At 62.3% G+C, this 57,340-nt stretch carries 49 protein-coding genes, 1 tRNA gene and 3 pseudogenes (1 of these 53 cut by a window edge); 26 read left to right on the top strand and 27 right to left on the bottom strand.

Features of this window, described 5'->3' with window-relative positions; all coding sequences use genetic code 11:
- The 3 genes from QRN41_RS04120 to QRN41_RS04110 all read left to right on the top strand — a co-directional run.
- A protein-coding gene (locus tag QRN41_RS04120; protein WP_167417925.1) for a sulfite exporter TauE/SafE family protein crosses the window boundary here: on the top strand, positions 1-233 show its 3' portion. Its footprint begins 574 nt before the window's first position; the window shows 233 of its 807 coding nt (coding positions 575-807); its start codon lies beyond the left edge, outside the window; its stop codon occupies positions 231-233.
- A gap of 565 nt (positions 234-798) precedes the next feature.
- Entirely contained in the window at positions 799-1,956 is a 1,158-nt protein-coding gene (gene nosP / locus QRN41_RS04115) for a nitric oxide-sensing protein NosP (protein ID WP_034098939.1), read from the top strand.
- Positions 1,886-3,904: a PAS domain-containing hybrid sensor histidine kinase/response regulator gene (locus QRN41_RS04110; RefSeq protein WP_178125586.1), complete on the top strand. Its 2,019-nt coding sequence runs from the start codon at positions 1,886-1,888 to the stop codon at positions 3,902-3,904. Before nosP ends, QRN41_RS04110 begins: the two co-directional genes overlap by 71 nt.
- Positions 3,905-4,070: 166 nt before the next feature.
- Here the strand turns inward: QRN41_RS04110 and QRN41_RS04105 are convergent, their stop codons facing one another.
- The 6 genes from QRN41_RS04105 to QRN41_RS04080 form a co-directional block, all read right to left on the bottom strand.
- Positions 4,071-4,736 (bottom strand): response regulator transcription factor, encoded by a 666-nt coding sequence (locus QRN41_RS04105; protein ID WP_034098938.1) that lies wholly within the window; start codon positions 4,734-4,736, stop codon positions 4,071-4,073.
- Between the two features lie 23 nt (positions 4,737-4,759).
- Positions 4,760-5,299 (bottom strand): PQQ-dependent catabolism-associated CXXCW motif protein, encoded by a 540-nt coding sequence (locus QRN41_RS04100; protein ID WP_167417924.1) that lies wholly within the window; start codon positions 5,297-5,299, stop codon positions 4,760-4,762.
- Positions 5,300-5,406: 107 nt separating this feature from the next.
- Positions 5,407-6,198, bottom strand: coding sequence for a lanthanide ABC transporter permease protein PedC (locus QRN41_RS04095; protein WP_034138669.1), 792 nt, complete (start codon positions 6,196-6,198; stop codon positions 5,407-5,409).
- Complete coding sequence (locus QRN41_RS04090) at positions 6,195-6,935, bottom strand: lanthanide ABC transporter ATP-binding protein PedB/LutE (RefSeq protein ID WP_047882601.1); 741 nt, start codon at positions 6,933-6,935, stop codon at positions 6,195-6,197. Before QRN41_RS04090 ends, QRN41_RS04095 begins: the two co-directional genes overlap by 4 nt.
- Positions 6,932-7,891 carry a YVTN family beta-propeller repeat protein gene (locus QRN41_RS04085; RefSeq protein WP_034098929.1) on the bottom strand — a complete coding sequence of 320 codons (960 nt, stop codon included), beginning with the start codon at positions 7,889-7,891 and terminating at the stop codon, positions 6,932-6,934. The genes QRN41_RS04090 and QRN41_RS04085 overlap by 4 nt, the downstream gene beginning before the upstream one ends.
- A gap of 26 nt (positions 7,892-7,917) precedes the next feature.
- On the bottom strand, positions 7,918-9,090 hold the full coding sequence (locus QRN41_RS04080; protein ID WP_285421190.1) for a lanthanide ABC transporter ABC transporter substrate-binding protein PedA1: 1,173 nt from the start codon (positions 9,088-9,090) through the stop codon (positions 7,918-7,920).
- Positions 9,091-9,275: 185 nt separating this feature from the next.
- Between QRN41_RS04080 and QRN41_RS04075 the strand changes: the two genes are divergently transcribed.
- Both QRN41_RS04075 and QRN41_RS04070 read left to right on the top strand, forming a co-directional pair.
- Positions 9,276-10,538, top strand: a complete 1,263-nt coding sequence (locus QRN41_RS04075) for a sensor histidine kinase (protein ID WP_169868528.1) — start codon at positions 9,276-9,278, stop codon at positions 10,536-10,538.
- The gene (locus QRN41_RS04070; protein WP_285421189.1) at positions 10,535-11,161 is read left to right on the top strand and encodes a response regulator transcription factor; all 627 of its coding nucleotides are present in this window, start codon (positions 10,535-10,537) and stop codon (positions 11,159-11,161) included. Before QRN41_RS04075 ends, QRN41_RS04070 begins: the two co-directional genes overlap by 4 nt.
- Positions 11,162-11,242: 81 nt before the next feature.
- On the opposite strand, the gene QRN41_RS04065 is transcribed toward QRN41_RS04070, so the two are convergent.
- Both QRN41_RS04065 and exaA read right to left on the bottom strand, forming a co-directional pair.
- Positions 11,243-11,890, bottom strand: a complete 648-nt coding sequence (locus QRN41_RS04065; RefSeq protein ID WP_213632126.1) for a pentapeptide repeat-containing protein — start codon at positions 11,888-11,890, stop codon at positions 11,243-11,245.
- A 222-nt stretch (positions 11,891-12,112) separates the two neighbouring features.
- On the bottom strand, positions 12,113-14,002 hold the full coding sequence (exaA, locus tag QRN41_RS04060) for a quinoprotein ethanol dehydrogenase (protein ID WP_034098925.1): 1,890 nt from the start codon (positions 14,000-14,002) through the stop codon (positions 12,113-12,115).
- A 254-nt stretch (positions 14,003-14,256) separates the two neighbouring features.
- Here exaA and pedF point away from each other — a divergent pair, with 254 nt between their 5' ends.
- The 15 genes and pseudogenes from pedF (at position 14,257) to QRN41_RS04000 (ending at position 29,066) form a co-directional block, all read left to right on the top strand.
- Positions 14,257-14,718 carry a cytochrome c-550 PedF gene (gene pedF / locus QRN41_RS04055; RefSeq protein ID WP_034098924.1) on the top strand — a complete coding sequence of 154 codons (462 nt, stop codon included), beginning with the start codon at positions 14,257-14,259 and terminating at the stop codon, positions 14,716-14,718.
- 4 nt (positions 14,719-14,722) lie between these two features.
- The gene (locus QRN41_RS04050; protein WP_285421188.1) at positions 14,723-15,598 is read left to right on the top strand and encodes a substrate-binding periplasmic protein; all 876 of its coding nucleotides are present in this window, start codon (positions 14,723-14,725) and stop codon (positions 15,596-15,598) included.
- 9 nt (positions 15,599-15,607) lie between these two features.
- Complete coding sequence (locus QRN41_RS04045; protein ID WP_034098920.1) at positions 15,608-16,357, top strand: quinoprotein dehydrogenase-associated SoxYZ-like carrier; 750 nt, start codon at positions 15,608-15,610, stop codon at positions 16,355-16,357.
- A gap of 16 nt (positions 16,358-16,373) precedes the next feature.
- Positions 16,374-17,306 (top strand): quinoprotein relay system zinc metallohydrolase 1, encoded by a 933-nt coding sequence (locus tag QRN41_RS04040; RefSeq protein WP_167417920.1) that lies wholly within the window; start codon positions 16,374-16,376, stop codon positions 17,304-17,306.
- A gap of 115 nt (positions 17,307-17,421) precedes the next feature.
- The gene (locus QRN41_RS04035) at positions 17,422-19,197 is read left to right on the top strand and encodes a PQQ-dependent methanol/ethanol family dehydrogenase (protein WP_167417919.1); all 1,776 of its coding nucleotides are present in this window, start codon (positions 17,422-17,424) and stop codon (positions 19,195-19,197) included.
- Positions 19,198-19,318: 121 nt separating this feature from the next.
- Positions 19,319-20,839, top strand: a complete 1,521-nt coding sequence (gene exaC / locus QRN41_RS04030; protein WP_034110971.1) for an acetaldehyde dehydrogenase ExaC — start codon at positions 19,319-19,321, stop codon at positions 20,837-20,839.
- Positions 20,840-20,991: 152 nt separating this feature from the next.
- Positions 20,992-21,090 (top strand): annotated as a pseudogene (locus QRN41_RS26245) (hypothetical protein); the annotation flags it as partial.
- Positions 21,091-21,239: 149 nt separating this feature from the next.
- A pseudogene (locus tag QRN41_RS26240) lies at positions 21,240-21,341 on the top strand (hypothetical protein); the annotation flags it as partial.
- Positions 21,342-21,490: 149 nt separating this feature from the next.
- Positions 21,491-21,592, top strand: a pseudogene (locus tag QRN41_RS26235) (hypothetical protein); the annotation flags it as partial.
- A 241-nt stretch (positions 21,593-21,833) separates the two neighbouring features.
- Positions 21,834-21,905: a pyrroloquinoline quinone precursor peptide PqqA gene (gene pqqA / locus QRN41_RS04025; protein WP_010209364.1), complete on the top strand. Its 72-nt coding sequence runs from the start codon at positions 21,834-21,836 to the stop codon at positions 21,903-21,905.
- A gap of 127 nt (positions 21,906-22,032) precedes the next feature.
- The gene (gene ercA, locus QRN41_RS04020) at positions 22,033-23,196 is read left to right on the top strand and encodes an alcohol dehydrogenase-like regulatory protein ErcA (protein ID WP_034098911.1); all 1,164 of its coding nucleotides are present in this window, start codon (positions 22,033-22,035) and stop codon (positions 23,194-23,196) included.
- The gene (locus QRN41_RS04015) at positions 23,180-24,550 is read left to right on the top strand and encodes an ATP-binding response regulator (protein WP_040268794.1); all 1,371 of its coding nucleotides are present in this window, start codon (positions 23,180-23,182) and stop codon (positions 24,548-24,550) included. The genes ercA and QRN41_RS04015 overlap by 17 nt, the downstream gene beginning before the upstream one ends.
- Positions 24,551-24,627: 77 nt before the next feature.
- Positions 24,628-26,091, top strand: a complete 1,464-nt coding sequence (locus QRN41_RS04010) for a DASS family sodium-coupled anion symporter (RefSeq protein WP_167417918.1) — start codon at positions 24,628-24,630, stop codon at positions 26,089-26,091.
- Positions 26,092-26,277: 186 nt separating this feature from the next.
- On the top strand, positions 26,278-27,924 hold the full coding sequence (locus tag QRN41_RS04005) for an MFS transporter (RefSeq protein ID WP_040268793.1): 1,647 nt from the start codon (positions 26,278-26,280) through the stop codon (positions 27,922-27,924).
- Positions 27,921-29,066, top strand: a complete 1,146-nt coding sequence (locus tag QRN41_RS04000; protein ID WP_167417917.1) for an HlyD family secretion protein — start codon at positions 27,921-27,923, stop codon at positions 29,064-29,066. Before QRN41_RS04005 ends, QRN41_RS04000 begins: the two co-directional genes overlap by 4 nt.
- 81 nt (positions 29,067-29,147) lie before the next feature.
- On the opposite strand, the gene QRN41_RS03995 is transcribed toward QRN41_RS04000, so the two are convergent.
- The 9 genes from QRN41_RS03995 to copC all read right to left on the bottom strand — a co-directional run bounded on the left by QRN41_RS03995 (position 29,148) and on the right by copC (position 37,669).
- Positions 29,148-30,041, bottom strand: coding sequence for an aldose 1-epimerase (locus QRN41_RS03995; RefSeq protein ID WP_167417916.1), 894 nt, complete (start codon positions 30,039-30,041; stop codon positions 29,148-29,150).
- Positions 30,041-31,321 (bottom strand): TRAP transporter large permease, encoded by a 1,281-nt coding sequence (locus QRN41_RS03990; RefSeq protein ID WP_034098900.1) that lies wholly within the window; start codon positions 31,319-31,321, stop codon positions 30,041-30,043. Before QRN41_RS03990 ends, QRN41_RS03995 begins: the two co-directional genes overlap by 1 nt.
- A 1-nt stretch (position 31,322) precedes the next feature.
- Entirely contained in the window at positions 31,323-31,850 is a 528-nt protein-coding gene (locus QRN41_RS03985; RefSeq protein WP_034138656.1) for a TRAP transporter small permease, read from the bottom strand.
- Positions 31,851-31,914: 64 nt separating this feature from the next.
- Positions 31,915-32,886, bottom strand: a complete 972-nt coding sequence (locus QRN41_RS03980; protein WP_167417915.1) for a TRAP transporter substrate-binding protein — start codon at positions 32,884-32,886, stop codon at positions 31,915-31,917.
- 50 nt (positions 32,887-32,936) lie between these two features.
- Positions 32,937-33,812, bottom strand: a complete 876-nt coding sequence (locus QRN41_RS03975; protein WP_285421187.1) for an SMP-30/gluconolactonase/LRE family protein — start codon at positions 33,810-33,812, stop codon at positions 32,937-32,939.
- 30 nt (positions 33,813-33,842) lie between these two features.
- The gene (locus QRN41_RS03970; RefSeq protein ID WP_040268787.1) at positions 33,843-34,661 is read right to left on the bottom strand and encodes an NAD-dependent epimerase/dehydratase family protein; all 819 of its coding nucleotides are present in this window, start codon (positions 34,659-34,661) and stop codon (positions 33,843-33,845) included.
- 194 nt (positions 34,662-34,855) lie between these two features.
- Positions 34,856-36,118 (bottom strand): OprD family porin, encoded by a 1,263-nt coding sequence (locus tag QRN41_RS03965; RefSeq protein ID WP_167417913.1) that lies wholly within the window; start codon positions 36,116-36,118, stop codon positions 34,856-34,858.
- Positions 36,119-36,442: 324 nt separating this feature from the next.
- Complete coding sequence (copD, locus tag QRN41_RS03960; RefSeq protein ID WP_167417912.1) at positions 36,443-37,300, bottom strand: copper homeostasis membrane protein CopD; 858 nt, start codon at positions 37,298-37,300, stop codon at positions 36,443-36,445.
- 3 nt (positions 37,301-37,303) lie between these two features.
- A complete protein-coding gene (gene copC / locus QRN41_RS03955) occupies positions 37,304-37,669 on the bottom strand; it encodes a copper homeostasis periplasmic binding protein CopC (RefSeq protein ID WP_034098885.1) in 366 nt (121 codons plus the stop codon).
- Between the two features lie 116 nt (positions 37,670-37,785).
- Here copC and QRN41_RS03950 point away from each other — a divergent pair, with 116 nt between their 5' ends.
- On the top strand, positions 37,786-38,406 hold the full coding sequence (locus QRN41_RS03950; RefSeq protein WP_034138650.1) for a TetR/AcrR family transcriptional regulator: 621 nt from the start codon (positions 37,786-37,788) through the stop codon (positions 38,404-38,406).
- Between the two features lie 120 nt (positions 38,407-38,526).
- On the opposite strand, the gene preA is transcribed toward QRN41_RS03950, so the two are convergent.
- The 3 genes from preA to hydA form a co-directional block, all read right to left on the bottom strand.
- Positions 38,527-39,801, bottom strand: coding sequence for an NAD-dependent dihydropyrimidine dehydrogenase subunit PreA (gene preA, locus QRN41_RS03945; protein WP_285421186.1), 1,275 nt, complete (start codon positions 39,799-39,801; stop codon positions 38,527-38,529).
- Positions 39,801-41,168, bottom strand: a complete 1,368-nt coding sequence (locus QRN41_RS03940) for an NAD(P)-dependent oxidoreductase (RefSeq protein WP_034138649.1) — start codon at positions 41,166-41,168, stop codon at positions 39,801-39,803. The genes preA and QRN41_RS03940 overlap by 1 nt, the downstream gene beginning before the upstream one ends.
- A 147-nt stretch (positions 41,169-41,315) precedes the next feature.
- Complete coding sequence (gene hydA, locus QRN41_RS03935; RefSeq protein ID WP_167417910.1) at positions 41,316-42,755, bottom strand: dihydropyrimidinase; 1,440 nt, start codon at positions 42,753-42,755, stop codon at positions 41,316-41,318.
- A gap of 591 nt (positions 42,756-43,346) precedes the next feature.
- Between hydA and QRN41_RS03930 the strand changes: the two genes are divergently transcribed.
- Both QRN41_RS03930 and QRN41_RS03925 read left to right on the top strand, forming a co-directional pair.
- Positions 43,347-44,834 (top strand): NCS1 family nucleobase:cation symporter-1, encoded by a 1,488-nt coding sequence (locus QRN41_RS03930; RefSeq protein WP_167417909.1) that lies wholly within the window; start codon positions 43,347-43,349, stop codon positions 44,832-44,834.
- 24 nt (positions 44,835-44,858) lie between these two features.
- Entirely contained in the window at positions 44,859-46,142 is a 1,284-nt protein-coding gene (locus QRN41_RS03925) for a Zn-dependent hydrolase (RefSeq protein ID WP_167417908.1), read from the top strand.
- Between the two features lie 61 nt (positions 46,143-46,203).
- On the opposite strand, the gene QRN41_RS03920 is transcribed toward QRN41_RS03925, so the two are convergent.
- From QRN41_RS03920 to QRN41_RS03905, 4 genes are all read right to left on the bottom strand, one after another.
- Positions 46,204-46,662, bottom strand: coding sequence for an REP-associated tyrosine transposase (locus tag QRN41_RS03920; RefSeq protein ID WP_034098871.1), 459 nt, complete (start codon positions 46,660-46,662; stop codon positions 46,204-46,206).
- Positions 46,663-47,489: 827 nt separating this feature from the next.
- Positions 47,490-48,908, bottom strand: a complete 1,419-nt coding sequence (locus tag QRN41_RS03915) for an efflux transporter outer membrane subunit (protein WP_094066499.1) — start codon at positions 48,906-48,908, stop codon at positions 47,490-47,492.
- Entirely contained in the window at positions 48,892-50,058 is a 1,167-nt protein-coding gene (locus tag QRN41_RS03910; protein WP_285421185.1) for an efflux RND transporter periplasmic adaptor subunit, read from the bottom strand. The genes QRN41_RS03915 and QRN41_RS03910 overlap by 17 nt, the downstream gene beginning before the upstream one ends.
- Positions 50,048-53,269: an efflux RND transporter permease subunit gene (locus QRN41_RS03905; RefSeq protein WP_285421184.1), complete on the bottom strand. Its 3,222-nt coding sequence runs from the start codon at positions 53,267-53,269 to the stop codon at positions 50,048-50,050. The genes QRN41_RS03910 and QRN41_RS03905 overlap by 11 nt, the downstream gene beginning before the upstream one ends.
- A 193-nt stretch (positions 53,270-53,462) precedes the next feature.
- Between QRN41_RS03905 and QRN41_RS03900 the strand changes: the two genes are divergently transcribed.
- Positions 53,463-53,873 (top strand): PA0061/PA0062 family lipoprotein, encoded by a 411-nt coding sequence (locus QRN41_RS03900; RefSeq protein ID WP_285421183.1) that lies wholly within the window; start codon positions 53,463-53,465, stop codon positions 53,871-53,873.
- On the opposite strand, the gene QRN41_RS03895 is transcribed toward QRN41_RS03900, so the two are convergent.
- Entirely contained in the window at positions 53,870-54,022 is a 153-nt protein-coding gene (locus QRN41_RS03895; protein ID WP_167389900.1) for a hypothetical protein, read from the bottom strand. The two genes, QRN41_RS03900 and QRN41_RS03895, sit on opposite strands and share 4 nt — an antisense overlap.
- 187 nt (positions 54,023-54,209) lie before the next feature.
- Between QRN41_RS03895 and QRN41_RS03890 the strand changes: the two genes are divergently transcribed.
- Entirely contained in the window at positions 54,210-54,872 is a 663-nt protein-coding gene (locus QRN41_RS03890) for a peptidase C39 family protein (RefSeq protein WP_052198982.1), read from the top strand.
- A gap of 48 nt (positions 54,873-54,920) precedes the next feature.
- On the opposite strand, the gene pbpG is transcribed toward QRN41_RS03890, so the two are convergent.
- Positions 54,921-55,844 carry a D-alanyl-D-alanine endopeptidase gene (pbpG, locus tag QRN41_RS03885; RefSeq protein WP_034114272.1) on the bottom strand — a complete coding sequence of 308 codons (924 nt, stop codon included), beginning with the start codon at positions 55,842-55,844 and terminating at the stop codon, positions 54,921-54,923.
- Positions 55,845-56,051: 207 nt separating this feature from the next.
- Positions 56,052-56,906: a bifunctional methylenetetrahydrofolate dehydrogenase/methenyltetrahydrofolate cyclohydrolase FolD gene (gene folD / locus QRN41_RS03880; RefSeq protein WP_034098858.1), complete on the bottom strand. Its 855-nt coding sequence runs from the start codon at positions 56,904-56,906 to the stop codon at positions 56,052-56,054.
- A 275-nt stretch (positions 56,907-57,181) separates the two neighbouring features.
- Here folD and QRN41_RS03875 point away from each other — a divergent pair.
- Positions 57,182-57,258, top strand: a tRNA-Arg gene (locus QRN41_RS03875).
- Positions 57,259-57,340 lie beyond the last annotated feature (82 nt).

Below are 57,340 nucleotides of genomic sequence, written 5' to 3'. Positions count from 1 at the left end.
TCGCCACGTCATTGATGGTGATCAGCCTGATCTCGCTGATCGGCGTGGTCGGCGCGTTCCATGCCGGCGTCCGTATCGACGCCGTGGGCTGGGTGTTTATCGCCGCGAGCATCGTCGGCATGCTGATCGGCCGGCGCCTATGCTCGGTGATTGCCGCACGCACCTTGCAGGTGGGGTTCGCCAGCCTATGTGTCGTGGTTGCAGCGGGAATGCTTTTGAACGCTTTACGCTGAACTTGAAATGCAATTGCAATGTGGGAGGAGGGCTCTTGATTGGCATAGCTCTCTATACAAATGGGTAGCAACCCCCAGTCACCACGATGTGAAGCGAGCCGCTCTTGCTTTTGATCTCATGCGCCCCGTTAACCACGCTGGCCGGAATTCGGCATTGATTTGGAGGGTGAACCGGCAGGGATGCCGGTTTAGCCGCCCCGCGCCATGGATGGCGCGTGGCGGCGGCCCCCCAAATCAATGTCGGATTACGGGCACACCGAGCCTAGGCGAGGTGCCGAGTGGTGGGGCAAAGCGTTTTTGGTTACTTTTGGCGCTCTTCCAAAAGTGACCCGCCGTAAGGGCGGAACCCATAGCCGCCGTGACCGCGGCAATGGATATGTACTCGGTTTGATCCAACCTCCTGGTCGACTGTCAGGCCGCGATCGAGGGCAAGCCCCCTGCCACATTTGAATCCTCTGTGCGTTTGCGCACTTTCATCCCATCGCATCCCCCACCCAGTACCCAAGTAGCATAGGGCCGCCGCCTCTGCCTTCGTACACTCAAGCCTCTGAGGGGAGAGTCGACGATGCACAACCACGAAGGCGTAGTGAGCGCCATGTCCCAGGCAACCGACGCCGGGCAGGCCGCCGAAGAGTTGGCGCGACAGCTGCTGCATCCGTACCTGGGTTTCGTGCTGTTTTTCTGCTCGGCCTCCTACGATTTGCAGGCCCTGGGCAATGCCTTGCAGCACTGCTTCGGCAGCGTGCGCGTGGTCGGCTGCACCAGCGCCGGCGAGATCACGCCCCAGGGCTACGGGCGCAATTGCGTGACCGCGATGGGCTTTAACCATGCGCACTTTTCCATTGCCACTGAACTGATCGACCAGGTCGAGCACTTCAGCCTGATCGATGCCCAGCACATGGTCGAACGCCTGGTGGGCGGTTGCCGCAGCAACACCCTGGCGCCGATCAAAGGCAACACCTTTGCCCTGACCTTGCTCGATGGCCTGTCCAGCCGCGAAGAAATGGTGCTCGCTGCCCTCAGCGCGGCCCTGGGGGATATCCCGCACTTCGGCGGCTCGGCCGGTGACGACAACTTCCTGACCCACACCCATGTGTATTTCAACGGTGCGTTTCACAGCGGCGCGGCGGTGGTGGTGTTGGTCAACACCTGGCTGGATTTTGAAGTGTTCACCACTCACCACATCCTGCCGCGTGCGGAAAAACTGGTGGTGACCGCGGCCGACAGCCCGTCCCGCCGGGTATTCGAACTCAATGCCGAACCTGCCGCTGAAGAATACGCGCGGCATATCGGCGTGGCGGTGGCCGACCTCGATCACCGCATCTTCGCTGCCCACCCGCTGGCAGTGCGCATCCACGACCAGTATTACGTGCGCGCGATCCAGCAAGTGCATGACGATCTCAGCCTGAGTTTCTACTGCGCGGTGGAAAACGGCATCGTGCTCACCGTGATGGAACCCGGGCCGATCCTGCCAAACCTGCAAAACCTGTTCGACGGCCTGCACACGCGCCTCGGCGACCTATTGCTGACCATCGGCTGCGACTGTTTCCTGCGGCGCCTGGAGCTGGAAGACGCCGACACCCTGGAACAGATCGGCGGTTTCCTGCAGGACCAACGCGTGCTGGGCTTCAACACCTACGGAGAACAGTTCAATGGCATGCACATCAACCAGACCTTTACCGGGGTCGCCATTGCCCGAGGACGCGCGCCTGGGCCGCACTGAACTGCTGGCCGAACTGGCGCGCCTGCGGGTGGACAACCACAAGCTGGCGCGGATCAACGCGGCGCTGATCGAACGCATCGAGTCCGGTGTGTCCCAGGGCAATGACCCGTACACCACGTTCCAGCACTCGGTGGTGTTGGCCGAGCAAGTACGTGAGCGCACCGACGCCTTGAACCAGGCAATGGCCGAACTGCGCGCCAGCAACCACTTGTTGATCAATGCCCGCCTGCGCGCCGAAACCCTGCGCCGTGAGCAGGCCGCCGCGCAAAAGGCCCAGGAAAGCGAACGCTGGATTCGCCTGATCACCGACCACGTCCCCGCGCTGATCGGCTACCTGAATGCCGACCTGGTGTATGAGTTCACCAATAAAGTCTACGAACAATGGTACTGCTGGCCTCCGGGCATGATGCTCGGCCAGAGCTTGCGCGAGGTCCACAGCGAGCAGCACTGCCAGCGTCTCGATGCGTATGTCGCGCGCGCTCTGGCGGGGGAGAGCGTGACCTTTGAATTCGCCGAAACCAATATCAACAACCAGGAGCGCTACATGCTGCGCTCCTACGTGCCTAACCGCCTGGCCACGGGCGAAGTAGTGGGGATTTTCGTGCTGATCCGCGACATCACCGAGCGTCGACGCACCGCCGAGGCCCTGCATCAGGCCTATCAGAACCTGGAGCAGCGTGTCGCCCAGCGCACCTCGGAACTCACCGCGCTCAACGACCAGTTGCTCAAGGAAATCGATGAGCGCCGCCGCATGGAAACCCGTCTGCGCGAAGCCAAGCGCGAAGCCGAACAGGCCAACCTGTCGAAGACCAAGTTCCTTGCCGCCGTCAGCCACGACCTGCTGCAACCGCTGAACGCCGCGCGTCTGTTCACCGGCGCCTTGCTGGAGCGTCGCGAGCCCCAGGCCAATGAAACCCTGGTGCGCAATGTGAGCAACTCCCTTGAAGACGTAGAAAACCTGCTGGGCACCCTGGTGGATATTTCCAAGCTGGACGCCGGCGTGATCAAGGCCGATATCGCGCCGTTCGCCCTAAGCGAGCTGCTGGACAACCTGGCGGCCGAATACACCGAACTGGCCCGCAGCGAAGGGCTGGAATTGCATTTCATCGGGTGTTCGGCGTTGGTGCACAGCGATATCCAGCTGCTGGCGCGGATTCTGCGCAACCTGTTGAGCAATGCGATTCGCTACACCTATAGCGGCCGTGTGGTATTGGGCTGTCGTCGCCAGCATCAGCGCTTGTCGGTCCAGGTGTGGGACAGTGGCATGGGCATCGCCGAGGAGCGCCTGGAGGAGATTTTCCAGGAGTTCAAACGCGGCGATGTGCAGCGTCGCGATCAGGATCGCGGGCTGGGGTTGGGCCTGGCCATTGTGGAAAAGATCGCCGGCATCCTGGGCCATCGCATCAGCGTCAAATCCGTACCCGGCAAGGGCTCGATGTTTGCCGTGGAGGTGCCCTTGAGCGCCACCGCGCCCAAGACCTTGCCCGCACCGAGCATGAGCGAACCGATGCTGGAGCGTTTACAGGGCGCCCGGGTATGGGTGCTGGATAACGACGCGGCGATCTGCGCCGGCATGCGCACCCTGCTCGAAGGCTGGGGCTGCCAGGTGGTCACCGCCTTATCGGAACAGGACCTGGCCGGCCAGGTCGACAACTACCACGCCGAGGCCGACCTGCTGATCGCCGACTACCACCTGGACAATGACCAGAACGGCGTCGACGCCGTGGCCCGCATCAACGCCCGCCGCGGTCGTCCGATACCGGCGCTGATGATCACCGCCAACTACAGCAACGAACTCAAGCAACAGATCCGCGAACAGGGGCACACCTTGATGCACAAACCGGTACGGCCGATGAAGCTGAAAACTGCCATGAGCCATCTACTGGGCAAGGGGAGGAGGGGGCAAGCCCCTGATGGCGGCCTGTCAGCCAGCTCATGCATTGAATGAACCACCGCTATCGGGGGCAAGCCCCCTCCCACCTTTTGCCCCTCGTTTGTCTGAGGATCAGCGTCGCAGGCATGAGCCAAGATTGAGAATAGCCGGTGCTGATTCACACAGATCAAGATGTGGGAGGGGACCCCTCCCACCTTTTGCCCCGCGTTTGTCTGGAGGCTCAGCGGCGCAGGTAGGAGCCGAAGTCGATGTCGCCGGCGCTGAGGATGGCCTGTACGCGGTTGTGTACATTGAGCTTGCGCAAGATGGCCGATACATGGGCTTTCACCGTGGTCTCGGCGATTTCCAATGTGTAGGCGATCTGTTTGTTCGACTCGCCTTTGGTCATGCGTTCGAGCACCAGCAATTGTTTGCGGGTCAGGGCTTGCAGCAGTTCGGGGGCGAAGCCCGGGTTTTCGTTGAGGCGGCGCTGGGCGCCGGGTTTCTGGGTGCGGATGATGTCCGGCGGCAGGTACACATTGCCGTTGAGAATCTGCTGGATCGCCTCGGTCATTTGCAGGCGCGGCGAGGACTTGGTGATAAACCCCACCGCGCCATAGGTGATGGCTTGCAGCACGATCTGCTTGTCCTGCTCGGCAGAAACGATCACCACCGGGATGGTTGGCGACTCATTGCGCAGGTTGATCAGGCCGTTGAGCCCGTGCATGCCCGGCATGTTCAGATCGAGCAGGATCAGGTCGAGGTCGTCGTGTTCCTGGGTCAGGGCCAGGGCACTGTCCAGGTCGGCGGTTTCCATCACTTCGCTGCCGGGGAAGCCGTCGCTGATGACGTTATGGATCGCCTCGCGAAACAGCGGGTGATCGTCGGCAATCAGGATTTTGTACATGGCCGTTCACCTTCTTGTAGTGGTTATTGAAAAGGCTCGGGTGTCGCAGCCGTCACTGGCAGGTTTGCCGCTTCCCATGCATCCAAGCCGTCGCGGTACCAATACACAGAGGTATAGCCCAGGTTGGCGGCACGTTTTACCGCGTTCCAACTCAGCCAGCAATCGGAGCGGCAATAGAACACCAACGGGCGCGACAGGTCGCCGCCGGTGTACTTGTACAGGTGCCGCACGAAATAACCTTGCCATTCCGGCGTGAGGTCGCCGTCGCCGGTATTGGCCAGCCAACGGCTGCCGGGCAGGTTGGCGTGGGGTTGGTCTTCGATAAAGCGGCCTTGCAGCCATTGGCGACGGTAAACGTCGATCAGCACCGGTGCGGGCGCCTGGCCGAGCAAGGCTTGCAGGGCGGGAGTGTCGACGATGGCCGCTCCCGACACATGCTCGGGCGTAGGGCTGCGGTACAGGCTGATGCGGTAGCCGTCGGCGGAAAACAGTGGCGTGTCGGCCTGGACCTGGGCGGTGAGCAGGCACAGCAGGGCCAGCAGGGGTAATCGGGCGGGCAGCATGGCGGGGCAATCCTTATCGTTATGCGCCCATTACACGTGAGTCCCACGCCCTTGGGAATGCGACGATAGACAGCAAAACCAGTACCAAAGTAGTAGTTTTGCCGGCCTCAGCCCGGTTTGCGCAACGCCGCGTGTTGCGGGTTGAAGGTCAGCACTGCCAGCAGGGTGAACAGCACGGTCAGGCCCAGACAGATCGCCAGGGCCAGGCCGGCCAGACGCTCATACAGGGCGAAGCGCACCAGCTCCACCGCGTGGGTGAACGGGTTGACCGCGCACAGCCAGTACAACCACTGGCTGGCATCGCGCATCTTCCACAGCGGATACAGCGCCGACGACAGGAAAAACAGCGGGAAAATCACGAAATTCATCACCCCGGCGAAGTTCTCCAACTGACGGATCCCATTGGACAGCAACAGCCCTAGCGCACTGAGCATCAGCGCCACCAGCAACAATGCGGGCAAGGCCAGCAACAGCCCCATGGCCGGCGGCTGCACGCCGTAGACCCAGGCAATCGCCAGGAACCCATACACCTGCAACAGGGAAATCAACGCCGTGGCCAGCAACTTGCTGCACAGCAAAAACGTGCGTGGCAGCGGGCTGGTCAGCAACACGCGCATGCTGCCCATCTCCCGGTCGTAGACCATCGCCAGCGAGCCTTGCATGCCGTTGAACAGCAGGATCATGCAGGCCAGCCCTGGAATGATGTACACCTCGTAAGGGATGTAGGTGTCGTAGGGTTCGATCACCGAGATGCCCAACGCGGCGCGAAAACCGGCGGCGAACACCACCAGCCACAACAGCGGCCGCACCAGGGCGCTGAGAAACCGCGTGCGCTGCAACACAAACCGCAGCCATTCGCGCAGCACGATGCCGCGCAGGCACTGCCAATACGCATTCATGCTGGCGCTCCCGTTGCGGTGGGGCGGGTCAGGCCGGCGAACAGACGACCCAGATCGCCGTCATGTTCCTGCACCAGCGCGTCGACTTGCCCGCTGGCCACCAACCGGCCCTGATGCAGGATCATCAGCGCGTCGTCGGCGTGCACTTCATCGAGCAGGTGCGTGGTCCACAGCACGCTCAGATCGTGCTCCCGGCACAGCTGGCGCACATGCTGGTTCAACCCCAGGCGGCTGGCCGGGTCGAGGCCGACGCTGGCTTCGTCCAGCAACAGCAGGCGCGGCTCATGCAGCAGGGCGCGGGCGATTTCCACGCGGCGCCGGTGCCCGCCGTTGAGTGCGCGGACCTTTTCACGGCGTCGCTCGCTGAGGCCCTGGCGTGCCAACTCAGCTTCGACGCGCAGGTCGGTATGCCGGCGTGACAAGCCATGCAACGCGGCGTGATAGCGCAGGTTCTGTTCCACGCTCAGGTCCAGGTCCAGGGTGCTTTGCTGGAACACCACCCCCAGCTGTTTAAGGGCCGCCCGCGGTGCGTCGCGCAGGGAGTGGCCGCCGACGTGGATCTCGCCGCGTTGCAGGTGATACAGCCGCGTGAGCAACGCGATCAAGGTAGATTTGCCGGCACCGTTAGGCCCCAGCAGCGCGGCAAAACGCCCTGGCGCCAGGCTGAAACCTACCTCGCACAGGGCCTGACATGGGCCGTAGGCGAAGCTCAGGTCCTGCACGGTCAGGGCGTTCATGGCGTGACCACCACGCCCCACGGATAGCGCCCCACTTTGATCGACTTGATCACCTTCAGGCTGTCCACATCGATCACCGACACATCGCCGCTGACGCCGTTGGTGGCCAGCAGTTGTTTTTGATCCGGGGTGAATGCCAGCTGCCATACGCGGCGGCCCACCAACAGATAATCGAGCACCTCGAAGGTCTTGGCGTCGATCACCGCCACATGGTTGGCCGGGCCGAGGGCGACAAATCCGTACTTGCCGTCGGCGCTGAGTTTGATGCCGACCGGCTGCACCTTGTCCGGGTGCACGCCCTTGATGGCGAACGTCAAGGTCTTGAGCACCTTGCGGCTGGCCACATCGAGAATGGTCACGGTGCCGCCGATTTCCGCCGAGGCCCACAGCTGCGCGCCGTCGTGGCTGAATTCGACAAAGCGCGGGCGTTGATCCACCAGGGTGCTGTCGGCCAGGGTCTGGGTGCTGGTGTCGATCCAGTGCAGCATGTTGGTGGTTTCACTGGTGTTGACCGCCCACTTGCCGTCCGGGCTCACCGCCATGCCTTCGGGTTCCACGCCGACGCTGATCTGGCCGAGCACCTTGGCGGTCTCGGTGTCGATCACCGTGACCAGCGCATCGTCTTCATTGGATACGTACAACCAACGGTTATTGGGGTGCAGGGCGAACTGCTCGGGGTCTTTGCCGGAGGGCAGTTCCTTGATGATCTTGCGCGTGGCCACGTCCATTACCTGCACGCGGTCCGAGTCGCTGGCGCAGATGTACAGCAGCTTATTGTCATGGGACAGCAGCAGGCCACGTGGGCGCTGGCCGACTTTGAGGGTGTCGGTGACCTGCAGGGTGTTCAGGTCGATCAGGCTCAGGCTGTTGTCTTTCTCGTTGGAGACCCAGGCGGTGCTGGCCATGGCATGCCCGGCGGCAAGCAGCAGGGCGCATGAGAGCAGGGTGCGGCGCATGGCGAGTTCCTTATTATTGTGGGCGATCAGGGAAAGCGGCAGGTCACCTCGGGTTGGTCGTAACCCAGGCTGTCCATTTCATTAGTAGGGTGCAGGAAGCCCTCTTGGGGCGAAGTGCTGACCAGGGCGCGCGGCTGCACGATGGGAATCGGTTGGCGCAACTGGCCGTTCCAGGCGCGGTAACTGAGCTTGCGGCCCTTGAAACCATCCAGGGGCAACTGCTCGCTCAGCTCCAGTTGCCGGATTGCCTGGGGGTCGACCTGGTGTAGTTTATTCACCGCGCTGGCAACGCTGCGCACGGCCATCCAGGCAGCGAAATCGCGGTCGTTCATCCAGCGTCCGGCCAGGGCTTCGAAGCGCTTTTGCAATTGGGCGGCGCCGTAGGTTTCCACGGTTTTGTGCCAGCCGGTGGGCGTGAGGCCCTGGGTGCCGGCGACCGGGCGCGGATACCAGGTTTGATAGGGCACGTATTCACCGAAGTCACCGCGCTCGTCGGCCACCAGCACCACGTCGTATTCGGCGGTTTGGGTGAACAGCGGCATATCGGCTTGGGCGCTGCGGCGTTGGTCGTTATCGAAGCGCCAGGCTTTTTCCGCGACCAGCTGCACGCCGAAGCGTTTGGCGGCGCGGCGCAGGGCAGCGGCGTAGGCTTGGTCGTCTTCGGTGGGGCCAACAATCAGCAACGCCTTCTGCCATTTGCGCAGCACCAGAAACTGCGCCAGGGCATCGGCGAGCATGGCGCGGCTGGGCAGGGTATGCAGCACATTGGTCAGGCACTCGGTGCTGCGCAAGCGGTCATCGGCGCTGCCGGCGTTGAACAGCAGGCTGTCGGGCAGGGCGGCACTGAGCTGGCGCAGGCTGGCGGCGGGGGCATTCACCACGAACAGGCGCAGGCCCTGGGCGTGTTGGGCTTGGGCCGCGGCGAGCAGCGCTTCGGGGCTGTCCACGCTGGCGCTGGTCAGGCTGTAGCGCTGGTTGAGAAATGCGCCGGTGCTGTTGCTGTCGATGATCGCCAGCTCGGCACCGCGTTGACCGGCATCGGCGGGCTCGGGGATTACATTGGAGAGCAGTGGCCCCGGGTCGGGCCGATAGCCCAGGTAGCCGATCTGCACCTGCAAGGGCGCTTCGGCGGCCTGGCCGTGGCTAGCCCAGGCAATTGCCAGCAGGCAGATCACGGCGTAAGGGGCGAACTGGCGCATAAGGCACTCCATGACAGGTAGCGCCAGCATAGGAAGCCCCGTGCCCGCTGCAAATATGCAGAAAGTAGCGCTGAGGCAGTACCAAGGTAGTAGCCGCGCCGGCGCGCGGCGGTCTTAGCATGGGTCACCCTAGCCTCATTCACAGGAGTGACACGAGCATGCGCGTCTTCACCGCCCGGCCTGGGCTGTCGGCCCTGTGGCGCATCAACCTGTGGGTGTGCGGCTTCTTCACCTTGGTGACCGGCGCGTGTATGGCACTGCTGCTGCATCAAGCCTTGGCGGACGTGGAGCGCGAATTGCAATCGGCCGCGGCGGTGGTGGCCTACCTGGGCGACACCGCCGAGCGCGACCCCGCCAGCCTGCAACCACAGTTGACTGCCAGCCTGCGCCATGTGCGCGTCTACTGGCTGGCCGCCGGCCAAACCCCACCTGCGCCCGAGCAAACGGGGCTGGATGCCTGGCTCGCGCGCTGGGTCTTGACTCCCGCACAGCACACCGCGCGGGTGCTGGACTTAGCCGATGGCCGGCGCGTGTCCATTGCCGTCGACCCACGGGATGAGATCGATGAAGTCTGGGACTCCGTGCAGCAGTTGCTGAGCCTGTGCGGGCTGGCGCTGCTGGTGAGCCTGTTGACGATCCGCTGGGCCGTGCGCCGCGGCATGGGTGTGCTGGACGCCTTGCTGCGCGCCCTGCAACAGGTGTGCGCCGGCCAGCTCAACGTGCGCCTGCGCACCCAGGGTTCGCCGGAGGCGCGGCAACTGGCGCTGCACTTCAACCGCATGACCGACGCCCTGGAGCAGGCCCGACGCGACAACACCCAACTCACCCACACCTTGCTGGCGGTACAGGAACAGGAGCGCACCCAGCTGGCCCAGACCCTGCACGACGACCTCGGCCAATACCTGGCCGGTATTCGTGCCCAGGCCTGCCTGCTACGGCTGGTCAGCGACCAACCGGCCTTGGTGGCGCGCACCGTGGCGCAGTTGGAGGATCACTGTGAACACTTACAGCAAGGCTTTCGCGCGCTGGTCCACGACCTGTATCCGGTGGCCCTGCAACACCTGCCGCTGGGCGAGGCATTTGCGATGCTGGTAAGCCAGTGGCAAACCCGCCATGGCATCGAATGCCAGCTGCGAGTCAGCCCCGACTTACCGGCGCTGTCGAGCACCAGCAAGACCCATCTGTATCGCCTGCTGCAAGAGGCCCTGACCAATGTGCTGCGGCACGCCGAGGCCAGCCAGGTGCGGGTGCGCCTGCAGTGTCGCGGTGCGCGTTTGCGCCTGTGGGTACGGGATAACGGGCGCGGTGCCCAGCCGCCGCAGCGTCCGGGTGTGGGCTTGTACTCAATGGGCGAACGCGCGCGCTGCCTGGGCGGCGAACTGAGCGTCCTTAGCCATCCCGGCGCCGGTTGGGCGCTGGCGCTGAACATGCCGTTGGAGGTGTCATGAATATTCTCTTGGTGGACGACCATGCCGTGGTGCGCCAGGGCTACGCCAGCCTGTTACGTGCCGTGTTGCCGGCCATTGACGTGCGTGAAGCCGCCAGTGGCGAAGACGCACTGCTACGCGTGCAGGCGGCTGTGCCGAACCTGGTGATCATGGATGTCGGGCTGCCCGGCATCAGCGGCCTGGAAACCCTGCGCCGCCTGCGCCAGCGCCTGCCGCAGCTGCGTGTGTTGTTTTTCAGCATGCACGATGAACTGCCCCTGGTGCGCCAGGCCCTGGACGCGGGCGCTTCGGGCTACCTGACCAAAAGCTCGGCCCCCGAGGTGTTGATCGAAGCGGTGCGGCGCATCCTCGACGGTCACGCTTATATCGAACAGGCCCTGGCCACCGAACTGGCCTACACCCCCGGCGATCAACGTTGGCAGGGTATGACGCCGCGTGAACTGGAGATTTTCCTGATGCTGGCCAAGGGCACGCCGATGCGCCAGATCGCCGAACAACTGAGTATCAGCAGCAAGACCGTGTCCAACCACCTGACCTTGCTCAAGAGCAAATTGCAGGTCAGTTCCCATGCCGAGCTGGTGCACCTGGGGATCGATATGGGAGTAGTGCGAGTGGCTGGATAAGCGGGCGCGTGCAGAGGCAACGACTGATACGCCCTGATGAGCAGGCCAAGCCTGCTCACTTTTCTCAGGTTCAGTAGTGTTCTAGCGATCCCAACTGGTGGGGCAATCCGTACAGCCTTCCATATTGGCGTCCTGGAAGTTCGCGTAGTGCTGGCGACTGCCGGTGAGGGTGGCCTGTTCCAGGTTGCTCTCACCGAACTTGGCTTCCTGCAAATTCGCATCGCTGAGGTCGGCACTTTGCAGGTCGGCCTTGCTCAGCCAGGTCATTTCCAAGTCGGCCGCGCGCAGGTTGACCTTGTGCATCTTCGCCCCTGAAAGCCGCGCAAATTGCAGGTAGGCCGCACTGAGGTTGGCGTTTTCGAACTGCGCGCCCTGGGCGAACAGCCCCCAGCCTTGCACGGCCATCAACGTGGCGCCGGTAAAGTCGGCCAGGCGCAGGTTGCTTTGTTGCAGGCTGGCGCGGGTCAGGTTGGCGCCCTGCAATTGGGCTTTTTCCAGGTTGGCCAGGTCGAGGTTTGCATGGCGCAAATCCGCCCCGCTCAGGTCGGCGCCGGCCAGGTTCATTTTGCTCAGGTTCTGGTTGCGCAGGTTGGCACCCTTGAGGTTGGCGCCGGGGCATTGGCTGTGTTCGGCGATGGTGCAGCCATTGATAACGAGCGGGGTGTCGTCGCCATCGTCGGCGTGCGCCAGGGGCAGGCAGAGCAGGAGTAACAAGGGCAGGTAGTTCATCGTGCGACCTCTGGGGATCCTGTGGTGAGCGAGCTTGTTGTGATGAGCGGGCTTGTCGAATCGTCGCATCGCCCGCGCTGGGTTGCGCAGCGGCCCTGGCATTCCTCCAGCACCTCCCTGCGCTCAGGTCTACGACTGCTGCGCAGCCGAGCGCAGGGCAAGCCTGCTTCCCACTGGGGAGCCGCTTGCCGCAAAAGGTGGCCCGGTATTCTCGCCGGGGGGTTATTTTTGCGCGGTCTTGTTATCCCAACTCGGGATCTTGAACACCCAGAACGACCCACCCTGAGCCACCGGTTTGGTCAACTCGGCCATGTCGCCGCCCCACAACGGCACCGCGCCGCCGTAGCCGACGGTAACGCCGATGTACTGCTCGCCATCCTGTTCCCAGGTAATCGGCGGCGAGACGATGCCGCTGCCGGTCTGGAACTTCCACAGCTCCTCTCCGGTTTTGGCGTCGAAGGCTTTGAAGAAACCGTCGCCGGTGCCGGTGAAGACCAGGTTGCCTTTGGTCGCCAGCACGCCGGCCCACAGCGGCAGAGCTTCCTTGTGCTCCCACACCACTTTGCCGGTGGTGGGGTTCATCGCGCGCAGGGTGCCGACATGGTCGTCATACATACGCTTGATGCGGAACCCCATGCCCAGGTACGCCGAGCCTTTTTTGTAGTTGACCTCTTCGGTCCAGTAATCCTCTTTCCACTGGTTGCCGGGGATGTAGAACAGGCCGGTGTCCTGGCTGTAAGCCATGGGGTTCCAGTTTTTGCCGCCCAGGAACGGTGGCGAGACTTCCACCGCTTTGCCCTTGGTTTCCCCCGGCAGTGGCTTGGCTGGGCGCTGGCCTGGGTTCTCCACCGGGCGCCCGGTCTTCAGGTCGATATGGCTGGCCCAAGTGATGTTGTCGACGAAGGGGAAGGCGTTCTGCAACTTGCCGTTGCTGCGGTCGACCACGTAGAAAAACCCGTTGCGGTCGGCGTGGCCGGTGGCCTTGACGGTTTTGCCGTCCTGGGTTTTGTAGTCGAACAGCACCAACTCGTTGTTGCCGGAAAAATCCCAGGCATCGTTGGGGGTGTGCTGGTAGAACCATTTCACCTCGCCGGTGCTGGGGTCGACGCCGACCTGCCCGGATGTATAGAGGCTGTCGAAGTCGTGGGGGTTGCCGTCCTTGGCAGTGCGCGCCCAGGTATTCCACGGGCCGGGGTTGCCGGCGCCGACGATGATCGTGTTGGTTTCGGCATCGAAGCTCGCGCTCTGCCAAGGTGCGCCGCCGCCGTGGCTCCAGGCCTCGACTTTGCCGGTGGGCGTACTTGGATCATCCGGCCATGACGGCGCCTTCACGTCGCCGGTCGGCGTGCTGTCCTTGCCGTTGAGACGGCCCATATGGCCTTCGACGAAGGGGCGCATCCACACCTCTTCGCCGGTGTCCGGGTCACGCGCATACAACTGGCCGACCACGCCGAATTCATCGCCGGAACTGCCGTGGATCAGCAGCACCTTGCCGCTGACCTTGTCCTTGATCAGCACCGGTGCGCCGGTGAGGGTGTAGCCGGCGGCGTGGTCGCCGAATTTCTTGTTCCACACCACTTTGCCGGTGGTTTTGTCGAGGGCGATCAGCCGTGCGTCGAGGGTGCCGAAGTAGATTTTGTCGCCGAAGATCGCCGCGCCGCGGTTGACCACATCGCAGCACGGGCGAATGTTGTCGGGCAGGCGGTGGTTGTAGGTCCACAGGCGTTTGCCGGTCTTGGCGTCGAGGGCGAACACACGGGAATAGGAGCCGGTGACGTAGACCACGCCGTCGCTGACGATGGCCTGGGATTCCTGGCCGCGTTGTTTTTCGTCGCCGAACGAATAGGACCAGGCCGGGGTGAGTTTGAACACGTTCTTGTCGTTGACCTTGGCCAACGGGCTCCAGCGCTGGGCGTTGGTGCCCATGCCGTATTGCAGCACGTCCTGGGTGCTCAGGTGGTCATTGGCGATGTCTTCCCAGGTGACCGCGCGGGTCTGGCGTGGCGGTTCGGCGGCAAGGGCGGCGGTGCCCAGGCCCAGGCTGCCGGCCAGCAGCAGGGCCTGCACGGCAAGGCTCAAGGGTGAACGGACGGGTAGCGATCTTATTGTCATGGTTGCAGTTCCCAGTGTCGGTTTTGACCTGCACAGGGTGCGGTGCGCGGCGCTGGCCGGATACGGAAAAACGCCCGCCGTGGCCGGGAAGATTTCCCGCGCCGCCGCTGTTTTAGGCGTGCCCCACAAGCCCTACTACCAAGGGAGGAGGGCGCGACCACCAAAGCAGCATACGGCCCGCGCTCCGGGGTTTCTAAGATGGTTGCCAGAGCCTCTGCAATGAGGTGTTGCGTGCAATCCTGAGGGCAAAAACAATGACAACAACACACAATGCCTTGCTCGTCGCCGGTCTGCTGGTCGGTGTGCTTGGTGCCGGGGCCGCCTGGGCCCATGGCAACGTGGTCCCGCAAGCGGTGGAAACCAAAGGCCTGACCTCCATCAAAGATGCCGGCGTGCCGGTCAACGAGGACGGCTGGGCGGCGGTCAACCCCTATCGCAATTCGCCCGAACATGACAAAGCTGTGGAAATCGGCTCGTCCGCCTTCAACCAGAACTGCGCCGCCTGCCACGGCCTGGAAGCCAAATCCGGCGGCATCGCCCCGGACCTGCGCATGCTGGATGTGGGAGAGGCCGGTGATGAATGGTTTGTCGAGCGCGTACGCCATGGCGCGGTGCGCGACGGCCGGGTATACATGCCGAAGATGGCCGACTACCTGAGCCAGGAAGCCTTGTGGGCGGTGCGCACCTACCTGGACAGCGTGCACGTCGAGGAGTGATGCCATGCGCCTGTTTGCCGTGGTGCTGGGCCTGGCCTTGCTGTGCTGCCACACGGCGCAGGCGCAGGTGCGCAGCTATGACCAGATGATCGCCGCCGGCGAAATCAAAGTGGCGGTGTACAAGGACTTTGCTCCCTACAGTTTCGAGGACGGCGCCACCCCCCGAGGCGTCGATGTGGAACTGGCCCAGGCCCTGGCCGAGGCGCTCGGTGTGCGGCTCAAGTTGATCTGGGCGCCGGCCGGCGAAAAGCTCGACGACGACCTGCGCGACTACATCTGGCGCGGCAGCCCCTTGCATCACCATCAGCTGGCCGACCTGATGCTGCGCGCGCCCTACGACCACGACTACGCACAACGGCGCAACGATCAAGGCGAGCTGGAAAACGGCCAGGTGGTGATGTTCGGCCCGTACCAGAATGAACAATGGCAGGTGGCCTACGACCGCCGGCGCTTGGATAAGGTCGCCAGCGTGGCGGTGTTCCAGCAGCACCCCATCGGTGTGGAAGTCGACAGCGTGCCATCGTTTTACCTGACCTCGGTGTTCAACGGCCAACTCGCGGCCAGCACCCAGCATTTTCCCAGTGTGACCCAGGCGTTTGCGGCGATGCGCTCCGGCAAGGTCGATGCGGTCATGGCCATGCGCGGGGAAATCGACTGGCAGGTGCAGCAGGCCCATGACCCGCAACTGGCGTTGGCGGAAAACGCCTACCCGAACATGGGGCGGCAACGCTGGGAGATCGGCATGGCGGTGCACGAAAGCAATCGCCAGTTGGCCTATGCGGTGGAAGAAGCCCTTGAAGGTCTGATCCGCGACGGCCGTTTGCAGGCGATCTACCGCCACTACGGCCTGCGCTACGAAGTGCCCGACATGTACCAATAGGAGCAGGCGATGAACTGGCGACTGAGCTGCATCCTGGCCTGCTGGCTGCCACTGGCCGCCCATGCCGTGGAGGTCGACCCGGTGCCCTCGGTGATGTGGGCCTTCTACCACAAGCAGCTGCTGGCCGACGCGCCGTTCGTGTTCGACGCGCGGGTCAAGCTGCTGGCGCCGCCGTTCGCCGAGGATGCGCGCCAGGTGCCGCTGGAAATCGACGCGCGGGCGTTCAAGGGGCATGTGGTGAGGATCCTGGCCTGGGCCGAGCTGAACCCGCTGCCGAAAATCGTCGATTTCCAGCCCAAGGAAGGGGTGCTGCCGTGGCTGGCGCTGCGCATCCGCATCGAGCAAGCCACGCCGTTGCGCGCCGCGGTCCTTACCGATGACGGCATATGGCATGTGGGGTCGGCGCTGATCGACGCGGCCGGCGGCGGCTGCACCGCGCCCAGTGTGGTGCGCAGCCAGCCGGGCTGGGAAGAGCATCTGGGCGAAGTGCTCGGCGGGCGCTACCCCCGTGGCGAATTCAGCCGCGTGCGCGTGCAAGTGGCGCACCCGATGGACAACGGCCTGGTCAGCGGTATCCCTGAGTTTTTTATCAACCATGGGCAATTGCGTGGCCAGGACGATCAGGTGCTGGCCGAGCTGGAATTGTTCCCGGCGGTCAGCGAGAACCCCAACCTGGCCTTCGACATCGAAGCACCGGGGCCTACTCGCCTGGTGCTGCGCGACAACAGCGGCAATGAGTTCGACGCGGCCATCCCCTGACCAGAAGGAGCGCGGCATGCGCTGGATTCTCTTGTTATGCCTGGGCCTGAGCCTGCCCGCCCTGGCGGACCTGGACTACGCCCTCAAGCCTCGGCTGATCGCCGCCGACACCTGGCTGCTCGAAGGCAGCACCGACAACTTTGCCAAGGCCAATGGCGGCAATATCGTCAACACCGCTTTTATCGTCACCGAGGCCGGCGTGGTGGTGATCGAGACCGGGCCGTCGCGGCGCTACGGCGAAGCGCTGCGCCAAGCCATCGCCCAAGTCACCCCCAAGCCGGTGATCCAGGTACTGATCACGCACCATCACCCTGACCACGCCCTGGGCAACCAAGCGTTCAAGGACGTGCCCATCGGCGCCCTGGCCGACACCACGCGCTTGCTGCACGAGCAGGGCGACAGCCTGGCGGAAAACCTCTACCGCATGGTCGGCGACTGGATGCGCGGCACCGAAGTGGTATTGCCGACCCAGGCGCTGCAACCCGGTGTATTGAGCGTGGGCCAGCATGACCTGCGCTTGCTGGCGCTGACCGGGCATACCGGCGCCGATCTGGCCATTCTCGACCAGCGCACCGGGGTGCTGTTCACCGGCGACTTGGTGTTCTACCAGCGCGCCCTGACCACGCCGCATAGCCCGGGGCTGGCGGCGTGGCAGGCCGACCTCGACACCCTGCAAGCCTTGCCCTGGACCCTGATCGTGCCCGGCCACGGCCCGGTGGCCGCCGATGCGCAGCCGTTCGCCCAGATGCGCGATTACCTGGGCTGGCTCGACCAACTGCTACGCGACGGCGCCGCCAACGGCAGCGACATGGCCGAGCTGATCCGCAGCCCCATCCCCGAACGCTTTGCCGCGATCAACCTGAGCCGCTACGAACTGACCCGCAGCGTCAGCCACCTGTACCCGCGCTACGAGCGCGCGCAGATGCAACGGCTGGATACCCGCTACTAAGGAACTAGCAATCTCGATACTGCGGTCAATTGTGACGAACGCCCCTGCGCCCAAGAATCGGCACCAGACCGGGAAAATTTCCCGGGTATAACAAAAAACCGCAGAGGTAGCCGTCATGACCCAACCCGCACGTCGCCAACCCTTCGCCTTGAGTGTGTTGCTCGGTGCCATCCTGTTATCCGGCCAAGCCGTGGCCGCCGTGAGCGATCAGGACATTCTCCAGGACCCGAAAAACCCCGGGCAGATCGTCACCAACGGTCTGGGTGTGCAAGGCCAGCGCTACAGCCCGCTGGACACTCTGAATGTGGACAACGTCAAGGACCTGCGCCCGGTCTGGGCGTTCTCCTTCGGCGGCGAGAAACAGCGCGGGCAGCAGGCGCAGCCGATGGTCAAGGATGGGGTGATGTACCTCACCGGTTCCTATTCGCGGGTGTTCGCGGTGGATGCGCGCACCGGCAAGAAACTCTGGCAGTACGATGCGCGTCTGCCGGATGACATCCGCCCCTGCTGCGATGTGATCAACCGTGGAGTGGCGCTGTACGGCGACCTGGTGTTCTTCGGCACCCTGGACGCCAAACTGGTGGCTCTGAATAAAGACACCGGCAAGGTGGTGTGGAGCAAGCGCGTGGCCGACCACAAGGAAGGCTACTCCATCAGCGCCGCGCCGCTGGTGATCAATGGCAAGCTGATCACCGGCGTGGCCGGCGGCGAATTCGGCGTGGTGGGCAAGATCGAAGCCTACGACCCGAAAAACGGCGACCTGCTGTGGACCCGCCCGACGGTCGAAGGCCATATGGGCTATGTGTACAAGGACGGCAAGGCCGTGGAAAACGGCATCTCCGGCGGCGAAGCGGGTAAAACCTGGCCGGGGGACCTGTGGAAAACCGGCGGCGCGGCGCCGTGGCTGGGCGGCTACTACGACCCAGAAACCAACCTGCTGCTGTTCGGCACCGGTAACCCGGCACCGTGGAACTCGCACCTGCGCCCCGGCGACAACCTTTACTCGTCCTCGCGCCTGGCACTCAACCCGGACGACGGCACCATCAAATGGCACTTTCAGAGCACGCCTCACGACGGTTGGGACTATGACGGCGTGAACGAACTGGTGTCGTTCAACTACACCGAGGGCGGCAAGGAAATCAAAGCCGCGGCCACGGCCGACCGCAACGGTTTCTTCTATGTACTGGACCGCACCAACGGCAAGTTCATCCGCGGCTTCCCGTTTGTCGACAAGATCACCTGGGCCACCGGCCTGGATAAGAGCGGCCGGCCGATCTACAACGAAGCCAGCCGCCCCGGCGCGCCGGGCAGTGAAGCCAAGGGCACGTCGGTGTTCGTTGCGCCGGCCTTCCTCGGCGCGAAAAACTGGATGCCCATGGCCTACAACCGCGACACCGGGCTGTTCTATGTGCCATCCAACGAGTGGGGCATGGACATGTGGAACGAAGGCATCGCCTATAAGAAAGGCGCGGCGTTCCTCGGCGCCGGGTTCACCATCAAACCGTTGAACGAAGACTACATCGGCGTGCTGCGCGCCATCGACCCGGTCAGCGGCAAGGAAGTCTGGCGCCACAAAAACTACGCGCCGTTGTGGGGCGGGGTACTGACCACCAAAGGCAACCTGGTGTTCACCGGCACGCCGGAAGGTTTCCTGCAGGCCTTCAACGCCAAGACCGGCGAGAAAGTCTGGGAATTCCAGACCGGCTCCGGCGTGCTCGGCTCGCCGATTACCTGGGACATGGACGGCGAGCAGTATGTCTCGGTGGTCTCCGGGTGGGGCGGCGCGGTGCCGCTGTGGGGCGGTGAAGTGGCCAAGCGCATCAAGGACTTCAACCAGGGCGGCATGCTCTGGACCTTTAAGTTGCCCAAGGACCTGGTGGCCAAACACTAGTTCTACGACCAAATGAGCAGTGCCCTCCTGCCAACGGCGCATTCGCCCGGCGGTGGGGGCACCTTACTATCGGGTGATCGCCTGTTGACCGACAGGCCCGGACCCAGACAGAGGCTTTACTATGATCTACGCACAACCTGGCACCCCTGGCGCTATCGTCAGCTTCAAGCAGCGTTATGGTAATTACATCGGCGGCGAGTTCGTCGCACCGATCAGCGGCGAGTACTTCACCAACACCTCGCCGGTTACCGGCCAAGCGATTGCTGAATTCCCGCGCTCCAGCGCCGCCGACATCGATAAAGCCCTGGATGCCGCCCACGCCGCCGCCGATGCCTGGGGCAAAACCTCGGCCCAGGACCGCGCCCTGGTGCTACTGAAAATCGCCGACCGCATCGAACAAAACCTCGAAGTGCTGGCCGTGGCCGAAACCTGGGATAACGGCAAGGCCGTTCGTGAAACCCTCAACGCCGACGTGCCCCTGGCCGCCGACCATTTCCGTTATTTCGCCGGCTGCATCCGCGCCCAGGAAGGCGGCGCCGCCGAGATCAACGAACACACCGCCGCTTACCACTTCCACGAACCGTTGGGTGTGGTCGGGCAGATCATTCCGTGGAACTTCCCGCTGCTGATGGCCGCGTGGAAACTCGCCCCGGCCCTGGCCGCCGGGAACTGCATCGTGCTCAAGCCGGCCGAGCAGACGCCGCTGTCGATCATGGTGTTCGCCGAACTGATCAATGACCTGCTGCCGCCGGGCGTGCTCAATATTGTGCAGGGCTTTGGACGCGAAGCCGGGGAGGCCCTGGCCACCAGCAAACGCATCGCCAAGATCGCCTTTACCGGCTCCACGCCGATTGGCGCGCACATCATGCATGCGGCCGCCGAAAACATCATCCCGTCCACCGTGGAGCTGGGCGGCAAGTCGCCGAACATCTTCTTTGAAGACATCATGCGTGCCGAGCCGCAGTTTATCGAGAAAGCCGCCGAGGGCCTGGTGCTGGCGTTTTTCAACCAGGGCGAAGTGTGCACCTGCCCGTCGCGGGCGCTGGTGCAGGAGTCGATCTACGAGCCGTTCATGGCCGAGGTGATGAAGAAGATCGTCAAGATCAAGCGCGGTAACCCGCTCGACACCGAAACCATGGTCGGCGCCCAGGCGTCCGAGCAGCAATACGACAAGATCCTGTCCTACCTCAAGATCGCCCAGGAGGAGGGCGCCGAGCTGCTCACCGGCGGCGCGGCCGAACACTTGAACGGCGACCTGTCCAGCGGCTATTACATCCAGCCGACCCTGCTCAAGGGCCACAACAAGATGCGCGTGTTCCAGGAGGAAATCTTCGGCCCGGTGGTGGGCATCACCACCTTCAAGGACGAAGCCGAAGCCCTGGCCATCGCTAACGACAGCGAATTCGGCCTCGGCGCCGGCCTGTGGACCCGCGACATCAACCGCGCCTACCGCATGGGCCGGGCGATCAAGGCCGGGCGTGTGTGGACCAACTGTTATCACCTGTACCCGGCGCATGCGGCGTTCGGCGGCTACAAAAAGTCGGGTGTGGGGCGCGAGAACCACAAGATGATGCTGGACCACTATCAGCAGACCAAGAACCTGCTGGTGAGCTACGACATCAACCCGTTGGGCTTCTTCTGATCCTCCAATTGCAATGCGACCCAGTGTGGGAGAGGGCTTGCCCCCGATGAGGTAGTGTCAGCTTAAACAGCTGTGACTGACACGCCACCATCGGGGGCAAGCCCCCTCCCACAGTTTTGTTCCCTGTACATTCGCGGCTACGGCGGCTGCAAAGTGTGGGGCGTGAGAACCACAAGATGATGCTGGACCACTACCAGCAGACCAAGAACCTGCTGGTGAGCTACGACATCAACCCGTTGGGGTTCTTCTGATCCTCCAATTGCAATGCGACCCAATGTGGGAGGGGGCTTGCCCCCGATGAGGGATTGTCAGCTTAAACAGCTGTGACTGACACGCCGCTATCGGGGGCAAGCCCCCTCCCACAGTTTTGTTCCCTGTACATTCGCGGCAACGGCGGCTGCAAGGTGTGGGGCGTGAGAACCACAAGATGATGCTGGACCACTATCAGCAGACCAAGAACCTGCTGGTGAGCTACGACATCAACCCGTTGGGCTTCTTCTGATCCTCCAATTGCAATGCGACCCAGTGTGGGAGGGGGCTTGCCCTCGATGAGGGAGTGTCAGCTTAAACAGCTGTGACTGACACACCCCCATCGGGGGCAAGCCCCCTCCCACAGTTTTGTTCCCTGTACATTCGCGGCAACGGCGGCTGCAAGGTGTGGGGCGTGAGAACCATAAGATGATGCTGGACCACTACCAGCAGACCAAGAACCTGCTGGTGAGCTACGACATCAACCCGTTGGGGTTCTTCTGATCCTCTAATTGCAATGCGATCAAGTGTGGGAGGGGGCTTGCCCCCGATAGCGGTGGGTCAGTGGCATAAATGTTGACTGACCCACAGCCATTGGGGGCAAGCCCCCTCCCACAGTTTTGTTTCCTGTACATTCGCGACTAATGCAGTGCGGCATTTACGTCGAAAGTAGCATTCGCCCCCCCAACCCCCCATGTATTAATGCCTTTACCGGAATCTTCCGGCACAACAAGAGGACTCTCCCATGTGGACCAAACCCGCCTTCACCGACCTGCGTATCGGCTTTGAAGTGACCATGTACTTCGCCAGCCGTTGATTCAACAGCCGGCCAGCTCAGTGCTGGCCGGTGCGCTATGGGAATGACCCTTTGGTCTGATTGCAAACGCCTGCGGATCGGTTAGTGTGGAGCGCATCTTCCAAAAATAATAAGAACAGGCTTTCCAATGAGCCCAAACCTGAGCCTCCTGCGTAAATTCGTCTCGCCTGAAATCATCTTCGGTGCCGGTTGCCGGCATAACGTTGGCAACTACGCCAAAACCTTCGGTGCGCGCAAGGTGCTGGTGGTCAGCGACCCCGGTGTGATCGCCGCCGGCTGGGTCGCCGATGTGGAAGCCAGCCTGCAGGCCATCGGCATCGACTACTGCCTGTACAGCGCCGTATCGCCCAACCCGCGCGTGGAGGAGGTGATGCTCGGCGCCGAGGTGTACCGGGAAAACCATTGCGACGTGATCGTCGCCATCGGCGGCGGCAGCCCCATGGACTGCGGCAAGGCCATCGGCATCGTGGTGGCCCACGGGCGCAGCATTCTGGACTTCGAAGGCGTGGACACCATCCGCGTGCCCAGCCCACCGCTGATCCTGATCCCTACCACCGCCGGGACCTCGGCGGATGTGTCGCAGTTCGTGATCATTTCCAACCAGCAGGAACGCATGAAGTTCTCCATCGTCAGCAAGGCGGTGGTGCCGGATGTATCGCTGATCGACCCGGAAACCACCGCCAGCATGGACCCGTTCCTGTCCGCCTGCACCGGCATCGACGCCTTGGTGCATGCCATCGAGGCGTTCGTTTCCACCGGTCATGGCCCGCTCACCGACCCCCATGCCCTGGAGGCCATGCGGTTGATCAACGGCAACCTGGTGCAGATGATCGCCAACCCCACGGACATTGCCCTGCGCGAAAAGATCATGCTCGGCAGCATGCAGGCCGGCCTGGCGTTTTCCAATGCGATCCTTGGCGCGGTGCATGCCATGTCCCATAGCCTCGGCGGCTTTCTCGACCTGCCCCATGGCCTGTGCAACGCGGTGCTGGTCGAGCATGTGGTGGCGTTCAACTACAACTCGGCGCCGGAGCGCTTCAAGGTGATTGCCGAGACCTTCGGCATCGACTGCCGGGGCCTGAACCATCGGCAGATCTGTGGGCGCCTGGTGGAACACCTGATTGCCCTGAAACACGCCATTGGCTTCCATGAAACCCTCGGTTTGCATGGCGTGCGCGTGGCGGATATTCCGTTCCTGTCCCAGCATGCGATGCACGACCCGTGCATCCTCACCAACCCGCGCGAGTCGAGCCAGCGTGACGTCGAGGTCGTGTATGGCGAAGCTCTCTGACGACCAGCAGCGCGCCCTCGCCGGGTTGCTCGGGCTGGGCGACCAGTCGGCGCGCAAGAGCCATTACCCCGAACTGACGGCACGCCTGGACGAACTGGAAGCCGAGCGCCGGCGCTATATCCGCCTCAACGATGAACTGGAACAGCGCGTGGCCGCGCGCACCGATGAATTGCTGGAGGCCAACCGCAACCTGCAACAGCAGATCGCCCAGCGTGAACAGGTGGAACGGCAACTGCGCGATGCCCGCGACGCCGCCGAGGCCGCCAACCGCAGCAAGGACAAATACCTCGCCGCCGCCAGTCATGACCTGCTGCAACCGCTGAACGCCGCGCGCCTGTTGATCGCCACCCTGCGCGAGCGGGCGTTGCCCAGTGTCGAGCAGGTGCTGGTGGAGCGTACCCATCAGGCCCTGGAAGGCGCCGAGGACTTACTCACGGATCTGCTCGATATCTCGCGGCTCGACCAGGCGGCGGTCAAGCCGGACGCGGCGGTGTATCGCTTGGAAGAAGTGTTTGCGCCGCTGGTCTCGGAATTCCAGTCGGTGGCCCAGGCGGCCGGGCTGAACCTGCGTGCGCGCACCGGGGGGTATGCGATCCATACGGACCTGCGTTTGCTGACGCGGATCTTGCGCAACTTCCTGAGCAACGCCTGCCGCTACACCGACGAAGGCTGCATCCTGCTCGGCGCCCGCCGTCGTGGCGATCGTCTGCGCTTGGAGGTGTGGGACACCGGGCGCGGGATCGCTGCCGACCGGCTGGAGGCGATCTTCCTGGAGTTCAACCAGCTCGATGTCGGCCGCGCGTCCGAGCGCAAGGGCGTAGGCCTGGGGCTGGCGATTGTCGAACGCATCGCCGAGATTCTCGGCTACCCGGTGGCGGTGCGGTCATGGCCGGGGCGCGGTTCGATGTTCAGCATCGAGGTGCCCATCAGCGCAGAGATGCCACCCGCGATCAGCCAGTTGCCCACCCTGCCGACCACCGGTAACCCATTGCCGGGGCGGCGTTTGCTGGTGATCGACAATGAGATCAGCATCCTCGACAGCATGCGCGCGCTGCTGGGCCAATGGGGTTGCGACGTGGTCACCGCCACCGACCAGGCCGGCGCATTGCAGGCGCTGCAGGGCAGGGCGCCGGAGTTGATTCTGGCGGACTACCACCTCGACCACGGGGTGGTGGGCTGCCTGGTGGTCAAGCAGTTGCGCGAGCATTTCGGTCACAAGATCCCCGCCGTGATTATCACCGCCGACCGCACCGACCAATGCCGCCGTGCGTTGCGCCGGCTGGATGCTCCGTTGCTGAACAAACCGGTCAAGCCCGGAAAGTTGCGCGCGGTACTCAGTCAATTGCTGGCCTAGAAGCTTGATACCTGTCAATACGTCGCAGCTGGCATTGCCCCACTCTTAAGGCCTGATCTAGAGGCCTGGAGTACGCCATGACCGCTGCACCTTTCAAATTGCCCCTGGGCCTGGTGATCGCCGTGCTGGCGATGGCCGGCGTGCTGCTGTTGCCGCTGCCCGCCGACCTGCCGGTGGCCGGGCAGCGCATGCTGGCGATCCTGGGGTTTGCCGTGGTGGTGTGGATCACCGAGGCGGTGTCCTATGAGGCCAGCGCGATCATGATCACTTCGCTCATGGCCTTTCTGCTCGGCACGGCACCCTCGCTGCAAGACCCCACGCATCTGATTGGTTCCAGCCCGGCAATCAGCATGGCGCTCACCGGCTTCGCCAACCCGGCGCTGGCGCTGGTGGCAGGGGCGCTGTTTATCGCGGCGGCCATGACCCATACCGGCCTGGATCGGCGCATCGCCCTGGTGACGCTAAGCCGTATCGGCACCAGCACTCGGCGCATCCTGCTGGGGGCGATCGCGGTGACGATCCTGCTCAGCCTGGTGGTGCCCAGCGCCACGGCGCGCAGTGCCTGTGTGGTGCCGATCATGATGGGGGTGATCGCCGCGTTCGGCGTGGACAAGCGCTCGAATATCGCCGCCGGGATCATGATCGTGGTTGCCCAAGGCACCAGCATCTGGAACGTCGGCATCCAGACCGCCGCGGCGCAGAACCTGCTGACCGTCGGTTTTATGGACAAGATGCTCGGCCAGCGCGTGTCATGGCTCGATTGGCTGATCGCCGGCGCGCCGTGGGCGCTGATCATGTCGGCGGTACTGCTGTTTCTGGTGCTCAAGCTGCTGCCGCCGGAAACCGACAGCATCCCCGGCGGCAAGGAAGCCGTGGCCCAGTCCCTGGTGGACATTGGCCCCATGACCGGCCCGCAGAAACGCTTGCTGGCGGTGTCGGTGCTGCTGCTGTTGGCGTGGGCCACAGAGGGGCGCCTGCATCCTTTCGACACCACCTCGACCACCTATGCCGGGTTGGTGTTCCTGTTGTTGCCGGGCATTGGTGTGATGACCTGGAAAGATGTGCAGTCGCGCATTCCGTGGGGCACGGTGATCGTGTTCGGCGTGGGCATCAGCCTGGGTACGGCGTTGCTGACCACCCAGGCCGGGCAGTGGCTGGGTGCTGCGGTGGTGGCCCACACCGGCTTGGACCAGGTCGGCCCGCTGGGCGTGTTCGCGATCCTTGGCGCGTTCCTGATCCTGATCCACCTGGGCTTTGCCAGCGCCACCGCATTGACCTCGGCGCTATTGCCGATCCTGATTGCGGTGCTGCAAACCTTGCCCGGCGAATTCAGCCGCTTGGGCATGACCCTGTTGCTGGGGTTTGTGATGAGTTACGGGTTTATCCTGCCGATCAACGCGCCGCAGAACATGGTGTGCCTGGGCACCGGCACATTTACCGCGCGCCAGTTTGCCAAGGTGGGGATTCTGGTGACGTTGATCGGGTATGGGCTGATGTTGGTGTTGGCGGCGACTTACTGGAGTTGGCTCGGTTGGATTTGATTTGGAGTCTGCCTCTGGATGCACCTGAGATCCAATGTGGGGGAGGGCTTGCCCCTCCCACTTTCTGACCCTACCCGCTTCAGACCCCCATTCCACCCCAAGATGGCAAGATGAACTCCGCTCAGGTTTACTGTTCTCTGAGTAGAGGTATTACCGACGCCCCCGTCGGGTCATCTAGGTCATTGAATGGACAAATACACCCCCCGCGCCTGGCAACCCCACGAACGCCCGAGCCTGCCCGGTTCGCCGTCGACGCCGTGGCACCCGACCTATAAGCGCTGGCTGTTCGCGATGGTCGGTGTGCTGGTGGCGATCACCGGCGGGCTGGGCAATTCTTTGGTGATCGCCAACCTGCAATACCTGCAAGGCGCGCTCGGTGCGACCACCGCCGAAATGGCCTGGCTGCCCGCCGCCTATGTAATGACCAACGTGTGCATGAACCTGCTGCTGGTGAAGTTTCGCCAGCAGTTCGGTTTGCGGGCCTTCACCGAAGTGTTTCTGGTGCTGTATGCGCTGGTGACGTTCGGCCACCTGTTCGTCAACGACCTCAACTCGGCCATCGCCGTGCGCGCGGCCCATGGCATGGTGGGTGCGGCCCTCAGTTCATTGGGCTTGTATTACATGATCCAGGCATTCCCGGCCAAATGGCGCTTGAAGGCGCTGGTGCTGGGGTTGGGCACCGCGCAATTGGCGCTGCCGCTGGCGCGCTTGTTCTCCGAGGATCTGCTGCAGATCGCCGAATGGCGCGGCCTGTACCTGTTCGAATTGGGCCTGGCGCTGATCTGCCTGGGTTGTGTGTTCCTGCTCAAGCTGCCGCCCGGTGACCGTTTCAAGACCTTTGAAAAACTCGATTTCCTCACCTTCGCCATTCTTTCCAGCGGTGTGGCGCTGCTGTGTGCGGTGCTGTCCCTGGGGCGTATCGACTGGTGGCTGGAAGCGCCGTGGATCGGCATTGCCTCGGCCTGCTCCCTGGTGCTGATCATGGCTGGCCTGGCCATCGAACATAACCGCGCCAACCCGTTGCTGATGACGCGCTGGCTGGGCAGCGGCGTGATGATTCGCCTGGCGCTGGCGGTGATCCTGATTCGTATGGTGCTGTCCGAGCAGTCCACCGGCGCGGTGGGTTTTATGCAGATGCTCAATATGAGCTACGAGCAGATGCACACGCTTTACGTGGTGATGCTGGCCGGGGCGATCAGCGGGCTGGCGATCAGTGCGTTGACCATCAACCCGGCGCACCTGTTGATGCCGCTGGTGATCTCCCTGGCGCTGATGGCCACCGGGTCGGTAATGGACAGCTTTTCCAGCAACCTGACCCGGCCGCAGAACCTGTATGTCAGCCAGTTCCTGCTAGGCTTCGGCGGTACGTTCTTTCTGGGGCCGACCATGGTACTGGGCACCAAAAACGTGCTGGCCAACCCGCGCAATCTGGTGAGTTTTTCGGTGATGTTCGGCATTTGCCAGAACCTCGGCGGGCTGATCGGCGCGGCGTTGCTCGGCACTTTCCAGGTGGTGCGCGAGAAGTTTCACTCCAGCATGATCGTCGAACACCTGACCCTGCTCGACCCCCGCGTGGCCGCGCGGGTGCAGAGCGGCGGTTCGGCCTACGGCGGGCTGGTGGCCGACCCAGAATTACGCAACCTCATGGGCATTCGCAGCCTGGCCACAGCGGCCACCCGTGAAGCGAATGTGATGGCCTACAACGATGTGTTTATGCTGATTGCGATCATCGCGATCCTGACCATGCTGTGGATTTTTACCCGCAGCCTATGGCTGATGACGACCACCCAAGCGGCTACTCCTCCCGTTCAACCCAGCGGCGTTACTTCATGACCGAACCTTCGACCACGACCACCACCGCCATTGCTTCAACCCCGGAGGGCAGCACGCCGCCGGGTGCCGTGCCCACCGAGCTGCGCCCATTGCGGGTGCGCATCCTGTCCTCCCTGGGCTTTGCCGCGATTGCCATCGTCGGCGTGTTGATCGTGCTGTATGCCTGGCAATTGCCGCCGTTCAGCAGCGCGGTGGAAACCACCGAAAATGCCCTGGTGCGCGGTCAGGTGACGATTATTGGCCCGCAGCTCAGCGGCTATGTGTTCGAGGTGCCGGTGCAGGACTTCCAGTACGTCAAGGCCGGCGACCTGCTGGTGCGCCTGGATGACCGCATCTACAAGCAGCGCCTCGACCAGGCGCTGGCGCAACTGGCGGTGCAGAAGGCCGCGCTGGCCAATGTGGTGCAGCAACGCAACAGCGCCGAAGCCACGATCAAACTGCGTCAGGCAGCCTTGGCGGACAGCCAGGCCCAGGCGCGCAAAAGCACCGCCGACCTGCGGCGTAACCAGGAACTGATCAGCGATGGCTCGGTGTCCAAGCGCGAGTTGGACGTGACCCGCGCGGCGAATGCCCAGACCCAGGCAGCGGTCGCTCAGGCCCAGGCCAGCCTGGAAATCGCCCGGCAGGATTTGCAGACGGTGATCGTCAATCGCGGCTCCCTGGAAGCCGCCGTGGCCAGTGCCGACGCGGCGGTGGAACTGGCGCGGATCGACCTGTCCAATACCCGCATCACCGCGCCCCGTGACGGCCAATTGGGCCAAATCGGCGTGCGCCTCGGCGCCTACGTCAACTCCGGCGCGCAACTGATGGCGCTGGTGCCGAAGCAGCTGTGGGTGATCGCCAATATGAAAGAAACCCAGATGGACAATGTGCAGGTCGGCCAGCCAGTGACCTTTACCGTGGATGCGCTGAACCATCGCAAGTTTCACGGCACGGTGCAGCATATTTCCCCGGCCACCGGTTCCGAGTTCAGCCTGTTGCAGGCCGACAATGCCACCGGCAATTTTGTGAAGATTGCCCAGCGCGTGCCGGTGCGGATTACGGTGGACCCGAATCAGGCCGAGAGCGAACGCTTAAGGCCAGGGTTGTCGGTTGTCGTGAGTATCGACACGGCAGGGCGGCTCAAAAACAGCCCGCCCTGAAGGGGTTTGACCAATTGTGGGAGGGGCGGTGCGACGATTCGACTTGCCCCCGATTGCAGGGGGTCAATCACAGCATCTATGTCACTGGCCTGCCGCCATCGGGGGCAAGCCCCCTCCCATAATGGGGACGTATTTCAGGATGAAATCGAGGTGGGCTGATTGGCCTTGTTCCAGCAGTTTCAGGCCCGGCTTGCCCGGCAGGTGATGGGCATTCACCGGATGGCTCACCGGCTCTATGCAAAAGAATCCCAGCCCCGGTGGGCAGTACAGCAGGAAGTAATCGGCCCCCCTGGCCTGGCCTTCCAATACATAGCCCAGCTCCGGCTGTTCGATCCGGCAAGCCCCGTCCCACTGGCAAAAACCGTTGTCCACCACACGCTCGGGCAGCTCATTGAGGAGCCGGAAATCCCAGTCCGCCGGTATCGATGCCAACCCCGTCGGCAGCTTGGACGCATCACTCAGCCACACCTGCGCGGCCCTGGCCTGCAACCGCGTGCCTGGTCGGCGCGGAAAATAGGGGTGTAAGCCCAAGCCGTGCCATGCCGGCTCCTCGGCCAAATGGGTGACGCGCAACGCAAGACTCAGCGTGCCCTCATGCAAGCGCACGCGCTGCTCGGCGCGATAAGCGAAGGGCGTGTCGCACTCCACCGCCAGCAGCACCTCATCCGTTGCCTGGCTCACCACCTGCCACGCCTGCTGCCACGCGGAGCCGTGGATCGGCAGCGGGTCGGTCAGGCTGTTGGGCTTGAGCGCCAGCCAACCCAGGGGATTGTCGAAGCCGCCGTGGGCAATGCGATTGGACCACGGCGCCAACGGATAGCAGCCCAGCTTGCCCGGCAGGCCGGTCGCAATGGCCTGTTCGTCGTTATGACGCAACAGCGGCTGGCCGGTGGCGCGCACGCGCCAATTGACGAGGCTGCCGCCCACCGCTGGATTCAAGCTGAGGTGGGTCAACGCATCTTCAAGCTCAAGCATCACAGCACCACGCTCGGCAGCCACAGCGACAGCGCCGGGATGTAGGTCACGGCCATCAGGATCAGAAACAGCACGGCATAGAAGGGCACCAGCGCTTTCACGGTTTTTTCGATGCTCACCTTGCCCACCGCTGCCCCGACGAACAGCACCGCGCCCACCGGCGGCGTAATCAGGCCAATGCCGAGGTTGACCAGCATAATCATGCCGAAGTGCACCGGGTCGACGCCGATGCCGAGCACCACCGGCAGCAGGATCGGTGTGAGGATCAGGATCAGCGGCGCCATGTCCATCACCGTGCCGAGCAACAGCAGCATGATGTTGATGCACATCAGGATCACATAGCGGTTGTCCGACAGGGTCAGGAACAGCGTGGTGATCTTCGCCGGGATCTGCATCAGGGTCATGATGTAGCCGAAGCTGGCGGCAAACGCGATCAGGATCATCACGATGGAAATGGTGCGCACCGTGCGGTGCATCAGCTTTGGCAGCTCGCTCCATTTGTAGTCGCGGTAGATGAACATGGTGACGAAGAATGCCCACAGCACCGCAATCGCGGCCGACTCGGTGGCGGTGAAGATGCCCGAGAGGATACCGCCCAGGATGATCACCATGGCCATCAGGCCCCAGAGCGCGTCGGCGGCGATTTTCAGCGCCTGCTTGAGGGGGATGACTTCGCCCTTGGGGTAGTCGCGCTTCTTGGCGAAGATCAGGCACAGCACCATCAGGCATGCGCTCATCAGCAGGCCGGGGACCACGCCGGCCATGAACAACGAGGCGATCGACACCGTGCCGCCGGCCGCCAGGGAGTAGAGCACCGAGTTGTGGCTGGGCGGGGTCAGCAGCGCCTGCACCGAGCCGCTGACGGTAACGGCGGTGGCGAACTCGCGGGGGTAGCCGCGACGTTCCATTTCGGGGATCAGCACCGAGCCCACCGAGGCGGTGTCGGCCACCGACGAACCGGAGATGGCGCCGAAGAAGGTCGAGGCCATGATGTTCACCAGCGACAGGCCGCCGCGCACGAAGCCCACCAGTACCCCGGCGAACGCCACCAGCCGCCGCGACATGCCGCCCTCGGCCATGATTGCCCCGGCGAGCACGAAGAAGGGGATCGCCATCAGCGAAAACTTGTTCACCCCGCCGGCCACCTGAATCATCAGGGCCTGGAACGGAATGTCGATCCACCACGCGCCGATCAACGCTGATAGCCCCAGGGCGTAGGCCACCGGCATGCCGATCAGGATCAAGGCGATAAAGCTGCCCAACAGAATCAATGCGTCCATATCAGGCAGCCCCTTCGCTTTCTTCCACCAGGTCGAAGCGCACCACGCGCCGGTTGCTTTGGTCACCGAGCAGGAGCTTCTCCACTACGAATATCAGCGTGAGCAGCCCGCCGATGGGGATCGGCATATAGGTGATCCCCACGCGCAGGGTGGGGATGGCGCTCATGAATTGGTTCCAGGTCGACACGCACAGCTTGGCGCCCCAGACCGTCATAAACAGGCAAATACTGCCCATCAGCAGTTGCGTAAAAATACCGACGAGGCGGCGTTGGGCGGGAGGCAGGCGGTCGGTGATCATCGCCACCGACATATGGGCGCCGGCGCGGTAGCTGGCGGCGGCGCCGATGAAGGTGAATACCAGCATCAGCAGAATGGCGGTGGGCTCCGGCCAGCTGGAGCCGGTGCCGAGGACGTAGCGGGCAAAGATGCCCCAGGGAATGATCAGCGCGACCCCGAGTACCGCGAGGCCGGCGACCCAGATGCAGGTCATGTAAATGCGGTCGTTGATGCGCAGCAGTAAATTCTTCATGGCGTTCACCGTAACCGGGCGCGTCGATGTCGACCGCGCCGGGCCTTGTCAGGGAAGGGGAGGGTTACTGAACGGCGTCGATGCGCTTGATGATGTCGGCGTAGGCCGCGCCGTATTTCGCGCGAATCGGCGCGGTGGCGTCATAGAAGGGTTTTTTGTCGACGGTGATGAATTCCACGCCGGCGGCCTTGAGCTTTTCCTCGCTGCTGGCGGACTTTTTGTCCCACAGCACACGCTCATCGGCCTGGGCGGCCTTGGCGGCGTTTTTCACCATCACCTGTTGCTCAGGGGTGAGCTTGTTCCAGGTGATTTTCGACATCACGATGGGCTCGGGCAGGATCAGGTGCTCGGTGAGGGTGTAGTACTTGGCGTTCTGGAAGTGGTTGTGTTCCAGCATTGTCGGCGGGTTGTTTTCCGCGCCGTCGATCACCCCGGTCTGCAGGGCACTGAAGATCTCGCCGGTGTCCATGGCGATGCCGTTGGCGCCCATGGCATTGAAGGCATCGATGAACAGCGGGTTGCCTTGCACGCGGATCTTCATGCCTTTGAGGTCTTCAAGCTTGCGTACCGGTTTTTTGGTGTAGAGGTTGCGCGTGCCGCCGTCCATCCAGGCCAGGGCCACCAGGCCGAACTCGGAGTTGGTGATTTTGGCGAGGATCTCATCGCCGATTTCGCCATCGATAACCTTGCGCATATGTGCCTGGTCGCGGAACACGAATGGCAGGTTGAACACGTTCACATCCGGCACCACCGGGCCGACGATGCCGAGGCTGACGCGGGTCATCTGCACGGCGCCGACCTGGGCCTGTTCGACCACTTCTTTTTCCGAACCCAGCACGCCGCCGGGGAAGTACTTGAAGGTCAGTTCGCCGTTGCTTTGCTGGGTCAGGGCCTTGCCCATGTTTTGTTCGGCGACCACGGTGGGGTAGCCGGCGGGGTGAACGTCGGCGAACTTGATTTCCAGCGCCTGGGCGGCGCTGCTGAGAAGAACGCTGAGGGGAAGTGCAGCGGCCAGCAAGGTGCGTTTGAAGTCCATGGGGGTCACTCCTGTCTTGTTATTGTTGTATTCAAGGCACAGCGATGCAGCTAGAGGGCGAAGGTGGGCTCCGGCAATCCGGTGACGCCGGGGTTGAGGGCGAACACGCCGCCGGCGAGCGACTGGGGGCCCTGGTCATCCCGGATCGAGGTGACGAACAAGGTCTCCAGGCGGCTGCCGCCAAAGGCGCACATGGTGGGTTTTTTCACCGGCACGCTCAGGGAGCGGTCCAGGCGACCTTCGGGGGTGAAACGGTGGATCAGACCGGCGTCGTTGGCGCAGATCCAGTAGCAGCCATCGGCATCCACCGCTGCGCCATCCGGACGGCCGAGGTGGTTGTGCATGTCCACAAATACTCGGCGGTTGGACGGCGTGCCGCTGTCGACGTCGTAGTCAAAGGCCCAGATCTGTTGCACCAATGGGTGCGAATCCGAGACGTACATCGTGCGCCCGTCCGGGCTGAACGCCAGGCCGTTAAGGGTGATGAAACCGTCCAGTTGGGCATGGGCCGCGCCGTCACCGGCGTAGCGGTAAAGAATGCCTGCGGCGGCGTTCGCACCCATGTCGAGCACCATGCTGCCGGCCCAGAAACGCCCTTGTCGATCGCAGCGGCCGTCGTTCATGCGCATGTGCGGGCGTGGGTGCTCTACGCCGGCCAGCAGTTGGGTATCTAGATGCCCACCGGCTCGGGGGGTGAGTTGGAAAAAACCGCTCTCCATACCCGCGACCCAGCCGCCGGTTTCGGTGCGCGCAATGCAGGCGAGCATGGTGTCGGCATTCCAGCGCTGTACTTCACCGCTCTGGGCGCTCCAGCGTTGCAGGCCGCCGTGGGGGATATCGACCCAGTACAGCGCGTTTTCCTCCGGCACCCATACCGGGCATTCGCCCACGGCATTGCGGGCGTCGACGATTAATTCAGCAGTCATGGCCACTCATTCCCTTGGATTGGTAAACGCTCAGTCGCCAAACGGCCCAGCCGCGCAGAATGCGCCGCCCTGGTAGACCTTGGCCGGGTCGTTGTCGGCCACCGGCGGCTGGGCTTCGACCTGGGCGCGGAACACTTCGGAGTTGTCTTTGGGCACGAAGCCCAAGTGCGCGGCGTAGCGGTTGTCCCACCAGGTGTCGAGGTTGTCCGACATACCGTAGACCACGGTGTGGCCGACGTTGGGCGTGTACAGGGCGCGTTCGAGCAGTTGGGTCAGGTCATCGAAGCTCAGCCAGGTGTGCATCATCCGGCGGTTCTGCGGCTCGGGGAACGAGGAGCCGATGCGGATGCTGACGGTTTCGATGCCGTAGCGATCAAAGTAAAAACTCGCCATATCTTCGCCGTAGGACTTGGACAGGCCGTAGTAGCTGTCCGGGCGGCGCGGGGAGTGGGCATCGATTTTTTCGTCTTGCTTGTAGAAGCCGATCACATGGTTGGAGCTGGCGAAGATCACCCGTTTGACGCCATGGCGACGGGCGGCTTCGTAGATATGAAAAACCCCGCAGATATTCGCGCCGAGGACCTCCTCGAACGGACGCTCCACTGACACGCCGCCAAAATGCAGAATCGCGTCGACGCCTTCAACCAGGTGATGCACGGCCTGTTTGTCGGAAAGGTCGCAGGGCTGCACTTCTTCTTGGGCGTTGGCGGCGGGGGCCATTTCGGCGATGTCCGACAGGCGCAGCACCTGAGCGTAGGGGCGAAGGCGTTCGCGCAGGACTTTGCCCAGGCCGCCGGCGGCACCGGTAAGCAGCAGGCGATGGAAGGGAGCTGGGGTGGTGGTGGTCATGGGCATTCCAGATTTTTGTTGTAGGTTGTCGTATGACTATGTCGAAGTATTGTTAGGGAGTCCCTGGTTGTCAACGTCGATTCGGCTCGCCCCGATAGCGGTGGGTCAGCAAAGGCAGTATCGGCTGACCCGCGTCATCGGGGGCAAGCCCCCTCCCACATGGGGTGGGCGTTAGTGTTCAGGTTCGGCAAGCTTTAGAGCAACGAGATCGGGTAGCTGATGAATATCCGGTTCTCATCGAACTCGTTAGTGCTGAAGTCCCGACGCATCGTGGAGTTGCGCCATTTCACGTTGAGGTTCTTCAGTGCGCCGCTTTGCACGGTGTAGGCCAGTTCCGATTCGCGACCCCATTCCTTGCCGTCGGTGATCGTTCCGGTGTGCACGTTGCTGCCGCTGATATAGCGGTTCATCAAGGTCAGGCCGGGTACGCCGAGCACCGCGAAGTTGAAGTCGTGACGCAGTTGCCAGGATTTTTCCTTGGCGTTGTCATAGCTGGAGTTGTAGCTGTCGTTGGCCAAGGTGCCGCCGCTGGTGCCGTTGACGCGCATCCACACGCTGTCGCCGCTGAGTTTCTGCAGGCCCACGTAGAACGTGTTGCCGCCGTACTTGGCCGAGAGCAGGGCAAACGCGGTTTTGTTATCCAGGTCGCCGGCCAGGGCGCTGCCGTCCTCCTTGCCGTTGAAAAAACCGAGGTTGGCGCCCAGGGTCCAGTCGCCCAGCGGTTGGCTGTGGATGAGGTTGACGTATTGCTGTTGGTAGATATCGCTCAGTTCGGCGTACCACAGGCCGACCTGGGTGCGTTTGTCGTTAAAGGTGTATTCGCCGCCGCCGAAGTTAAAGCGGTCCGACTTGAACGCGGTTTTGCCGTTCATGAACATGTCTTCCATGCTCGCGTCGTTGCGTGGGCTGTTGCCGCGAAATTGCCCGCCGTAGAGGGTCAGGCCGGCGATTTCATTGGAGGTGATCTGGCCACCGCGGAAGGTTTGCGGCAGTGAGCGACCATCGTCGGAGCGTAGGATCGGCAGCACCGGCATCCATTCGCCGACTTTCAGTTCGGTCTTCGACAGTTTGGTTTTCAGCGCTACGCCCAAGCGCCCGAAGTTGTCGGCGGGGCGACCGTCGTCGTGGATCGGCAGCAACTGGGTGCCGCCGGTGCCTTTGCCGCCGTCGAGCTTCTGCGAATACAGGCCCAGTACGTCAATTCCGAAGCCGAGAGTGCCTTGGGTGTAACCGGACTTGGCGTCGAGAATGAAGCTCTGCGTCCACTCTTCAGCCTTGCCCTGGGCGTTGCCCGGGTTGGTGAAGTTACGGTTGAAATAGGCGTTGCGCAGGTTGAGCGTGGCCTTGGCGTCGTCGACAAAGCCGTCGGCGTGCGCGGCGAAGGGTAGGGTGATGCTCAGGCTGCCGAGGCCGACAAGGCCCAGACGTACGCAGGAATTGCGGGCGAATTGACTCACAGTGACGCTCCCTTTCTTTTGTTGTTTTTATTATTTGTCATACGTCGTCGTACAACATTGGAGCGAATATTTGCGGGGTTTTCCTGGAGTGTCAAGCAGAAGTTATACGATGACCAAGGTGCGCAAGGTCAATGTGGAAGGGGGCGGCACGGGTATCAGTGAAAACATCCCTTGAGACTGTTGTGGTGAGCGGGTTTGTTGTGGTGAGCGAGCTTGCTGTGGTGAGCCTGCTCAGCACAGAGTTATGTGTCAGCCTCTAAGACCTGTGTAGAAACCTATGGCTATCGCAGGCAAGTCGAATCGTCGCACCGCCGCTCCCGCATTTCAGCCAGCCAGGACCATCGGCGGCAAGGTGCCCAGCACCGAAACGGCCGCTACGGCACAAACACCGAGCAGCCACTCCAGCATCACGCTGCCTTTCAAACCGGCCAACTGCTGTTCGCCGCTATCCAGACGCAGCCGGTTCAGCAGTGCCAAGCACAACATACCCAGCACCAGCATCACCTTGATCAATAGAATCAGCGCAAACCCACTGAACAATGGCGTTGGCCACAGTTGCCCGGTGAGCACACGCACGTTGATCAACCCGCTCACCAGCAAACCGGCGACCAGCCCATAGCCGACGCCGCTGAAACGCCTGAGGATCGGCTCCAGCCGGTGACGCTGCGCTTGCCTGAGGATCAGCACCAGCAACAGCAACCCACCCAGCCAGGCGCCGACGCACAACAGATGCACCACTTGGTTGAGGATCAGCAGGCGCCCGTTCAGGCCGTCCAGCATGGCGCCATGGCCTACCGGGGCCAGGGTGGCCAGCAACAGCGCGAGCAGCGGCAAGCGTAGCGCCGGCCAGGGCTTGATCAGGGCGATCACCAGTAGCAGGTTCAGCAGCAGATGCCAGACCCACACCTGGCCGAAGAACGTCTTGCCCAGCACCAGGCCCACGGTACCGGGCTGCAGTGCGGCGTCCCAACTGCCGGCCATGCTTGCGGTAATCAGCAGCAACCAAGCCACGCCGGATACCAGCGCCGTCCAGGCCAGCCCACGGGTGAGGCGCAGCAACGTGCGTTCCAAGGCCGGCTGCGTGTCTTTGCCCAGCAGCCAGGGCCTGAAGGCACAAGCGCCGAACATCAGCAACACCACCATAAAATGCACGAACCGGCACAGCACCAGCAGGGTGGCCATGGGTTATTGGCCGACCTTGAAGCGATAAGTGCCTTCGCTTTTGTGGGTGTCGACGGAGACCGCATGCCACTCGACGGTGTAAGTGCCGGCCGCCAGCGGCGCGGCCGGTGTGACCACCAGGATTTTTTTATTGGCGTCCGGGGTTTCCAAGCCTTTGATGGCGACTTCAGTACCGTCCTTGCTCAGCGAAACCTTGCTGAACGTGGCCTCGACGCCTTCGCTGAACGTCAGCCGCAGGTCTTTGGGGGCGGTGACGGTGCTGTCCTCTGCTGGGCTGGCGCTTTTCAGGTGGGCGTGGGCAAATGCTGCCGAAGCCCCCAGCAGGGAAGCGAGCAGGGCGACAGCAGTCAGGGCTTTCTTGATCAACATGGTGCAATACCCAATCCAAGAGAGAAGCGCGCAGTGTACGAAGTTTCGAATGCGCCTGTCGCCGCGATCTAGAGCCGATGGTAGTCTTTAGGCCATGTTGTTGTCAGGGAGCCCTTATGGGCAATCACAAGAGTGGCATTCGCCGGGCAAACGTCGAAAAGATCCTGCTGGCGGCGGAGAAAATCTTCGCCGAGAAAGGCTATGGCAGCACCGCCATGGCCGACATCGCCGAAGAAGCGCAACTGCCGCGCTCCAACCTGCATTACTACTTCACCACTAAAAGCGAGCTGTACAGCGCTGTGCTGTTCGACCTGCTGGACGTGTGGAAACAGGACGCCCTTAGCTTTGAAACCTTTGACGACCCACGGGTGGTGCTAAGCAGCTACATCCGCGCCAAGATGCAGCGCTCGCGTACACGGCCGTACGGCTCGAAAGTCTGGGCCAACGAGATCATCCACGGCGCGCCGACCCTGGGTGAGGCGTTGGACGAAAGCCTGTACGACTGGGCCAAGATGAAAGAAGCGAAAATTCGCCAGTGGGTGGAAGACAAACGCATTTTGCCGGTGGAACCATCGAGCCTGTTGTACATGATCTGGGCTTCGACCCAGCACTACGCCGACTTCGATCACCAAGTGACGATTCTGAATGATCACCAGCCGTTGTCGGACAGGCAATTCGAGAAGGCGATTCAGACAGTGACCAGTGTGATTCTGAGGGGGATTGGGTTGGAGCCTTGAGTATCGTGGTGGGGCTTGGGGCCTCATCGGGGGCAAGCCCCCTCCCACACTTGATCGCATTCATTCAGACAAACTCGGTCGAATGTGGGAGGGGGCTTGCCCCCGATGAGGCCAGAAGGGCTACACCGCCTCCCTGTACGGATTCCTCGGATCCTGCGTCCAATTCAAAAATGGCTTGCCCGTGTCGATGGGCACCATCTCAATGCAATCGGCCACCGGGCAGGTGATCTGGCACAGGTTGCAGCCCACGCACTCATCGTCGATCACCTCGTAAGTGTGGGTGCCGTCGGCCTGCTTGAGGCTGGCGATGGCCTGGTGCGAGGTGTCTTCGCAAGCGATGTGGCAGCGCCCGCAGCCAATACACGCCGCTTGATCGATCTTGGCGATGACTTGGTAGTTGATGTCCAGGTACTTCCAGTCCGTGGTATTGCCCACCGCGCGCCCGGAAAAATCCTGCAGGCTTGTGTAGCCTTGGCTATCCATCCAGCGCGACAACCCGTCCTTCATCTCTTCGACGATGCGAAACCCATGCAGCATCGCCGCCGTGCACACCTGCACCGCGCCGCAGCCCAGGGCCACGAACTCGGCGGCGTCGCGCCAGGTGCCGATGCCGCCGATGCCGCAGATCGGCAAGCCTTGGGTCTGCGGATCGCGGGCGATTTCTGCGACCATGTTCAGGGCGATCGGCTTGACCGCCGAGCCGCAGTACCCGCCGTGGGTACTCTGGGTGCCGACGGTCGGCAGGGCAACCATGTGCTCCAGGTCGACGCTGGTGATGGAGTTGATGGTGTTGATCAGCGACACCGCATCTGCCCCGCCGCGATACGCCGCCCGTGCCGCCACGCGGATGTCGGTGATGTTGGGCGTGAGCTTGACGATCACCGGCAACGAGCAATAGGTCTTGCACCAGCGTGTCACCTGTTCCACATATTCCGGCACCTGGCCCACCGCCGCGCCCATGCCGCGCTCGGGCATGCCATGGGGGCAACCGAAATTCAGCTCGATACCGTCGCAGCCGGTAGCTTCCACCAACGGCAGGATGTTTTTCCACGACGCTTCCACGCAAGGCACCATCAACGACACGATCAGCGCGCGGTCGGGCCAATCCTTTTTCACCTGGGTGATTTCCCGCAGGTTGATTTCCAGCGAGCGGTCGGTGATCAGCTCGATATTGTTGATGCCCAGCACTTCGCGGTTGGCGCCAAAATGGGCTGAGTAGCGGGACGACACGTTGACCGCCGCCGGGTCCTCGCCCAGGGTTTTCCATACCACACCGCCCCAGCCCGCTTCGAACGCGCGGACCACGTTGTAGGCTTTGTCGGTGGGCGGCGCGGAGGCCAGCCAGAATGGGTTGGGGGCTTTGATACCGGCGAACACAATCGAGAGATCGGCCATTACGCAGCCTCCACATTCAGCATGAGTTGAGCGTGCATGGCCTCGGCGGCCAGCTTGCCATGTTGCACCGCCTGCACGGTGAGGTCCTGACCAAGGCTGACGCAGTCGCCGCCGGCATACACCCCGGGAATACTGGTACGCAGGTGCTCGTCGACGAAGATTCGCTCGCCCACCCGGTGCAGTTGTTGAGCCAACGGATCGTGTAGCGCGTCGCCGTCGAAGCCTTGGCCGATGGCTTTGAAGATTGCATCGGCGGCCAGCTCGAACGTCTCGCCGGTAGGTTGCAAGCGGCCGTCGTGCATCTGGGTGCGGGCAAAGCGCATCCCCCGCACACGGCCTTGGTCGTCCAGCAACACTTCTTCGGGCATGGCCCAGGTCAACAGGCGCACCTGATTGGCCTTGGCGATGTCCTGCTCGTGGCCGGTGGCGCCCATGTCCGCCAGGCCACGGCGGTATACCAGGTTGACGTCGCGGGCGCCGAGGCGGGCCATTTGCACGGCCATGTCGATAGCGGTGTTGCCGGCGCCGAGCACGATGCAGCGGTCGGCCACGGGCAGTTGGGTGAGGTCTTGGGCCTGGCGCAATTCGCGGATGTAATCGGTGGCGGCGAGCAGGCCGGGGGCGTCCTCGTGGGGCAGGCCCAGTTGCTTGCTGGCGGCCAGGCCGAGGCCGAGGAATACCGCGTCGAACTGCTGGTGCAGTTCGCTCAGGGTCAGGTTGGCCCCCAGGCGCTGGCCATGGCGGATCTCGATGCCGCCGATTTGCAGGAGAAAATCCAGTTCCTTCTGGGCGAAGTCGTCCACCAGTTTGTACTTGGCGATCCCATATTCATTCAGGCCGCCGGCCTTTTCCCGCGCTTCGAAAATCACCACATCGTGCCCGTGCATGGCGCTGCGATGAGCACAGGCCAAACCGGCCGGCCCGGCGCCGACCACGGCGATACGTTTACCGCTGGGCGCGGCGCGCTGGAAGGGGTGTTCGCTGAAGTGGGCGTTGTCCAGCGCATAGCGCTGCAACAGGCCGATCAGCACCGGTGCGCACTCTTCGGCGTTGTTACGGACACAGGCTTGCTGGCACAGGATCTCGGTGGGGCAGACCCGCGCGCAGCTACCGCCGAGGATGTTGGCCGAAAGGATCTTCTGCGCGGCGCCCTGCACATTATCGGTGTGGATATTACGGATGAACGACGGAATATCGATCTCGCTGGGGCACGCGTTCACGCACGGCGCGTCGTAGCAATACAGGCAGCGCGAGGCTTCCAGGTGGGCCTGGCGCGCATTGAGCGGCGGCGCCAGGTCGGTGAAATGGCTGGCGAGGGTCGCGCCATCCTCAACGGGATGGGGGAGATGGGTCAGGGTCTGGATCACGGTGGTGGCCTCACGGTTTTTTTTTGGATTGCCTCTAAGTGGGCATTTTTTGTTGCTTGTACTGGCCTTATCGGGGGCAAGCCCCCTCCCACATTTTGATTGTGAATACATTCAAGTGTGGGAGGGGGCTTGCCCCCGATGACGGTTTCAGCGCTTCACAGCAATTGGCCTGGAATGCTCAGCCCGCTTGCTCAACTGCTCGAACACCGCCGGATACGCCGGCCGCTCCACATAGCGCCCGGCACCGCGCTCGGCGCGCAGGTCGCCATCGGCCCAGACCAACTTGCCCTGGCTGATGGTGTGGCTCGGCACACCGCGCACGGTCTTGCCTTCGAAGATGTTGAAGTCGACCTGTTGGTGGTGAGTCTTGGCGGAAATGGTGCGCGTGCCCTGTGGGTCCCACAGCACCAGATCGGCGTCGGCGCCCACGCGGATCGCGCCTTTGCGGGGGTAGAGGTTGAAGATCTTCGCGGTGTTGGTGGAGGTCAGCGCAACAAACTCCTGCATGGACAGGCGGCCGGTGTTGACCCCTTCATCCCACAGCAGCGCCATGCGGTCTTCGATCCCGGCGGTGCCGTTGGGGATTTTGCTGAAGTCGTCGCGCCCGGCGGCTTTTTGCTCGGCGCAGAAGCAGCAGTGGTCGGTGGCGGTGGTGTGCAGGTTGCCGGATTGCAGACCGTGCCAAAGCGCCTCTTGATGCCCGCGTGGACGGAACGGCGGGCTCATCACGTAGCCGGCGGCGGTATGCCAGTCGGGGTGCTGGTAGACGCTGTCGTCCAGTAACAGATGGCCGGCAAGGACTTCGCCATAGACCGGCTGGCCCTTGCCACGGGCGTAGGTGATCTCATCCAGGGCTTCCCGGGTGGACACATGCACCAGGTACAACGGCGTGCCGATGGTTTCGGCGATACGGATCGCCCGGCTGGCCGCTTCGCCTTCCACCTGGGACGGCCTAGACAGCGGGTGCGCTTCCGGCCCGGTGATGCCCTGGGCCATCAGTTTGCGTTGCAGGTGATACACCAGCTCGCCGTTCTCCGCATGCACGGTGGGGACCGCGCCCAGTTCCAGGCAGCGTTCGAAGCTGGCGACCAGGGTGTCGTCGGCCGCCATGATCGCGTTCTTGTAGGCCATGAAGTGCTTGAAGCTGTTGATGCCGTGGTGGCTGACCAGCTCGGCCATTTCCTCGCGCACCTGTTCGCTCCACCAGGTGATCGCGACATGGAAGCCGTAGTCGGCCGCCGATTTTTCCGCCCAGCCACGCCACTGGTGGAAGGCCTCCAGCAACGACTGCTGCGGGTTGGGAATCACGAAGTCGATGATCGACGTGGTGCCACCGGCCAAACCCGCCGCCGTGCCGCTGAAAAAATCTTCGCTGGCTACAGTGCCCATGAAGGGCAGTTGCATATGGGTGTGGGGGTCGATACCGCCGGGCATCAAGTATTGGCCGCTGCCGTCGAGCACTTCGGTGCCGGCGGGGACGTCCAAGTTAGAGCCAATGGCGCGAATTAGACCGCCTGCGCATAAAACATCGGCGCGGTAACTTTCATCATGGGTAATAACGGTGGCGCCACGGATCAACAGCGACATGTCGAGTTCCTCACAGGCTTGACCGGCTTGTGCCAGTTCTAAGTGTTGTAATGCTACGTGCCGAGGTCAGGTGTTATTCCTGACAGCGGTGACAGGAATAGAAACTAGCCCGAGTTTTTCGATTGGGCAAGGATATTTTTTATAAGCTTATTCTGTTAATAAGATATTGATATTTAAGTAAAAAATATTGAAATCACCAAAATGTAGCGGGCGTTCACCATTTTGACGCACTTGACAGGTTTGCAAACTGAGCAACATTTCTTATTGCAAATCAGGCGCTTGAGATATGCCGCTTGACGGGAATGAAAAATGAAAATAATTGTGTTGCACCAGATTGAGTCCGGTTGGTTCGGGCAACTTGCGTAATGCCTGAATAAATTCAGCAGCAAGTAACCGGGGCTCAATCGGAAAGTTGATAAACATCAGCACGTTATATAAGCGGTGAGGGCGCAGCGGCGGTCAACGGCACGAATATTGAGTGCAGTGGCGGCTGGCCGGGCCTGTGATGTCATATTGTTTACGAGGTACTCCGGCCATCTCCTGCGTTGCAGGGGGTGAGCAACAATAATTCGAAAAAACCGTGGAGCGGCCATGCAACAGAACAGATCGCAAGTCATTGAGCGCAACGGCCTGTACGAACTCGACGCCGGCCCCGACGTCCTCGACAGCCCTCGCTACAACCACGACATGGCACCGACCAAGGTGCATGAACGAACCTGGAACAAATGGCATATCACCGCGCTGTGGGTCGGCATGTCGATCTGCGTGCCGACGTACACCCTGGGTGGGGTGCTGACGGCGTATTTCGGGTTGTCGGTGGGCGAGGCGCTGATTGCGATCCTGCTGGCCAATATCGTGGTGTTGTTGCCGCTGACCCTCAACGCGTTTCCCGGCACTAAGTACGGCATTCCGTTTCCGGTGCTGCTGCGTTCCTCGTTCGGCATCCTCGGTTCCAACGTGCCGTGCCTGATTCGCGCGCTGGTGGCGTGCGGCTGGTTCGGCATCCAGACCATGTTCGGCGGCCTGGCGATTCACCTGTTCCTGGGCTCGATTTTCGAGGGCTGGAAGGCCCTGGGCGGCACCGGTGAAGTGATCGGGTTCATGATGTTCTGGACCTTGAATCTGTGGGTGGTGCTGCGCGGCGCCGAGTCGATCAAGCGCCTGGAAACCTTGTCGGCGCCGCTGCTGGTGGCGGTGGGCATTGGCTTGTTGGTGTGGGCGATGCCGAATGTGTCCATCAGCGAATTGATGGCGATCCCGCCCAAACGCCCCGAAGGCGCGAGCCTGACCGGTTATTTTATGGCTGGCCTGACTGCGATGGTGGGCTTTTGGGCCACCTTATCGCTGAACATTCCCGACTTCAGCCGCTATGCCAAAAGCCAGAAGGACCAGATCCTCGGGCAGATTTTCGGCCTGCCGCTGACCATGTTCTTGTTCGCCGCCCTCGGCGTAATCATGACTGCCGCTTCGGTAAAACTGGTGGGGGTGAGTGTGTCTGATCCTGTCACGCTGATCGGCCATATCCAGAGCCCGGTGTGGGTGGCCATTGCCATGGCGCTGATCATCATCGCCACGCTGTCCACCAACACCGCGGCCAACATTGTTTCGCCCACCAACGACTTCCAGAACATCGCGCCCAAACTGATCAACCGCACCACCGCAGTGATCCTCACCGGCCTGGTGGGGCTGGCGCTGATGGCCCATGAGCTGCTCAAGAAGCTCGGTTTGATCGTTTCGGATGTGAGCCTGGAGACCGTGTATTCCAACTGGCTGCTGGGCTATTCGAGCCTGCTGGGACCGATCGCCGGGATCATGGTGGTGGACTATTTCATCACCCGCAAACAACAACTGGACCTGGCCGGCCTGTACCGCGATGACGTGTATCCGGCGTGGAACTGGAGCGGGTTTATCGCCTTTGGTGTGCCGGTGGTGCTGACCTTGCTGGCCTTGGGCAGCGATGCGTTCAGCTGGTTCTACAGCTATGGCTGGTTCACCGGCTCGGCGTTGGGCGGGCTGTTGTATTACGGCCTGAATGCCAAGCGCGGGGCCAGCCCGGTGGTCATCAAAGTCAATTCATAAGAAATACAGCCTGAGGAGATCCCCATGAACGCTGCCCTCGACGTTCTGCAATCGGCCCACCCGCATATCAACCGTGACCGCCTGTGGCAGTCGCTGATGGACCTGGCCAAACTGGGCGCCACGCCCAAGGGCGGCGTGTGTCGCCTGGCCCTTACCGACCTTGATCGCAAGGCCCGCGACCTGTTCGTGCAGTGGTGCGAAGAGGCCGGCTGTACGGTCAGCGTCGACGGCATCGGCAATATTTTTGCCCGTCGCCCAGGGCGCAACCCGGACCTGCCACCGGTGATGACCGGCAGCCATATCGACACCCAGCCTACCGGCGGCAAGTTCGATGGCTGCTTTGGTGTACTGGCCGGCGTGGAAGTGCTGCGTACTCTCAACGACCTCAAGATCGAAACCGAGGCGCCTCTGGAAGTGGTGGTGTGGACTAACGAGGAAGGCTCGCGCTTTCCGCCGTGCATGATGGGCTCCGGGGTGTTCGCCGAGAAATTCACCCTGGCCGATACCCTGGCCAAGGTTGACGCGGAGGGCGTCAGTGTGGGGGAGGCGTTGAACGCGATTGGCTACGCGGGAACTCGTCCCGAGAGCGGGCATAAAGTCGGCGCGTATTTCGAGGCGCATATCGAACAAGGGCCGATTCTGGAGGATGAGAAAAAAACCATCGGCGTGGTACTCGGCGCCCTCGGGCAAAAGTGGTTTGACCTGAAACTGCGCGGCGTCGAAGCCCATGCCGGGCCGACACCGATGCACCTGCGCAAGGACGCCCTGGTCGGCGCCGCAGCGGTGGTGGCGGCGGTGAATGCGGCAGCGCTGGGGCATCAACCCCACGCCTGCGGCACCGTAGGTTGCCTGCAGGCTTATCCGGGGTCACGCAACGTCATCCCCGGTGAAGTGCGCATGACCCTGGACTTCCGGCACCTGGAACCGGCGCGTTTGGACTCGATGATTGCCCAGGTGCGCCAGGTGATCGAAGACACCTGCGCCAAACACGGGTTGAGTTTCGAGATGGAACCCACGGCTGACTTTCCGCCGTTGTACTTCGACAAAGGTTGCGTCGAGGCGGTGCGTAACGCGGCGAACGGCCTGGGCCTGTCGAATATGGACATCGTCAGCGGAGCAGGGCACGACGCAATTTTCGTCGCCGAACTGGGCCCGGCGGGGATGATCTTCGTCCCGTGCGAAGGCGGCATCAGCCATAACGAAATCGAGAACGCCGCGCCGGATGATTTGGCGGCGGGGTGTGCGGTGTTGTTGCGTGCCATGCTGGCCGCTTCAGCCGCCATCGCCAGCGGCAAACTCGCCGCTTGAAATGCGGGTAAAAAATGTGGGAGGGAGCAAGCCCCCTGCCACATTTGGACTGTGCATGACGTTAAACCCAGATCGCATCCCACAGTGGGTAGTCGCCAATCCGCTCGACCAGACCCGCTCGCAATGGATTAGCCACCACATACCGGGCCATTTTTACCAAGTCATCGTCCTTGCGAAGGGCCCGATCATGAAAGCTCTCTTGCCAGAGCCGGCCCTTGCGACCACTCAGGCCATTGACGGTCCTGGTGCTTTTTGACTTCACCTGGCACATCAAGTCCGCCAGCGAGCCTTTTTTCAGTTCAAGCAACCAATGGAAATGGTCCGGCATGATCACCCATGCCAGAGAGTTGGCCAGCCCTTGGTACTGGGCTAAGCGAAATTGCCAGACCACCAGGCGACCGAGGTGGAAATGGCTGAATATCGGTACGCGTTCGTGGGTATTGGTGGTAATGAGGTAGATGCGGCCCGGCTCGCTGAAGCGGCCTATGCGCAGGCGGTGTGAAGCGGGTAGATCTGCCATTCCCTGGCCCCTCTTTAGATGTGCTTTGAGAGGCTAGATTGGTAAGCAGGAGGCTGAGGGGCAGGCTTTTGGCAGGATGTGTCTGGAAGGCCGCCATCGGGGGCAAGCCCCCTCCCACATTGGTTCGGCGGCGCTTATACATTATGTGTCTGACACAGGATCAGTGTGGAGGGCGGCTTGAATCCGGTATTTCAGTAGCTGATTCACCGCCATCGGGGGCAAGCCCCCTCCCACATTGGTTCGGCGGCGCTTATACATTATGTGTCTGACACTGGATCAGTGTGGAGGGCGGCTTGAACCCGATATTTCAGTAGCTGATTCACCACCATCGGGGGCAAGCCCCCTCCCACATTGGTTCGGTGGCGCTTATACATTATGTGTCTGACACAGGATCAGTGTGGAGGGCGGCTTGAGCCCGGTATTTCAGTAGCTGATTCACCACCATCGGGGGCAAGCCCCCTCCCACATTGGTTCGGTGGCGCTTATACATTATGTGTCTGACACAGGATCAGTGTGGAGGGCGGCTTGAGCCCGGTATTTCAGTAGCTGATTCACCACCATCGGGGGCAAGCCCCCTCCCACATTGGTTCGGCGGCGCTTATACATTATGTGTCTGACACTGGATTAGTGTGGAGGGCGGCTTGAATCCGATATTTTATTAGCTGATTCACCGCCATCAGGGGCAAGCCCTCTCCCACATGCGGTTCTGCGGAGTTCATGCATTGTGTGGCTGGCGCGGGACCCATGTGGGAGGGGGCTTGCCCCCGATGGCTTTATTTCATTCACAGCATCATTAACTGACATCACCGAGCTGTGCTTGCCCCCGGTCAAGCTCCAGGCTGCCAACCGCCGCCCAGGGCGGTGATCAAGCCGACGCTCGCCTGCAACTGGCGTGTCTGCACTGCCTGCAATGTCCGCTGCGCCTGCAACGCCTCAGTTTGCGCGGTGACCACATCCAGGTAACTCACGGCGCCTGCCTGATAGCTGTTCATCGCCAATGATTGCGTATGCTGCGCCGCGTCCGCCGCCGCCTGTTCATCCTGCGCTTGCTGCTGCAAGTCCCGCAGTTGCGCCAAGTTGTCTTCCACCTCGCGTACGGCCTTCAACACCTGGCTGCGATACTGCGCCGATGCCTCTTCGAACTCGGCCTTGGCCTGGCGTTCGTTGGCGCTCAAGCGCCCACCGTCAAGGATCGGCAGGTTCACCAACGGCCCCAACGCCCAATACCGATTGCCGGCCGAGAGCAGATTGCCAACGCCTTGGGTCTGCCCGCCGATCAAGCCGGTCAAGCTGAAATCCGGATACCACGCCGCCTTGGCCACGCCGATGTTGGCGTTGGCGGCAAACACCCGGCGCTCTGCTGCGGCGATATCTGGGCGGCGTTGCAACAGCTGGCTGGGCAGTTGCGAGGGAATTGCCGGCAGGGCAATCAGTTGCGCAGTGGGCGCTAGGGTGAAGTCACTGGCCGCTACACCGATCAATTCTGCGAGCGCATGTTCGATGAGGTTGCGTTGCCCGCGTACGTCATCAAGTTGAGCGCGGGCTTCGGACAGTTGGTTCTGGGCGCGGGTCAGGTCCAACTCCGAGGCGATCTGACCTTCGTAGCGGCTGCGGGTCAGTTGCAAGGCTTGGCTGAAATCCTCCAGGGAGCTGTTGAGGATGCGCGCCTGGGCATCCAACCCATTGAGCTGTACGTACAAGGTTGCCAACTGGCGTTGCAGGCTCAGGCGCGCCACTGCTAGATCGTCGCCGGACGCCTGGGCCTGGGCGTCACCGGCGGCGACCTGGTTGCGGATTCTGCCCCAGAGATCCAGGTCGTAACTCAACGAAAAACCCGCCGTATTGCTGTTGTACACCGACGGTTGTGTAGTCCCCCGCAACGGCCGCGAATCCGACTGCCGCTGGCGCAACGGTTGCGCGCTGGCGTTGATCTGTGGGAACAGCCCCGCGTGCAGTTGGCTGGCATATGCCTGGGCCGCATCGAAGTGCGCGAGCGCCGCCGCCAGGTCCGGGTTGGCCTGGAGCAGTTGCTGTTGCAGGTGATCCAGCGTCGCGTCGTGGTAGAGCGTCCACCACTGCGCTGCCAGTTGGTCGTTGGGTTGTGCGCTATGCCACGGGCCTGTGCTGGTCTGTTCGCGGTAATGGGCCGGCAACTCCAGCGCCGGCGTGGTATAGCCGGGCGCCATGGAGCAGCCTTGCAAGCCCAGCAGCACCAGCGCGGCGAGCGGTTTAAGCCTTGGGCGCATGTGCACCTCCGGCGGCGGCCAGTTGTACCGGGTCGCCTTCCCGCAGGGCGTCGGGCGGGTTGTCCACTACACGGTCGGCAGCGTTGAGGCCCTGGTCGATCACCAGCCGATCGCCCAGGTCCAGGCCGATATGGATGCTTTGCAGGTGCACATGATTGTGCCCGTCCAGCATCGCCACCTGGGTGCCTTGGGCGCGGAAGATCAGGGCGCTGGCGGGGATGCTCACGCCATGGGTGTCCGCCGGGATCGGCAGGGTGGCTTCGGCATAGTCGCCGGGCAGCAGTTCGCCGTTGGGGTTGTCCGCGACAAATTGCGCGAGCAGCGTACCGGAACGCTGATCGATGGCGGTGGAGTCGCCGATCAACCGCGCCTTGAAGTGCATGCCGGGGTGCTCGGGCACGCTCAACTCGGCTTCCAGGCCCGGATGGATCACTGCGGCGTAGTTCTGCGGCACCGGTACATACAGGCGCAACTGGTGGGTGTCGGCAATGTTGAACAGCTCCGGATCGCTGTCGGTATCGGCCTTGATCAGCTGGCCGATATCGGTATTGCGTGCGGTGATGGTGCCGGCGAACGGCGCGCGCAGGGTCTTGTAGCTTTGCAGTGCCGACAACCGCGCAACGTCTGCAGCGGCGGCCTGGACGTTGGCCTTGGCCGCCGCCGCGTTGGAGGTTTTCTCATCGGCTTCCTGACGCGATACCGAATGGCTGGCCAAGAGGTTTTGCCAGCGCGTCGCGGTGGTCGCTGCAAGGTGCGCGTTCGCCTGTTCCTGAACCAATCGCGCATGGGCCTGGACCAGTTGTTGATCGAGGTCGGGGCTGTCGATTTCGGCCAGCACTTGCCCGGCCTTTACCTGGCTGCCGATGTCGACCTTCCAGTCCTTCAGGTAACCGCTGACTCGTGCATGAATCGGTGCGGTGCTCCAGGCTTCCAGGTGCGCGGGCAGGCGCAGAGTGTCGCCGGCGGCATTGTGTTGCGGTTGGAATACGCTGACATGGGGAATGGCAGCGGCCTGGGTCCAGGCGCTGACCGACTGTGCGTGCAGCGTACGGGCATGCAAGCCGTTGGCGACCAACAGGGCGGCCAGGGTCAGGCCGCCGACACCCAGGAGCATCAGGCGCTTGCGCGAGGGTTTTTGATCAGACGACATGGGGCGTTTCTCCAGCAGTGGCGCGAGTAGGGTGACGACCGTGGACCAGGCTGAAGACCACGGGTACAAACAACAGGGTGGCGGTGGTGGCGAGAATCAGGCCGCCGATCACGGCGCGGCCCAGGGGCGCGTTCTGCTCCTCGGACAGGGCCAGGGGCAGCATGCCGATGATCATCGCCAAGGCGGTCATGCACACCGGCCGGAAACGCGTGTAGCCAGCCTCCAGTGCGGCTTTCAAGGCATCGCCGTGTTCGGCCAGGCGTTCCCGGCAGAAACTCACCACCAGGATCGAGTTGGCGGTGGCCACGCCCATGCACAGGATCGCGCCGGTCAAGGCCGGCACCGACAATGAGGTGCCGCTGAGAAACAGCATCCACACGATCCCCGCCAAGGCCGCCGGCAGGGCGGTGATGATCACGAACGGGTCGACCCACGACTGGAAGTTGACCACGGTCAGCAGATAGATCAGCACCACCGCGCCGAGCAGGCCAAAACTCAGCCCACTGAAAGCTTCATGCAGCGCATCGATCTGCCCATGCAGGCTGATCGTTGCGCCTTTGGGGCGCATGGACGCGGTGTCGTCCAGCACCTTTTGCACGTCACGCGCCACGCCGCCGAGGTCGCGACCTTGCACATTGGCGTATAGGTCCAGGGTTGGTTCGATGTTGTAGTGGGTCACCACCGCCGGGCTTTGCACGCGGGAGATGCTTGCCACGCCGCCGAGGATCTGCGACTGGCCGCTCGCGCCGGTCACTGGCAAGGCTTCCAGCGACGGCAGGCTGTCCAGCCGATATTGCGGGGTGGCGGCGACGATGGAATAGGACACACCGTTGGCCGGGTTGAGCCAGAACGTCGGCGCAATCTGCGAACTGCCGGCCAGTGATGCGACCATGCTGTTGGTTACGTCGCGCTCGGTAATGCCCAGGCCGTTGGCGCGCAGGCGGTCGACATTCACCTGTAACGACGGGTAGCCGGTGGACTGTTGGATGCGCAGATCGGCGATGCCCGGAACGTGTTGCAGGCGGCGTTCCAGCTCCAGCGCGTAGGCGCGGTTTTCAGCGTCGTTGCGCCCGGAAATTTTTACGTCCAGGGGCGCCGGCGCGCCGAAGTTAAGGATCTGGCTGCTGATGTCCGCCGGCAGGAATGCGAAGTGGCTGCCGGGAAAGCTTTGCGGCAAGGCTTCACGCAGTTTTTTCACATAGTCGGCGGTGGGCGCGTGGTGTTTTTTCAGGGTGACTTGGATATCGCCATCCTGCGGCCCGATGGTGCCGCTGCTGCTATAGGCCATATCGATGCCGCTCAGCGGAATGCCGATATTGTCGACGACGGTGTCCAGTTCTTCGGCGGGAATGATTTCGCGAATCCGCGCTTCGATGCGGTCGAAGGCGGCGGCGCTTTCTTCGATGCGCGTACCCAGCGGCAGGCGCACGTGCAGGGCCAGCGCACCGGCATCGGTTGCCGGGAAAAAGTCCTGGCCCAGGCTGGGCAACAGCAGGAACGAGGCGAGTACACAGGCGAGAAAACCCACGATAAAGCGCTTGCGGTTGCTCAGGGCCAGTGTCAGCAAACCATGGTAGGTGTCGCGGATATTCGAGAAGTGGCGCTCGAAACCTTGTTGGAAATTCAGCACGGCCTGCAGCGCGACATTGCGTGGCTTCTGGTGCTGCTCGCCCTCATGGTGGTTGATGAATTCATCTTCGGGATGGTGCCCTGCGCCCTGTTCCGGTGTGTGCGGTTTGAGCAGAAACATCGCCAGCGTCGGCACCAGGGTGCGCGACAGAATGAACGAACTGGCCATGGCAAAAATCACCGCCAGCGCCATCGGCCGGAACAGATAACCGGCGATGCCTTGCAGCAGAAACATCGGCACGAACACGATGCAGATGCACAGCAGCGAGACGAACGCCGGGCCGACGATTTGCGCGGCGCCATCAAGAATCGCAGCCTTCACCGCCTTGCCTTGTTCCAGGTGCCAATTGATGTTTTCGATGGTCACCGTGGCGTCGTCCACCAGGATCCCCACCGCCAACGCCAGCCCGCCTAAGGTCATGACGTTGAGGGTTTGCCCGGTAACCGCCAGCAGCGCAATGGCTGACAGCACGGCCAGGGGAATCGATACCGCAATGATCAGCGTGGAGCGCCAACTGCCGAGGAACAGCAGGATCATCGCGCTGGTCAGCAGTGCAGCAATGATGCCTTCCTGGGCGACGCTGCCCACCGATTGCTTGACGAACACCGAGGCGTCGCCCAGCAGCGAAGTCTTGAGTGACGGTGGCAGGGTTTCATCGATGCGCGGCAACATCTGGCGGATGCCGTCGATGATCGACAGGGTGGAGATACTGCCGTTTTTCAGCGCCGGCATCAGCACCGCACGATGGCCGTCGACGCGCACGATATTGGTCTGCGGCGGCGAACCGTCGCGCACATGGGCGACCTGGCCGATGGTAATCAGCGCACCGTCGACGGTCTTGATCGGCAGGTTGTTCAGCTCATCGATGGCCTTGGGGCTGTTATTGAGCAGGATTGTGTATTCGTCGGTGCCGAGTTTGGCGGTGCCTACCGGAATGATTTGATTCTGCAAGGCCAGCGCCGTGCCCACGTCCTGGGCCGACAAGCTCTTGGCAGCCAGCGCCTGCGGGTCGAGGTCGAGGGTGATCTGGCGTTGCTTGCCGCCCATCGGGGTCGGCATCGCCAGGCCGGGCAGGGCGCTGAGGGGCAGGCGGATATTGTTCTGCACCAGGTCGCGGATCTTGGCTTCCGACAGTGTCGGGCTGGAAAACGCCATTTGCAGGATGGGCACGGTGGAGGCGCTGTAGTTGAGGATCAGCGGCGGCGTGATGCCGGGCGGCATCTGCTTGAGCACGGTTTGTGATACCGCCGTGACCTGGGCGTTGGCGGTGCGGATATCCACGCCAGGCTGGAAGAAAATCTTGACGATGCCCATGCCGGGCAGCGATTGAGACTCGATGTGTTCGATGTCGTTGACGGTGGTGCTCAGGGAGCGTTCGTAGGTGTAGATCACCCGACCGGCCATAGCATCCGGCGACAGACCGTTGTATTGCCAGACCACAGCCACTACGGGAATGCCGATATCCGGAAAAACATCGGTGGGTGTGCGCAGGGCCGCCATCGGCCCGATGATGCAAATGAATATGGCCAGCACGATAAACGTGTACGGCTTGTGCAGTGCGGTCTTTACCAGCCCGAGCATGCGTGGATCTCCAACAGAGCAAGGATTGCAAACCCCGGCAGTCTTGCCCGACCCACCTAACACGCACCTTTCAGCCAGGTGAAGGAACATTTAGGTAAGCGCTGAAGATCGTTTCATAGGCTTTCATTTGTTCCAGGCGTAGCGGCTGCTCAAGCTTGTAGCCCATCGAATGTACGATCCAAGGAGCGCTGCCATGTCACTTAAACCGTTTTTATTGATCCCCGCCCTGAGCGCCGTATTGCTGTTATCGGCCTGTGCCGGGCCGATGCCCAAGGCGGACCCGAGCGAGGCCTGGATCGGCCTTAAAGAGGAAGCGCCCAATGACCTGCTGGCCGAACGTGTAGACGGCAAGCGCGTGGACGACGGACGCTTCTTCGAGGTGACACCGGGGGACCATCGCTTGGACGTGACGCTGTTCGAGGACGAACCCGGTGACGACAATCAGCAAGACTGCCAGGGTCGTGTCCATTACAAGCATTTCAAGGCGGGCGAGCACTACACCTTGGTGGAGTCCAGCCTGGGGATGACCGTACGCGCCACCCTAAAGGATGCACAAGGTCACGAAGTGGCGACGACACAGGACTTCAATTGCATGCCTGGTTAAGCGTGACGCACCACCGCTTTGTGAGGCTTAGCGGGTTTGACGTGGGGGTGATGGTGCCGGCGGGTAATGCGCAACACCCCCCACAACATGGCGCCGGCTACCGCCAGCCAACCGCAGATCAACAGGAAAATCGTTGTTGCAAGGCTCATTTGGGCCTCCTTCGCCCCGCAGGGGGCACACACAGTCTTCTCAATGGACAGTCTAGCTACCTGGCGGTTGCCTGCTATTGACCAATGGTCGTGTCTGTCCAACGAGTTCGCTATATCCAGGCCCGACAGAAACGTGATTGGGCTATGATCAGCGCCCTCACCGACGTCTGATCAAGAGAGTAGAAAAGTGCGGTTACGGTCGAATCTCCCAACGTCCCTGCTGCTGGCCTTCACCTTGGGGCTCACCGCGTGTGCCGGGCACCCCTCAAAACTAGCGGGCCTGCCTGAGCGGGTCGAACTCAATGGCGTGCCGACCTTTCGCAGCGAGGTCTATCAAAGCGGCCCTGCTGCATTAGCCAGCATGCTGTCGCAACAAGGCATTGTGATGACACCGGGGCTGCTGGATAAACCGCTGCATTTGCCTGGCGGCGAGGCAAACCTGGAGCGCACGATGCCGCAATTGGCGCGCGAATATGGGCTGATGGTGTACCCGTTGGAGGCCAAGTTGACTGCCGTGCTGGCGCAGGTGGCCGCAGGTTATCCGGTGATGGCACGCCTCGGCGGCGGGCTCTGGTCCGATGCGCGGTATGTCGTGGTGGTGGGCTTCAATCAGCAAAAGAGCACGGTGTTACTGCGCTCGGGCATGGACCGGCGGCTATTGATGAGCTTCAGCGATTTTGAATCGAAATGGGCCAGTGCCGGACATTGGGCGATCCTCACCCAGCGCCCGAGCCAGTTGCCGGCCAATGTGGATGCGCAGCGCTGGCGCGAGGCGGCCGATGCCACGGCCCAGGCCGGGCAGGAGCGGGCGGCGGCGCAGGCGCTTAAAGTCTTGGCGGATCACCGATAACAATGGGGGCAGGGCGCAGAGCCCCTCCCATCGGTTCTTCGGTGTTATTCAGCGCCGGACCTCGGCGGCATTCGCGCGGTTTTTCAGGTTTTTGTCGGCTTTGTAGCGCAACGCGACATCCGGCACCGCGCCGCCCTTGCCGGTCTCGACCCAACTGCGGATACGGCTGGCGTCGGCGAAGTGGGTGTACTTGCCGAAAGCATCGAGGATCACCAGCGACACCGGTCGGTTGCCCATGCTGGTCACCAGCACCAGGCAATGGCCGGCTTGGTTGGTGAAGCCGGTCTTGGTCAGCTTGATATCCCAGTTGGCGCGGTTGATCAGATGGTCAGTGTTGGAGAAACCCAGGGTGTAGTTGGGCTTGCGGAAGGCTACGGTCTTTTCCTTGGTGGTGCTCAACTGGCTCAGCATCGGGTACTTGCGCGCAGCGGCCAACAGCTTGCTCAAGTCGCGAGCGGTGGATACGTTGTGGATCGACAGGCCAGTGGGTTCGACATAGTGGGTGCTGGTCATGCCGAGGGCCTTGGCCTTGGCGTTCATTGCCGCGATAAACGCCGAATAGCCGCCCGGATAGTGGTGGGCCAGGCTGGCGGCGGCACGGTTTTCCGAGGACATCAGGGCGATCAGCAGCATTTCTTTGCGCGGCATTTCGCTGCCGATCTTCACGCGGGAGAACACACCTTTCATTTCTGGCGTATCGGTGATGTTGATATCGATGTACTCGTCCATGTTTTGCTTGGCTTCGAGGACGATCAGACCGGTCATCAGCTTGCTTACAGACGCAATGGGCACCACCACGTCGGGGTTGCTGGCATAGATGACTTTGTTGGTTTGCAAGTCGACCAGCATGGCGCTGCCGGAAGCGATTTGCAGTTTGGAAGGATCGCGGGGCGCCAGGGCGGTTTCGGCGGCGTGCGCGATAGTGCCTGTGAATGCGAAAAATAGGCTGATGATGGAAAGACGAATTTTCACGCGGATGAACTCGCTAAAAAGTAAGAAATACCGTTAGGAAAACGGGTTTTTGATAAATGGCGTTACATTTTAGGAGTATGGATCAGAAACTGTCGAATGTTCTTACAGAACCAGACGAAAGTGCTTAAAAACAAAGAAAAAACAGGTTTTATTCCGGCTAATAAAAAGCCCCGCGATAAGGCGGGGCTTCTTCAGTACATGCGGTTATTAATCGTGCAGGGTTTCCGCGGCGTACAGGGTATTTTCCAGCAGGCAGGCGCGAGTCATCGGGCCGACGCCGCCTGGCACCGGCGTGATCCAGCCGGCGCGGGGCAGTGCGGTGTCGTAGACTACGTCGCCCACCAGCTTGCCGTCTTCCTGGCGATTGATGCCGACGTCGATAACGATTGCACCCTCTTTGATCCACTCACCTTTGACCAGGCCCGGCTTGCCGGCGGCAACCACCACCAGGTCGGCGCGTCCGACGTGGCCGGCGAGGTCCTTGGTGAAACGATGGGTCACGGTCACGGTGCAGCCGGCCAGCAACAGCTCCATGGCCATCGGGCGACCGACGATGTTCGACGCGCCCACCACCACGGCATCGAGACCGTACAGGTCGACACCGGTGCTTTCCAGCAGGGTCATGATGCCTTTGGGGGTGCAGGGGCGCAGCAGCGGGATGCGCTGTGCCAGGCGCCCGACGTTATAAGGATGGAAACCGTCGACGTCCTTGTCCGGGCGAATGCGCTCAAGCAATTTGGACGCGTCCAGGTGATCCGGCAGGGGCAGTTGCAGTAGCACACCGTCTATCGTCGGGTCCTCGTTGAGGCTGTCGATCAGGTCGGTCAGGGCCTGCTGGGTGGTCTGCGCGGGCAGGTCGTAGGCCTTGGAAATAAAGCCGACCTCTTCACAGTCTTTACGCTTGTGCGAGACATAAACCTGAGACGCAGGATCGCTGCCGACCAGGATCACCGCGAGTCCCGGTGTGCGCAGGCCTTGCTGGCTGCGCTCTGCGACCCGTTTGGCGATCTGCTGGCGCAGGCTGGCGGCGATTGATTTGCCGTCGATAAGTTGTGCAGTCATTACGCGTGATTAACCATCGAGAGGGGGAAGAAAAGTGCGCGCATTCTCGCACGCCAAGACGTGAGGGCAAAGGCGCTTGGTCTGCAAATTGCCCTAACTCCTTAAATAAAATGAATTTTTTTCAAAAAAGATTTGACGGGTTTCAGAGCGCTCTATACTATTCGTCGCACTTGTCGGGCACAGCCTAGCACTGGTTAAGAAGGTCAAGCAGAATCACTGTTCTGTAAGGCTGGAAGCATTTAGTTTGTAATCCTCCAAGAGTACAGATTAATAAGGCGCCCGTAGCTCAGCTGGATAGAGCATCCGCCTTCTAAGCGGATGGTCGCAGGTTCGAGTCCTGCCGGGTGCGCCATTAGGCAGCTTTGGCACAAGTAGCGCTATATGGTGGGCGTAGCTCAGTTGGTAGAGCACGGGATTGTGACTCCCGTTGTCGA

This window comes from Pseudomonas sp. efr-133-TYG-23, assembly GCF_030209215.1.
In the GTDB taxonomy this organism is placed as follows: Bacteria; Pseudomonadota; Gammaproteobacteria; order Pseudomonadales; family Pseudomonadaceae; genus Aquipseudomonas; species Aquipseudomonas rhodesiae.
Note: the sequence above shows the minus strand (reverse complement) of the source record. Positions and strands in the feature narration are given on the sequence as shown.

Coding starts and splice junctions, on each gene's coding strand:
- QRN41_RS03975 (WP_285421187.1), bottom strand. CDS start 33,812: ATGACTGCTGAATTAATCGTCGACGCCCGCAATGCCGTGGGCGAATGC.
- QRN41_RS04050 (WP_285421188.1), top strand. CDS start 14,723: ATGCGCCTGTTTGCCGTGGTGCTGGGCCTGGCCTTGCTGTGCTGCCAC.
- QRN41_RS03930 (WP_167417909.1), top strand. CDS start 43,347: ATGCAACAGAACAGATCGCAAGTCATTGAGCGCAACGGCCTGTACGAA.
- QRN41_RS03900 (WP_285421183.1), top strand. CDS start 53,463: ATGTCACTTAAACCGTTTTTATTGATCCCCGCCCTGAGCGCCGTATTG.
- QRN41_RS04045 (WP_034098920.1), top strand. CDS start 15,608: ATGAACTGGCGACTGAGCTGCATCCTGGCCTGCTGGCTGCCACTGGCC.
- QRN41_RS03895 (WP_167389900.1), bottom strand. CDS start 54,022: ATGAGCCTTGCAACAACGATTTTCCTGTTGATCTGCGGTTGGCTGGCG.
- pedF (WP_034098924.1), top strand. CDS start 14,257: ATGACAACAACACACAATGCCTTGCTCGTCGCCGGTCTGCTGGTCGGT.
- QRN41_RS03920 (WP_034098871.1), bottom strand. CDS start 46,662: ATGGCAGATCTACCCGCTTCACACCGCCTGCGCATAGGCCGCTTCAGC.
- QRN41_RS04110 (WP_178125586.1), top strand. CDS start 1,886: ATGGCATGCACATCAACCAGACCTTTACCGGGGTCGCCATTGCCCGAG.
- QRN41_RS03905 (WP_285421184.1), bottom strand. CDS start 53,269: ATGCTCGGGCTGGTAAAGACCGCACTGCACAAGCCGTACACGTTTATC.
- QRN41_RS04010 (WP_167417918.1), top strand. CDS start 24,628: ATGACCGCTGCACCTTTCAAATTGCCCCTGGGCCTGGTGATCGCCGTG.
- ercA (WP_034098911.1), top strand. CDS start 22,033: ATGAGCCCAAACCTGAGCCTCCTGCGTAAATTCGTCTCGCCTGAAATC.
- QRN41_RS03985 (WP_034138656.1), bottom strand. CDS start 31,850: ATGAAGAATTTACTGCTGCGCATCAACGACCGCATTTACATGACCTGC.
- preA (WP_285421186.1), bottom strand. CDS start 39,801: ATGGCCGATCTCTCGATTGTGTTCGCCGGTATCAAAGCCCCCAACCCA.
- nosP (WP_034098939.1), top strand. CDS start 799: ATGCACAACCACGAAGGCGTAGTGAGCGCCATGTCCCAGGCAACCGAC.
- exaC (WP_034110971.1), top strand. CDS start 19,319: ATGATCTACGCACAACCTGGCACCCCTGGCGCTATCGTCAGCTTCAAG.
- QRN41_RS03970 (WP_040268787.1), bottom strand. CDS start 34,661: ATGACCACCACCACCCCAGCTCCCTTCCATCGCCTGCTGCTTACCGGT.
- QRN41_RS04085 (WP_034098929.1), bottom strand. CDS start 7,891: ATGCGCCGCACCCTGCTCTCATGCGCCCTGCTGCTTGCCGCCGGGCAT.
- copC (WP_034098885.1), bottom strand. CDS start 37,669: ATGTTGATCAAGAAAGCCCTGACTGCTGTCGCCCTGCTCGCTTCCCTG.
- QRN41_RS04095 (WP_034138669.1), bottom strand. CDS start 6,198: ATGAATGCGTATTGGCAGTGCCTGCGCGGCATCGTGCTGCGCGAATGG.
- QRN41_RS04065 (WP_213632126.1), bottom strand. CDS start 11,890: ATGAACTACCTGCCCTTGTTACTCCTGCTCTGCCTGCCCCTGGCGCAC.
- folD (WP_034098858.1), bottom strand. CDS start 56,906: ATGACTGCACAACTTATCGACGGCAAATCAATCGCCGCCAGCCTGCGC.
- QRN41_RS04070 (WP_285421189.1), top strand. CDS start 10,535: ATGAATATTCTCTTGGTGGACGACCATGCCGTGGTGCGCCAGGGCTAC.
- QRN41_RS03990 (WP_034098900.1), bottom strand. CDS start 31,321: ATGGACGCATTGATTCTGTTGGGCAGCTTTATCGCCTTGATCCTGATC.
- QRN41_RS03995 (WP_167417916.1), bottom strand. CDS start 30,041: ATGCTTGAGCTTGAAGATGCGTTGACCCACCTCAGCTTGAATCCAGCG.
- QRN41_RS04035 (WP_167417919.1), top strand. CDS start 17,422: ATGACCCAACCCGCACGTCGCCAACCCTTCGCCTTGAGTGTGTTGCTC.
- QRN41_RS03910 (WP_285421185.1), bottom strand. CDS start 50,058: ATGTCGTCTGATCAAAAACCCTCGCGCAAGCGCCTGATGCTCCTGGGT.
- QRN41_RS03925 (WP_167417908.1), top strand. CDS start 44,859: ATGAACGCTGCCCTCGACGTTCTGCAATCGGCCCACCCGCATATCAAC.
- QRN41_RS03980 (WP_167417915.1), bottom strand. CDS start 32,886: ATGGACTTCAAACGCACCTTGCTGGCCGCTGCACTTCCCCTCAGCGTT.
- QRN41_RS04005 (WP_040268793.1), top strand. CDS start 26,278: ATGGACAAATACACCCCCCGCGCCTGGCAACCCCACGAACGCCCGAGC.
- QRN41_RS03915 (WP_094066499.1), bottom strand. CDS start 48,908: ATGCGCCCAAGGCTTAAACCGCTCGCCGCGCTGGTGCTGCTGGGCTTG.
- copD (WP_167417912.1), bottom strand. CDS start 37,300: ATGGCCACCCTGCTGGTGCTGTGCCGGTTCGTGCATTTTATGGTGGTG.
- QRN41_RS04015 (WP_040268794.1), top strand. CDS start 23,180: ATGGCGAAGCTCTCTGACGACCAGCAGCGCGCCCTCGCCGGGTTGCTC.
- hydA (WP_167417910.1), bottom strand. CDS start 42,755: ATGTCGCTGTTGATCCGTGGCGCCACCGTTATTACCCATGATGAAAGT.
- QRN41_RS04100 (WP_167417924.1), bottom strand. CDS start 5,299: ATGCTGCCCGCCCGATTACCCCTGCTGGCCCTGCTGTGCCTGCTCACC.
- QRN41_RS04000 (WP_167417917.1), top strand. CDS start 27,921: ATGACCGAACCTTCGACCACGACCACCACCGCCATTGCTTCAACCCCG.
- QRN41_RS04090 (WP_047882601.1), bottom strand. CDS start 6,935: ATGAACGCCCTGACCGTGCAGGACCTGAGCTTCGCCTACGGCCCATGT.
- QRN41_RS04105 (WP_034098938.1), bottom strand. CDS start 4,736: ATGTACAAAATCCTGATTGCCGACGATCACCCGCTGTTTCGCGAGGCG.
- QRN41_RS04080 (WP_285421190.1), bottom strand. CDS start 9,090: ATGCGCCAGTTCGCCCCTTACGCCGTGATCTGCCTGCTGGCAATTGCC.
- QRN41_RS03950 (WP_034138650.1), top strand. CDS start 37,786: ATGGGCAATCACAAGAGTGGCATTCGCCGGGCAAACGTCGAAAAGATC.
- exaA (WP_034098925.1), bottom strand. CDS start 14,002: ATGACAATAAGATCGCTACCCGTCCGTTCACCCTTGAGCCTTGCCGTG.
- QRN41_RS04040 (WP_167417920.1), top strand. CDS start 16,374: ATGCGCTGGATTCTCTTGTTATGCCTGGGCCTGAGCCTGCCCGCCCTG.